This is a genomic window from Streptomyces sp. JW3, assembly GCF_052216785.1.
Lineage (GTDB): Bacteria > Actinomycetota > Actinomycetes > Streptomycetales > Streptomycetaceae > Streptomyces.
The window spans coordinates 1-44,760 of record NZ_JBQOUX010000063.1; the positions used below are offsets into that span (position 1 = coordinate 1).

A 44,760-nucleotide genomic window follows, 5' to 3' on the forward strand; every position below is an offset into this window, starting at 1 on the left:
GCGGCGAGCGCGATCCGGATCGCGCCGAGGAAGGTGCGCCGCTGCGAGCGCCTGGCCGGCAGCGGGAGCGGCAGCAGCCACGACCCCCAGTAGCGGCGCTCCCCGCTGTTGGACCGGCCGCCCGGAATGCTGCTGCGCAGCCACCGGCGCAGCAGCGGGGCCAGCCGCAGCCGCCGGCAGATGTCCGCCAGGTGCTCCCGGGCCAGGACGGCCATCGCCGCCCGCAGCCGCTCCGCCTCCTCGGGCGTGAGATGCGGATCGGGCGGCTGCGGGCGGGCGGCCCGTGAGTAGGCGATGGCCATGCGGTACGCCGTCTCGATGTGCTCCGACCACAGCCGCGTACAGCGCTGGTAGATCTTGATGGCCCGCTGGTACTGCTCCGGGTCGTCCGCGTGCATCAACTCGATGAGCGCCGCCTGGCCGTGCCGCACCAGCAGATTGCCCGGCGCGAACTCGACCGCCTGCTCGAAGGCGCGCAGAGCCTGCGTGTACTCACCGCCGAAGTCCCCCTCGCCGGTCCGGGCCCGGGTCTGGGTCCGCTGCTCGTACCTGCCCTCGCGGTAGTGGGCGAGGGCCTCCTCACCGGCCCCCCACCGCTCCCAGCGCGGGATGCGCCGCAGCATCTCCGGCTGGGAGCGCACCTTCGCCACGCAGTGCACGGCGATCCGCTCCAGCAGCCGCTCCTCGTCCTCCTCGGCGATGACGGTGGCCGCGATGATGCGGTTGCGGGGCACCCGTACGATGCGCACCGACACCCGGCGGGTCGTCCCGCTGGGCTCCAGCTCGTCGAGGTGCACCGCGTAACCGGGCGGACTGGACAGGGCGATGCGGATCACCGACTCGACCCAGCCCTGGGCCGGGTCGGAGGTCTGCGGGCGGCTGTCGGCGGTGGCCGTGGACGGACTGCCGGGGGCCAGGATGCTCTCGCCGCCGTGTTCCGTCAGATGCGCCGCGAGATGGGAGACGAGCGCGGCCGACGGCCGTCGCGCCCCGTCGGCCTGCTGCTCCGCGCCGTCCGGCACCAGGATCAGCGGCAGGATCCGCCCCCGGGCCCGCAGCCGGTGCACCAGCGCCGACAGACCGCGCACCACCGCGACGGTCAGGAGCACGGCGAGCGCCAGCAGGAACCACTGGGCCGCCGCGTGCAGTGCCCGTGCGAACGCGTCGTCCACTCCCATGCAGACGGCATATCCGGCCATGTGGCGGAATACACGCTTCAGGCGATTGCGGGGTCCCAGGGGCGAACGGGTACCGGCCGAAGGCTCGCCGCCGCCGCGGCACGCGCGCGCCGGCGCTCACGGCACCCGGCGCGGGACACCCGGCTCCACGGCCGGGTCCGGGCCGCTCTCCTCGCGGTAGAACTGCGGGGCCACCCCCGTCACCCTGCGGAACACCCGGCTGAAGTGCGACCGGTCGCGGAACCCCACCGCGCGGGCCACGCTCTGCACGCTGTCCGCACTGGTCCGCAGCCGTTCGGCCGCCCGGCGCACCCGCAGCCGGGTCAGGTACTCCCACATCGTCAGGCCGTAGCGCCGGTGGAAGAGTTTGCCGAGGTGGTCCTCGCTGACGCCGGCGGCCTGCGCCACCTGCCACCGGGAGACCGGCCGCCGGTAGTGCTCGTAGAGATAGACCAGCGCCTCGTCCAGCACGGCCCGCACCCGCGGCGGCAGCCGGCCGTCCCGGCCGGTCAGGCCCCGCACCAGCGTCGCCGCCTCGTGCGGCGCGAACACGTCCAGGTCCAGCAGGAGCAGCGCCGGATGCGGCCGGGCCCGCCGCGCGTCGGCCGCCGTGATCCCCTCGTGGCCCGCGACGACCGCCGGGCACAGCGCCCGGCCGCTCCCGTCGTGCAGCCGTTCCACCACGTCCAGGCCGTGCAGGTCGGCGAGGGAGGACTCCAGGACGACCAGCCGGGGCGTCTCCTCCGCGATCAGCGCGAGCACGGTCGCCGCGTCGGCCACCACCCGCGTGGGCCGGTCCGGCAGCGCCGCCTCCGCGATCCGGCGCAGCTCCTCCCGGGACTCCTGGGTGCGGCCCGCCACCACCACCGGTTCGGCCAGCCCGCTGGGCCGCAGCGCCCGCAGCGCGTCCCCCAGGTCGGTGCCGCGGGCGCCGAAGAGCACGAACGGCGTGTGCCGCAGGGCCGGATGGTCGTGCAGCCGCTGCACGGCCCGCCACTCCTCGGGCCGGTCCGGCCGCGCCTCCCACACCACCGCCCCCGGCCCGCGGTCCGCCGGGAACGGCACCGGGTCGTGGCCGCCGCCGGCCCGGTGCGCCCGCACTCCGAGCCGCCCGGCCGCGAGCCGTACGTCCTCGGTGACGTCCCCCGGCGTGACGACGAGCAGCGGGCCGGTGTCGGCCGGCGGCCGGTGCGCGTGCCCGTCGGGGGAGGGCAGGGGCAGTTCCAGGACGTACTCGACGCGGTCCGGGCCGCCGGCCGGGCGCAGCGAACCGCCGTGCATCATGGCCAGCCGGCGGGCCGTGGTCAGCCCGACGTCGAACCGGTGCGGCTCAGCGGCCGGGGCCGGCCCCGAGGGCACGGCGACGACCACCCGCACCCCGGCCGGCGACCAGCGCGCCGCCACCTCCACGATGCCGCCCCGGGCCCGGTCCGCGGCGGCGGTCAGCACGTTGCCGAGGATCTGCCGCAGCCGCGCGGCGTCGGCCGGCACCGACGGCAGCCGGGCCGGCAACTGGACCGACCAGCGCGGCCGCGCCGGCAGCCGGCGCCCGGCGGCGGCCTCGGCGCAGGCCCGCCGCAGCAGCGGCAGCGGATCGAGCAGCCGGCGGGTCAGCACCAGGTCCCCGGCCTCCGAGTGGGCGAGGTCGAGGAGGTTGGCGCTGAGGTGCAGCAGCCGGGCGGCGTCCCGGTGCACCTCGGTGAGGACCTCCGCCGGGTCGTCGCCGCCGCGCGCGAGCATCGCCTCCAGCGGGTCCCGCAGTTCGGCGACGACATGGGTGAGCAGCCGGGTCTGGAACCGGTTCGCCTGCTCGGCCGCGTCCCGGGCCCGGCGCACCTCGTCGAACAGCCCGATGCCCTTCAGCGCCGCGCTGATCTGGTCGCCCAGCTCCCGGTACAGCGCCCCGTCCTGGTCGGCGGCGGTCTCCCCGGCGGTGGCGTCGAACACGGCGAGACCGAGCTGCTGTTCCCCGATGTGCAGGGGCTCCAGGACCAGCCGGGAACGCCGGCCGCCGCCCGGCATCAGGCGGTCGGGCAGCAGCAGCGCGGCCGAGAACGGCGGACTGTCCAGCACCCCCGCGTGCCCGAGCCGCCGCCCCTCCGCCCGGGTCAGCAGCGGCCGGGCGATGCCGCGCACCGGCGCCGCCGCCCCGGGCGCGGTCTGCTCGTACAGCACGATCCGGCAGGCCGGTACGCCGGGCTGGGCGAGGTGGCGCTCCAGTACGTCGGAGAGCCCGCCGAGGTCGACCACCGTGGTCAGCGCGGTACCGAACTCCCGCAGCCGCCGGGCCCGTCCGGCCTGGGTCCAGCGGCCGTACTCCAGCAGCGCCCGGGACCGTTCCGCGACGATCAGCCGGGCCCGCCCGAACAGCGCCTCCGCCGGGCCGCGCAGCTCCACCGGGAGCGGATCGACCACGCCGAGCCGGGCCCGCTCCAGCGCCTGGTGCCAGCGCTCGGCCTCGGCCTGGGTCCGGGCCCGGCCCCGCAGCAGCCGCTCCACCAACGGCAGGAAACCGCCCGCGCCGTCGTCCGGCGGGCCTGGCTCCGGGGGCCGCGCGGTATCGGGTGGGGGGCTGGTACGGCGGGTTTGCGAGGTCCGGGTGCCGGTGCCCGCGTCGTGTTCTCGGGGGTCTGTCTCCGCGGCCCGTGCGGTGCCCGGTGGCGGGTCGGCGTGGTGGCTCCGGGTGCCGGTGCCCGCGCCGTCGTCCGGCGGGCCCGCCGCCGCGGCCCGTGCCGTCTCCGGCGCGAGGTCCGCGTGGAAGGCGGCCGCCAGCCGGCTGCCGGCGGACGGCGCCACCGCGTCCAGCGCCGCCCAGCCCCGCGGCTCGTCGGCCGCCCCGGCCGCCGCCCGCGGCCGCACCGCGTACCGCGCCGTCGGGTAGGGGCAGCCGCAGGAGCGGCGCGTGACCAGGGTGGCCGGGATGGTCGTACGGTCCGGGGGCCTGGTCCCCCGCAGCCGGGCCACCAGCGTGTCCACGGCCAGCGCGCCGAGTTCCGCGAACGGCAGCGCCACCGAGGTCAGCGGCGGGTCGCCCAGCCTGGCCTCCGGCGAGTCGTTGAAGCCGACCACGGCCACGTCCTCCGGCACCCGCACGCCCCGCCCGGTGAGCAGCCGCAGCGCGTCGGCGGCCAGCACGTCGCTGCACGCCAGCACCGCGTCGAAGTCCACCCCCGGCCGCAGCCCCCGCGCGTCCAGCAGCACCCGCATCGCCGAGGCGCCGCCCGCCGCGTCGAAGTCCACCGCCGCGCACACGTGTGTGGGCTCGAGGCCGACGCCGTGGTGGCGCAGCGCGTCGAGACAGGCGCGGTAGCGCTCCTCGGAGACCGGGTTGGCGACCGGACCGCGGATGCAGGCCGGCCGCCGGCAGCCGTGCCGGGCGACCAGGTGCCCGACCAGTTTGCGCATGCCCGCGTGGCTGTCCACGGACAGCACGTCCGCCTGGTCGCCCAGCGGCTGGTTGAGGCTGATCACCGGCAGGTGCGCCAGCCGCCGCAGCAACTGCCGGGCCCTGGCCCCCGAGGAGGGCAGGCCGATGGTGGAACTCCAGCAGACGACGCCGTCCAGCCGGGCCGGGCCGACCAGTTCGTACAGGGCGCTGCGCGGCACGCCGCCGCCGCGCAGGTCGCCGCCGGGGAAGCAGACCAGGCCGACGTCGTTGCGTTCGGCGGCGGCGCGGACCCCGGACCACAGGGTGGCGCCGACACCGAGGTGGATGTTGGCGGTGAGCAGCCCGATGGTGAGCGGCCGGCGCGGGCCGCCGTCCGCCGTGCCGTGCGGGTCCGCGGCCATCGGCGCTCCCTCGGTCGGCCCCGGCGGGACAGGGTGGAGAACCTAGACGAGCCGGTCGCACCCGGCAAGACAGGGGACGCGAGGAGACCGGAGGGTCTGCGGAGAGTTCCTGGAATGTCCTGGCACGGGGGCGGGACCGGTGGCGTGGGGTCCACCGGTCCTGCCCGGGTGCGGTGTGCGGCTCGTGGTGCGCGGGGGTCAGATCTTGCCGACGCCCGCCCCGGCGGTCACCGTCGCCTTGACGGAGGACGCCGACTGCGCGGTGTAGCTGTACGGGATCGAGGCCACGCTGCCACCGGTCTGCCCGGTACCGGAGCCGGTGAGGTAGTTGTTCTTCGCCACCAGCGAACCCTCGTCGGAGTCGCCCTCACCGAGGTGGTACGGGTCGTCGGTGTTCTCGAAGTAGTTGGCCTCCACCAGGACGCCCGCGTTCTCCGTGGACGCGACGCCGTAGGAGCCGATGTCGCTGAAGTAGTTGTTCAGCACGTGCACCGGGTTGCCGAAGCGGACCCGCGGGTTGCGCTGGTTGGTGCCGTCGAACCAGTTGTTGACGTAGGTCACCTTCAGCTTGCCGGTGTCCTCCGAGGAGTTGTCGTCGGAGTGGCCAAGGAGCATGTTCTTGTCCTGGTCGTGGGTGCGGTTCCAGGACACGGTGATGTTGGTCGAGGCCCGCTTGATGTCCACCGCGCCGTCGTAGGCGTCGGAGATGTCGTTGTGGTCGATCCAGACGTTGGTGGAGTACTGGACGTTGATCGCGTCGTCGTTGGACCCGGTGAACGTCAGGTTCTGGATGATGACGTTGTTCACGCTGGCCACGTTCAGACCGCTGCCGGTGATCTTCCCGGCGGTGCCGACGCCGACGATGGTCTTGTTGGAGGCGACCTTCGTCATCGACGACAGCGAGATCGTGCCGTTGACCCGCACGGTCTGGGTGGTACTGCTCTGTACGGCCGAGATGAAGGCGGAGGCGGTGGAGACGGTGACGGTGCCGCCGCCGGCGCCGCCGGTGGTGGCCGCGCCGAAGCCGACGGGAGTGGTGGCGGCCGCCGCCAGCGGCTTGGCCGGAGCGGAACCGCTCGCCGTACCGACGCCTGTCACGGCCATGACAACCGCGATCGCGGTGGCTCCGGCCAGGGTGAACCGTGCGCTCGTCCTGCGCATGTGGATCTCCGTCCGTGGGGGTTTTCCGGGAGGGGACGTACGGGGGGATGTGCTGTGGGGACGTGCTGTGGGGACGTGCTGTGGGGGTGCACCACCAAAGCCTCGCGGCCGGCTCTTGCCGAGGCTCACTGTGAGCGTAGGGAGAGTGCTGTGGACTATGACGTGCCCTGTGTGGACTATTGCGTTCCGTTCCGCCGCCGCGCACCCGACCGGATCGGGCACCGGATGTCGGGTCCGGACCGGGACCCGCTGCCTAGCGTGGAGCGCGCAACAGGAAGGAGGCCGGACGTGCTGGAGCGTCTCAACCAGGCCCTGGAGAGCGTCGAGCGCGGCCTCGACGGGGAGGTGGACGTGGCCGAGCTGGCCCGTACCGCCGCCACCTCGGAGTACCACCTGCGCCGGATGTTCTCGGCGCTGGCGGGCCTGCCGCTGTCGGAGTACGTACGCCGCCGCCGGCTGACCGTCGCGGGCGCCGAGGTGCTGGCCGGGCAGGCGTCCCTGCTGGAGATCGCGGTGCGCTACGGCTACGGCTCGGGCGAGGCGTTCGCCCGGGCGTTCCGCGCCATGCACGGCGTCGGTCCCGGCGAGGCCCGGCGGACCGGTGCCGCGCTCGTCTCCCAGCCCCGGCTGTCCTTCCGTCTCACCGTCGAAGGGAACAGCAGCATGCGCTACCGCGTGGTGGACCGGCCGGACTTCACCGTCGTCGGCCTCAAGGCCCGGGTGCCCCTGGTGCACCTGGGACCCAACCAGGCGATCATCGACTTCGTCCGCGGCATCGACCCCGGGCTGAGGGAGAGCCTGGCGAAACTGTCGGACCAGGAACCGCACGGCCCCGTCGCGGTCTGCGATGACCTCGACCCGAGCCGGGCCGAGGGCACCGAACTCGACTACTACCACGGGGTGATCACCTCGGCCGCCGCCCCCGAGGGCACCACGGCACTGCCCGTCCCGGCCGGCACCTGGGCGGTCTTCACCACCTCGGGACCGGCGCCGCACGCGGTCCAGGAACTGTGGCGGGACGTGTTCACCCAGTGGTTCCCGGCCAACCCGTACCGCGGCCGCCCCGGCCCCGAGATCCTGCGCACCCGGCTGTCCCCGGACGGCGCCGAGGCCGACGCCGAACTGTGGCTCCCGGTGGAACGGGAGGAGCGCTGAACCGGACACACCGCACCGGCCCCGGCCCGCACGGCGCCGGGGCCGGTGCGCGGTCCGGCGGGTCAGGAGGCGATGAAGTCCGCGATCTGGCCCAGGACGACCGTGTCGGCCAGGTAGCCGATGTGGGTCTGGCAGAGCACGTTGTGGTTGGTCGCGCCGCTCAGCTTGGTGCTGGTGTACGGGATGATGACGCCGTCGCACGCCGAGTACCAGGTGGCGTACTCGGTGTCGCCCGGCGTCTCGTCGCCCGAGGTGAGCTGGCCTATGAACGAGGACCCCGGATACGTCTGCTGGCAGGTCGTGTAGATCAGACAGGCCCCGGCGTACGTGGTGCCGTGGTTGGCGTCGGCGATCGAGGCGAGGTGGCTGACGCTGCGGTGGCCGCCCAGCACCTTCAGGTAGTACTGGCTGACCAGGCCGCCCATCGAGTGGTTGACGATCGCCACCTTGCTCGCGCCGGTACGGGACTTGACGGTGTTGACGTAGGAGGCGAGGCCCTGCGCGTTGGTGACGTTGTTGCCGTACGAGTCGTACTCGTAGGCGAACAGATGGGAGCTGGACCAGCCGTTGAGGCGGAAGACGCTCATGGCGGTGACCCAGTTGGAGGCGTTGCCGGTGTAACCGTGCACGAAGACGACCGGGCTGCTCGTCGACAGCGGCTGTGCGGCGGCGGCCGGCGCGGCCGGGGCCGCGGTGTCGGCCTCGGCGGCCGCCGAGGCCGGGGAGAACAGGGTGAGCGCGGCGGTGGCGGCCACGAGCACGCCGAGGAGCCGACGTGGGGAGCGACGACGCATGGACCCTCCTGACGAGGATGCGGGGGAGCGGGTGCCTGACCCGGTCCAGCGTCGTGGCGTGCGGTGCGGGTGCCGTCGGTGAAATCACCGGTGATCCAGGGGGGCCGGGGGCCGGCCCCGCACCGTGCGGTGGTCGCTACTCCTCTGCGGGCGGGGTGTCCCCGGTCCGCTCGGGCGCGGCGAGCCGGTCGAGCGCGTCGCTGAGGGTGAGGCCGGCGTCGTCCTTGCTGTCGTACCACCGCTCCAGCGTGGTGGCCGCCGCCCGCAGCAACTGGGGCGGCAGCCCGGCCGCTTCAAGGGTGTCGGCGATCTCGTCCATCTCCGGACCCCAGCGCCAGGCCCGGGCCGCCGCCGAGGCCACCTGCTCCGGCTCGGCCAGATACGTGTCCGAGCGGCGGCGGGCGATCTCCCGCAGTTCCCCCTCCACGCCGTGCTCGTGGGCCAGCGCGTAGGACAGGCCGACCAGCACCCGGCTGACCTTCTGGAAACCGGCGTAGGCGAGCTTCAGCGACGACGCCTGTCCGACCCGGGGCCCCAGCACCTCGGCGCGCACGGCGGTGCCGTCGAACAGCCGGGCCACCGCCGTGGTCTGCGGTTCCGGTCCGGACAGGTACAGCGTCGGCCGGCTGCCGCCCACCGGCGGGGCGCCGATCACCCCGCCGTCCACCACGGTGGCGGGCGGCGGGAACAGGGCGGCGATCCGCGCGGTGCGCTCCGGGTTGACGGCGTTCGCCTCCACGTACACGCCGGTGAAACCGAGTCCGGCGATCTCGCGGGCCTGGTCCTCGGCGGCGGCCGGCGGGCACAGGCTGATCACGACGTCGGCGCGGTCGGCCAGTTCGCGCAGGGTGGGCACCGGCTGGAGGCCGAACCGTGCGGCGCGCTGCGCGCTGGCCGGGCTGCGGCCGTCCGTGCACCACAGGACGGTGGCGGCGCCCGCCGCCGCGCAGGCGGCGACGGCGGCGCCCATGCTGCCGGGGTGGAGGATGCCTACGACGGGCTGCTGGTGGGGCACGGTGCTACTCCTGGGAGTGGGCGAGCAGGTGGCCGACGGCCTCGGTGACGTCGTCGACGCTGTGGTGGGGCGCGGTCAGGCCGTCCGGCCAGGGGCGGCCGCGTACCCAGATGGCACGCAGACCGGCCGCCGCGCCGCCGGCGATGTCGGTCTCCGGGTTGTCCCCGGTCATCCAGTCGCCGGCGGACAGCTGGGTGCCGCAGCGGGCCGCGGCCAGTTCGAACAGCCGCGGGTCCGGCTTGCGGACGTCGATGTCGCCGGAGGCGGCGATGCCGTCGACCAGTTCGGCGAGGCCGGTGGCGCGCAGCTTGGCGCGCTGGATGTCACTGGCCCCGTTGGTGGCCACGCCGACGCTCCAGCCGGCCTCCTTCAGCGCGGCCAGGCTGTCCAGGACGGCGGGGCGGCAGGTGACCGCGGACGCCATCCGGTCGACGTAGACGCGCCACAGATGGCCGGGATCCTCGCCGACGCCGAAGACCTCCCGCAGCCGGACGAAGTCCTCGCGGTCGGCGGTGTCGGCGAGTTCGGTCCGCAGCCACCGCTCGATCTCCGGTCCGTAGGCGTGGTCGTGGACCAGATCGGCTATCGCGTCCGCGACGGCGGCACGGCGGTCGACCAGGGTGCCGTCCAGGTCGAAGAGGGCGAGGCGCATGGCACCGACCTTAACCTCAGCGCCCCGCCGCCCTCTTCGGGCGCCCGCGCGGGCGGGCCGGGTCAGCCGGTGGTGGCCAGCCCGACGGCGAGGACCGCCAGCACCCCCACGGGCTGGAACGACGCCCGGTTGAACACCGCCAGGGCGAGCGGCGGTTCCGGGCGGCGCAGCAGGGCCAGGCCCGGCCGGACCAGGGTGGCGGCCGTGACCAGCACCGTGCCGACCAGCCCCGGCGGGCCGAAGGAGCCCAGCGCCACCCAGGCCAGGGCGCAGCTCGCCGCGCCGGCCACGAGGAGGAACCCGCAGGCCGTCGCGGCGCCGGCCCGGGGCCCGTGGACCACGGGCAGGGTCCGGACGCCGAGGTGGCGGTCCTCGTCGAGGTCGGCGAGGTCGTTGGGGATGTTGCGGCCGCCGATCTCCCACGCTGCCATCCACACCAGGAACAGACCCAGCCGCAGCGGGTCGACGACGGTGGACACCGTGAACCAGCCGACCGAGCCGCCGACCGCCACCATCACCCCGCTGACCAGGAACTTGTACGGGGTCACGGTGGCCAGCCGGCAGTAGAGCACCTGGAGCAGGGCGGCCACGGCGAACAGTGCCACGCACACCCAGCTGAGCAGCGCGGTGATGACGACGGCGACCAGACCGAGGCCGCCGATCCAGGCGAGGGCGGCCCGCCGGGACAGCCGCCCCCGGGCCAGCGGATGCCGGCCGCCGACGCCGTCGAGGTCGGTCCCCTCGTAGGGGCGCGGATGCGCGAAGCGCCGCCGGTCCATGTCGATGTCGAGCAGGTCGTTGAGGGCGAAGACGGCGAAGAAGCCGGCGAACGCGGCGAGCGCGGCGGCCGCGAGCCGCTGCGGTGCGGGACGGTCGTCGGCGATCAGCGCCGCGATCAGCGGCTGGGCGACACTCAGGGTGGCCTGGGTGCCGCGGGAGAACGCGAAGAGGGCCTTGGCCGGTGCGGCCACGAAGGTCATGGGAGACGTCCTGGGGTGAGGGGCGGGGGAGCGGCCGCGCGGTCGGCACGGCACACGGGACGGAGACCTGCCACCCCGCTCAGGCCGAGGGGACACCGGATGATGCGGGCCGGTCCCGGGTGGCCACCACCACCAGGTATCCCGGCGGGACGAACCGCGTGCGCACCGCCACGGCCGGCGTGCACGCGGCGGCCAGCGCGTGCAGCGCCTTCGCGCTGTAGAGCTTGCGCAGACTGATCAGCCCGTCGTGCAGATGCGGCCGGCCGCCGGTCAGCCAGAGCAGCGGCGCGACGGCGAGATAGGCGGGGTGGCGCCAGCCGTCGATGATCAGCAGCCGCCGTGCGGCGCGGGTGCCCTCCGCCAGCAGGGCCACCACCCCCGGCGCCGGCAGGTGGTGCAGCGACATGGTCAGCACCGCCACGTCGAAGGCGCCGTCCGGAGCCTCGATCGACGTGGCGTCCAGCACCGCGGGCGTCACCCGGGGGTGCGCGCCCAGCGGTCCGCGGCGGATCAGGCCGACCACGTCGGGGTCGATGTCGCTCACGGTGACCCGGGCCGCGGGGTGCCGGTCGACGAGATGACGGGTGAGCCGGCCCAGTCCCGCGCCCAGTTCGAGGACGGCCGGAGCGGGGACGTCACGGGCCTGGGCGAGGGTCAGCCGGCAGAAGGACCGGTAGCCGCCGGTCAGCCGGTGGAACCGGTCCAGCCCGCGCAGCGCCCGCCGGCCCTGGTCAGGGGTGTCGGGCCGGTCGATGTACTCCGCGCGGCCGGTTTCGAACCTGCGGTCCCAGCGGGCCGCGTCAGGGCCGCCCCGGGGCATGTCGGCGATCATCGGACTCCGAGTCGGTCGCGGTACGGCCGGGGCCGCCGGGCACGGCGTTCGGCCCTCTGCGTCACCAACGACCGGCCGCCGCATCCGGCACCGGGCGAAACCGGATACGGCGCTCTCGCCGTCCCGGCCCCGGGGCGCTCAGGGCGTCACGAAGACGAGGTCCAGGTGATGGCGCAGCACGGCGGCCGCCGACTCCGCGCTGCGCTGGCCGACCAGCACCCCCGTGCCGAGCCCGGCGGACATGGCGAGCAGACCGGCCGCCTCCTGCCGGGGGTCCGCGTCCGGACGGAGCAGGCCGTCCTCCCGCGCCCGGCGCAGCAGCCCGGCGAGCGCGTCCTCCGCGGCGTCGGGGTCCTTGACGAAGGGCTGGGCGGCCAGCGCCCGGTCCTTCACGGCCAGCACGGCGTACGAGGTGTAGACGTAGTGGAAGGTACGGCTCTCCTCGTCCGTGGGCAGGGCCGCCAGCAGCAGCGCCTCTACGCCGGCCCGCGGCCCGGGGTTCCGCCCGGCCTGCGCGAACCGGGCGGCGACCCGCTCCCGGAACCGCGCGGTCAGCTGCTCGAGGCCGAAGAGCAGCAGCTTCTCCTTGGTCTCGAAGTAGTACTGCACCAGCCGCAGCGACACGCCCGCCTCGGCCGCCACGTCGCGCATCCCCACCGCGTGCAGCCCCTCGCGCCCGGCGACCCGCACCAGCGCCCGGCCGATCTGGGCACGCCGCTCCGCGTGGTCCACGTGCTTGGGCATCGCCGTCTCTTCCGCTCGTCGCTCGTCGTCCGCGCCGCTACGTCACCGCGGGCCGAGATGATGATACAGCCGTACCATTTTGCTGGTACGGTCGTATCACAACGCACTCGAACCCCGGAGGTGCCCGTGTCCCGGACCGCAGCCCGTCCGCAACCGACCGTCGGCCGCTACCTGGACGATGCCCGGCGGGAGCGTTACTTCGCGGCCTGCGACGCGGTCTACGCCCTGGGCGCGCCCGCGCTGGCCGAGCACCGGGTGGAGACCGCCGCCGGCACCACGCACGTCTACCGGTACGGCCCCGACGACCCCGCAGCCGCGTCCCGCACCCCCGTCGTCCTGGTGCACGGCGCGGGTTCCTGCTCCGCCATGTGGTACCCCAACACGCCCGCGCTCAGCGCCCAACGCCCCGTCTACGCGGTGGACACCCCGGGCGATCCCGGGCGCAGTGTCCAGCGGGCACCGATCCACCGGCCCGAGGACGCCGCGCGCTGGCTGGCGGAGACCCTCGCGGGGCTGGGACTGGACCGGGTGCACCTCGTCGGCAGCTCCTACGGCGGCTGGCTCGCCCTCAACCAGGCGCACCGCGCTCCGGGCCGGCTCGCGTCGGTCACCCTGCTCGACCCCGGCGGACTGGAGAAGGTGGGAGCGCGCTTCTTCCTCTGGATCTTCGCGGGCCTGTTCGCGACCTTCGCGCCCCGGGCGCTGCGGCCGCGGCTCGCGGCCTGGCTGGACCAGCCGGTCCTGGTGGTGCCGGAGCTGCGGGCGATGATCCGGGCGGCCGGCCGCGCCTACCGCGTCCGCCGCCCCGCGCCCCTGCCGCTGACCGAGCACGAACTGTCCGCCGTCCGGGTCCCGCTCTACCTGGTGCTCGGCGAGCGCAGCCTGCTCGTGCGTCCGCGGCGGCAGGCCGAGCGGGTGCCCCGGCTGGTGCCGGACGCCCGCGCCGAGATCGTGCCCGGCACCGGCCACGGCCCCCAGATCGACCACGCGGACACGGTCAACCGCCGCATGCTGGACTTCATGGACGCCGTCGGCTGAGGCACGGACCGGGCCCGCGCCTCAGCCGGTGCGGTGACCGGTCAGTCGGTGCCGGACTCCATCGCCGCGCGGTCCAGCAGTTCGTCCGCGCCGGAGACCTCACCGCGGGAGGCGATCGCCTCGGCGCCGCCCTCCGGCATGGTGCCGATCAGACCGGTCGCGGCCGCCTGGGCCGCGCCGATGGCCGGATTGGCGGTGCCGATCAGACCGATCCCGGCGTACTGCTCCAGCTTGGCCCGGGAGTCGGCGATGTCCAGGTTGCGCATGGTGAGCTGGCCGATCCGGTCCACCGGGCCGAACGCCGAGTCCTCGGTGCGCTCCATGGACAGCTTGTCCGGGTGGTAGCTGAACGCCGGGCCCGTGGTGTCGAGGATCGAGTAGTCCTCGCCGCGCCGCAGCCGCAGGGTCACCTCGCCGGTGACGGCCGCGCCGACCCAGCGCTGGAGCGACTCGCGCACCATCAGCGCCTGCGGGTCCAGCCAGCGGCCCTCGTACATCAGCCGGCCCAGCCGCCGGCCCTCGGTGTGGTAGTGGGCGAGGGTGTCCTCGTTGTGGATCGCGTTGACCAGCCGCTCGTACGCCGCGTGCAGCAGCGCCATGCCCGGTGCCTCGTAGATGCCGCGGCTCTTGGCCTCGATGATCCGGTTCTCGATCTGGTCCGACATGCCGAGGCCGTGCCGGCCGCCGATGGCGTTGGCCTCCATCACCAGGTCGACGGCGGAGGCGAACTCCTTGCCGTTGACGGTGACCGGGCGGCCCTGCTCGAAGCCGATCGTCACGTCCTCGGTGGCGATCTCGACCGACGGGTCCCAGAACCGCACGCCCATGATCGGCTCGACGGTCTCCACGCCGGTGTCCAGGTGCTCCAGGGTCTTCGCCTCGTGGGTGGCGCCCCAGATGTTGGCGTCGGTGGAGTACGCCTTCTCCGTGCTGTCGCGGTAGGGCAGGTCGTGCGCGACCAGCCACTCCGACATCTCCTTGCGGCCGCCCAGCTCGGTCACGAAGTCCGCGTCCAGCCACGGCTTGTAGATCCGCAGGTTCGGGTTGGCCAGCAGGCCGTACCGGTAGAACCGCTCGATGTCGTTGCCCTTGAACGTCGAGCCGTCGCCCCAGATCTGCACGTCGTCCTCGAGCATCGCCCGCACCAGGAGGGTGCCGGTGACGGCGCGGCCGAGCGGCGTGGTGTTGAAGTACGCCCGCCCGCCCGAGCGGATGTGGAACGCGCCGCAGGCGAGCGCGGCCAGGCCCTCCTCGACGAGCGCCGCGCGGCAGTCGACCAGCCGCGCGACCTCGGCGCCGTAGCTCTTGGCGCGGCCCGGCACCGACGCGATGTCGGGTTCGTCGTACTGGCCGATGTCGGCGGTGTAGGTGCACGGGACGGCACCCTTGTCGCGCATCCAGGCGACCGCGACCGAGGTGTCGAGGCCGCCGGAGAAGGCGATGCCGACGCGCTCGCCGGCCGGGAGGGAAGTGAGGACCTTGGACATGGATTGATTATGCAGGGCAACGTATGAACATGCAAAGTCGCCCTTGTCAGGGCGCCGGCCCGGCCCGCCGGCCCGCCGGGTCCGTCCGCCGCCCGTTACTCTGCATGCTCATGATGCGTGCCTGGTTTCTGCCGCTCCTGCTGGCACTGTGCGGTTCGGTGGTCGCGGCGGGGATGATCCTCGCGGGGGATGCCGGGGCAGCCGCCGGGCTCCTGGTGATGTTCCTGATCCTGGCGGGTTCCCACTCGCCGCTGTTCTTCCCCCGGTCGACCGGCGCGGCGCAGGCTCGGCTGCGCAGCGCGGCTGACGGCCGACCGGTGGTCTACTGGCGGTCCGGCTGTAAATACTGCATGCGGCTGCGGATCCGGCTGGGCCGGGACGCCCGCCGGCTGCACTGGGTCGACATCTGGCGCGACCCGGCGGCGGCAGCGGCGGTACGCGCGGTCAACGACGGGAACGAGACCGTGCCGACGGTCGTCGTGGCGGGCCGCTCCTACGTCAACCCCGATCCGGAGTGGGTGCGCCGGCAGCTACCGGAGCTTCCCAGCCGAACCCGTCCGGGTCGGTGAAGGACCGGCCGGTGCCGCCGAGCACGATCCGGTGCGAGCCGCCGCCCTCCTCGGGCACGCCGGCGATCTTGGCCAGGCCCCGGCGTTTGTAGAGGGCCAGTTGGACGGGGCTGGACGGGTCGGCGGCGAACTCGACGTACTTGCCGCCGAAGCTCTTCGCCACGGTCAGGCCCTGCTCGGCGTAGAACCGTTTGCTCGCCTTCACGTCCTCGACACCCAGCAGGAGGACGAGCGCGCCGATCTCCCGGGAGACCGGTCCGGTGTCCTTCTTCGCCGAGGTCGCCAGTTTCCAGATGGTGCCGTCCGGGGCCTGGACCACGGAGCCATAGCCCCACAGGGACTTCTCGGCCGGCTGGAGCGGGGTGGCGCCGGCGTCGAGCGCGGAGCGGGTGAAGCCGGCCACGTCGGCCGGCTGGGCCACGGTGATCGACATGGCGAAGCCGCGGAAGCCCGTCGTCGGCGCCTGGGAGGGCCGCAGACCGATCCGGGGGCCCAGTCCGAACGCGGCGGCGTAGAACTGCTCGGCGGCCGTGCGGTCGGCCACCTCGAGGGTGACGGATGCGAGTGAAGTCATGCCGTTCACGCTAGGCGCGGCGGGGTCAGCACGGCTTCTCGAAAACTGACCGATGCCGGGCCGCCGTCCAGGGCTTCCGTTTCCAGCAGCCACAGCTCGTTGCGGCCGGCCCGCAGCACCGGGCCGGGCACGTACAGGGAGGTCTGCGGGCCGGTCGACCAGTAGCGGCCGAGGCAGAAGCCGTTGAGCCAGGCGACACCCCGGCCCGCGCCCGGCAGCTCCAGTACGGCGTCCCCGGGGGCCGGAAGGTCGAGGACGCCCCGGTAGAGGCCGGGGCCGCCGCCGGACGGCGGGCGGAACGGCAGGGCCGCGACGGCCGCCGTGCCGTCGAAGGCGTCCAGCCGCAGGGCGCGTGCGCTCACCCCGTGCAGATACTGCCGCTCGTGCAGGATGCCGCCGGTCAGGCCCTTGGGCTCGCCCAGCCGGGGCCCGTAGTTGACGCGGCCGAGGGACTCCACCCGGATCTCGACCGCGGCGGGGCCCGGCACGGGGGTGCCCGGCGCGACGCGGACGCCGTCCACGGTCAGCCGGACCGCGTCCCGCGCGCCGGGGAGGGTCAGCGGCAGCGCCGGGCGGGGTCCGGGCAGCCGGGCCCGGTAGCGGACCAGGCCCCGGTCGACGTCCAGTTCCTCGAAGGTGGGGGCGGTGCCGAAGACGCGCTCCGGACCGCCCAGGGTGTCGATCACCTCGTCCAGCGGCACCCAGGCGTCCAGGACGGCGGTGGCGGGCGCGGCGAGCACCGGCGGCGGGGCGGGCAGGTCCGGCGGCGGGGTCTCGGCGTACTCGGCGAGCACCTCGCGGAAGAGCCAGAACTTCTCGGTGGGCCGGCCGCTCTCGTCGATCGGGGCGTCGTAGTCGTAGGAGGTCACCGTGGGCCGGAAGTCCCCGTCGTGCAGGTCGCCGGTGCGGTTGGCGCCCGCCCAGCCGCCGAAGCTGGTGCCGCCGTGCGCCATGTAGACGTTCACCGAGCCGCCGTGCTCCAGCACCGCCCGCAGCTCGGCCGCCGCGTCACCGGCGTCCCGCGGCGCGGACGTCTCGCCCCAGTGCGCGAACCAGCCGCACCAGAACTCCATGCACATCAGCGGACCGGCCGGCTGGTGCCGGCGCAGGGCCGCGAAGGCCCCGGCGGCGTCCGAGCCGAAGTTCACGGTCGCCAGGACACCCGGCAGCGAACCCCCGGTGAGCATGTGGTCCTCCGGCCCGTCGGAGGTGAACAGCGGCACCGTCACCCCCGACTCCCGCAGCAGCGCGGCCAGTTCGCGCAGGTACTCCCGGTCCGAGCCGTAACTGCCGTACTCGTTCTCCACCTGCACCATCAGCACCGGCCCGCCCCGGTCCGCCTGCCGCTCCACCACCTGCGGCAGCAGCCGGGCGAACCAGCGCCGCACCGGTTCCAGGTACGCCGGGTCCCGGGTGCGCAGCCGGCCGCCCACCGCGCCGGTCAGCCAGTGCGGCAGGCCGCCGTTCTCCCACTCGGCGCAGATGTAGGGCCCCGGCCGCACCAGCGCCCACAGCCCCGCCGCCCGCGCCGCGTCCAGGAACCGGCCCAGCGCCTCCGGGTCCCGGTAGCGGCCCGGCGACGGCTCGTGCAGGTTCCACGGCACGTATGTCTCCACGCAGTTGAGGCCCATCGCGCGGAGCATGCCGAGCCGGTGCGGCCACTGGTCCTCGTGCACCCGGAAGTAGTGCAGGGCGCCGGACAGCAGCCGCACCGGCCGCCCGGCCAGCTCGAAACCGTCGTCGGTCACCGCGAAGGCGGGCGTGGGTGATGCGTTCATCGGGACGGGTCCTCGGGGGTGTGCGTACGGGGGGCTCAGTCGACGTCCGGGTAGGCGGTGTCCACCCGCAGTCCGTCGATCCGGTGGACGGCGTCGCTCTCGGGGGTGTCCCGGTCGTAGACGCCCCACTTGGGTTCGTTCGCGCTGTCCCAGGTGCGGGCCGCGTACCGGGTGGAGCCGTCGGCGAAGGTCTGCGGTACGCCGTCGGCGTACAGCTCGACCCAGCCGGCCGCCGCCGACGCCGAGGTGTGGATGCCGAGGGCGTAGCGCCGCCACTGCCCGGCCGCGACCGGCGCCGACCAGATCAGGTGCCAGGTGGCGGCGGTGTCCACGTGGAAGAGCCGCGTGGAGCCGTTCTTCACCGTCATGATCAGGGGGTAGTTCTGCTGCGCGTTCGGGTACGACTTCCACTGCCAGACCACGAAGTCGCCGGTCACCGTGGACAGCTGGGACTCCCAGCCGAGCCAGTAGGTGGCGTCCGGCGCGAACGCGTACCGGGTGCCGCCCACCGCGATGCCCCGGCTCTCGCAGCGGATGAGACCGCTCGGCTTGGTGTAGCGGAAGATCGTGCCGTGCCCGTCCTGGTTGGCGGCGGTGACCAGGCTGCCGGGCGCCTCGCACTCCACGCTGCCGAACACCCCCGTGCCGCCGGCCGCGTCGCCGTCCCAGAGCGTGGCGGCGTGCGCCGGGGTGGCGGGCACCGCGAGACAGAGCAGCCCGGTCAGCAGAGCGGCGGCGCGCCGCGTCCGGGCGCTCACGCCGTCCTCACCAGCGTCTGCTGGGTGGCGCCCGCCTCGGCGGTGAGATCGCCGAAGGTCAGGGTCAGCTCCCGGCCGGGTACCGCCGCCTGGACCGTGCCGGGCCGGGAGACGACCGAGGTGACCCGGTGCTCCCAGGTGACGGTGAGCGCGGTGAGCGCACGGGCCGGATCGGCGACGCACACCGTGGCGGTGCCGCCCTGCCCGTGCCGGACCAGCACCGAGCAGGGCGCGCTCACGGTCAGGCCGCAGGCCGTGCCCGCGGCCCAGAAATTGACGGCGGTGACACCGAGGGCGGGCACCTGGACGCCCTGCGCCTCGGGCGTGTTGACCAGGGTGCGCAGCAGGCTCCGGGCACCGGCCGCGCGGGAGGCGGTACGGGTGGCACTGGCACCGGGCAGCAGGACGTACGCGTAGGAGGCGTCGGCCGGGTCGGTGCCGTGGTCGACGTACAGGGTGAGGTAGTGGTCGGTGAGCGGCTCGGTGGACGCACCGGTCCGGATGTCGCTCCAGCGGCCGGTGCGCTCCTCGCGCAGCGCGGTGACCTGGCCGCCCGCCGGGAAGACGTACCCGCCGTGACCGGCGAGGTGCGCCCAGCCGGGGTCCGTCAGCGTCCGGGGCCGGCCGGGCTCGCCGGGCATGCGGCGGCCGTCCACGGTCAGGGTCTCGGCGCCGTCCGGGCCCAGCCGGCGGTTGTCGACGACCGTGTCGACGGGCGTGCCGTCGGAGGCGGTGATCCCCGCGCCCAGGCAGACGATCCCCTCGTCCAGGAAGAACCAGGACTTGCGGGCCTGAAGCGTCGAGGACAGCCCCTTGAGGTGCTGGCCGACCGCCGCGTACGTACCGTCCGTGGTGCCGCCCACCCACCGCACGGCCGGCCGCTCGGCCCCCCACTGGCCGCCCTCGCCGTCGGCGAGCGGCTTGCGCGAGACGGTGGTGCCGGGCAGCCGGTACGGGTCGACGGTCGCCCAGAACCCCTCCGAGTACTGCTCGTTGCCGAAGTCGTCGCCCCACCACGACAGCCAGCCGGCCCCGGTGTGCCAGCCGCGCAGGTTCTCCCCGTTGCCCCACTCGTAGTGCGCGATCCGCTCCGAGGCCATCGCCAGACAGGCCGCCCAGCCCTTGCGGCGGTGCACCGCGCGGTCCTGGGACGGGAAGAGCCGGTGCGCCACGGGTTCGGGCAGCGGCTTGACGGCGGTGTCGGCCACCACTTCCTGGAGCTGGGCCAGCTTGTAGACGCCCAGCATGGGATCGGTGTGCGGCGCGCTGAAGTACGCCCGCTGGATCCAGCCCTTGGCCAGCGCCCGCCAGCGGGCGTTCTGCTCGGCGCTCGCCGCCCGGCCGAGCGCCACGATCGAGGCGATGACCGAGTGGCCGCGCAGATGGTCGTCGTTGGCCCCGGCGGAGGCGCCCGGCGGCACGCCCCGGGAGATCGCCCGGCCCGAGACGGCGTCCATGCACAGCCCGTTGTAGAGGAACGGCGCCCAGGCCCGCTCCACCGCGTCGAAGTAGTTCTCCCGGGCCGGGTCGGTGATCTCCCAGGACGACCCCGCCAGCAGCGCGAACAGCAGGCTGAGCCCGGTGAACAGGTCGGCGCCGTAGGACCCGGCGTAGGGCACCCAGGTGTGCTGCACGAAGGAGCCGTCCCGGTAGAGCCCGTCGCCGGAGGTGACGTACGGGAAGACGGGGGAGAGGGCCTGGGCGGCCACCGTGAGCCGGCCCGCGTCGTCGCCGACCAGACCGCTCAGCGCGATGGTGCGGCACAGGTCGACCCGGTTGGCGCCGGTGGAGGTGCCCGTGTACGACGCCACCGCGCTGTCCGGTACGAACGCGCCGACCGCCGCCGTGATCGCGGCCCGCAGCTCGTCGTCGACGTGGTCGTGCAGGATGATCGCCGCGTCCAGCAGCGCCTGCGGGCCGCCGATCTGCCAGTTGTACCAGTTGCCGTACCGGGCCCGGCCCGCGTGGTAGACGTCGGTGACCACGTGGCGCAGACCGGCCACGACGTCCTGGGCGAAGGCGGCGTCGCCGGTGAGACCGGTGCCGGGCTGCGCGTACGCCTCGGCCATCGACCGCAGCCGCTGGAAGGTGAGCTGGATCTGCGCCGAGTAGGTGTAGGAGGCGGTGTCGGTGTCGGGTTCCGGGTCCAGCCAGACCAGCTCCGGCCACAGGGAGCCGGCCGTCGGGCTCATGGCGGCGCGCCAGGCCGTGGCGCTGCTGCCCAGCTGGGCCAGTTTCGAGGCGAACGGCTCGGCGGTGGGGCTGAAACCGGAGCCGAGGATCAGCCCGCGCCAGGTGTCCCGCAGCCGGCCGAACTCATCGGTGGCAGCCGCGGCGTGGGCGGTGCCGCTCGCCGTCGTGACCGAGACGGCTCCGGCCAGACCGAACGCGGCGGCAACACCGCCCGTCGCCTTGACGAAGCCACGGCGGGACCAGGATGTCGGCATGGTGTCTCCAGAGGCGGAGGGGAGGGAGGGGAAGCGGGTGGGTGGGTTTCTAGCACGAGATGAACAAGATGCTCAATACGTAAGCTACGAAAAAGTCGACAGAATCGATCACTAGAGTACGGTGGAACGCGCAAGAACCGGGGGATCACCAGGAGGACGACGGATGCGGTCGCATGTCAATCAGCGCCACGAACGGGTGCTGGAGATCGTGCGCAGGCGAGGCAGTCTGCGAGTCACGGAACTGGCGGAGGAACTCGCGGTCTCCGCGGTCACGGTGCGGCGCGACGTCGAGACGCTGGCCGGACAGGGACGGCTGACCAGGCTGCACGGCTCGGTCTCCTGGCCGCGGCCCGCGCCGGGCCCCGGATCCGCCGGACCCGGGCCCGGGCCCGCGCCCGCCGGATCCGGACCTGCCGGATCCGGACCTGCCGGGGCCGGCCCCACGGGATTCGGTCCCACGGGATTCGGCCCCACGGGATTCGGGCCCGCGGGTATCGGGCCCGCGGGATCCGCCCGGATCGGTGACCCCGCGGCCGCGGCGGCGCCGGCCGCCGCACCCGCCGGGACGGTGCTCGGCATGGTGGTGCCCAGCATGGAGCACTACTTCGCCGAACTGGTCCGGGGCGCCCAGGACGCCATCACCGCCCGCGGCGGCCGGCTGGTGCTCGGGATCGCGCACTGGCGGTCCGAGGAGGACACCGCGCAGATCGGCCGGATGCTCGACGCGGGGGTCGACGGCCTGCTGCTGCAGCCCAGTTGGGAGCGCGGAGTGCCGAGCCCCGAGCAGGAGGAACAGGTGCTGGCGCTCGGCGTCCCGGCGGTCCTGGTGGACCGGCGGGTCCCGCTCGGCGGACGGCTGGCCGGACTGGACAGCGCGCGTTCCGACCATGTCCTCGGCGGTGCCGCGGCCGTCCACCACCTGGCCGGTCTCGGCCACCGCAGGATGTCGCTGCTCGCCCAGGACAACCCGACGTCGCCGCAGGTCCGCGAGGGCTACCAGGCCGCCGTGACGGCCCGCGGCCTGCCCGCGCTCACCCCTGTGAGCGTCGACCCGGAGGACCCGCGCAGCCTGGACGCCGCCGCGCGCCTGCTGTACCGGGCGGTGCTCGACGACGGGGTGACCGCAGCGATCGTGCACAACGACCAGACCGCGATCGGCGTGGCGCAACGCCTGCGCGAGCGCGGGCTGTCCATCCCGGACGACGTGTCCCTGGTGGCGTACGAGGACGAGATGGCGGCGCTGGCCGACGTACCGCTCACCGCGGTGGCGCCGCCGCGGCAGGCGGTGGGGGAGACCGCCGTGGAACTGATGCTGGCGCGGCTCGGCGAAGGCGGGAGCGGCCGTTCGACCGCCCCCAGCCGGCATGTCTCGCTCGTACCCCGGCTGACGGTACGGGCCTCCAGCGCGCCGCCCGCGCACTGAGCGCATCGACCGAACCCGCACGCACCCGTACCGAACGCGCACCGAAGCTGATTGTTGTGATCGAATTGTTCATTCGCTCTTGACGGGCGATCGTTCTGGCCGAAAGATGACCGCATTCTCATCGCTCATCTCGCTTCGTTCATCGAGGAGCCAGTGCCATGAACCCTCTCGCCCGCAGATCCCGCATGCCCCGCGCGGCCCGTCGCGCCGTCGCCGGCTGCCTCGCCCTTCTCGCCACCGCCACCGCCACCGCCTGCGGCGGCGGGGACGGCGGCACCTCCGGCGCGGCGGACGGGAAGCCGGTCACCCTCACCATGTGGTCGTGGATGGTCGGCACCCAGGACGTCGTCGCCAAGTTCAACGCCACCCACAAGGACGTCCAGGTCGAGTTCACCGAGATCACCGCCGGCACCGACGGCTACTCCAAGATCGACAGCGCCATCGACGCCGGCAACGCCCCCGACGTGGTCGGCATGGAGTACGCGATGCTCCCCGAGTTCGCCAGCCAGGGCAACCTGGAGGACCTGACCGAGGAGGCCGGCGAACTGGTCGGGACCTTCCCCGAGAGCCTGCGCTCCCTGGTCACCCCCGGCGGCCGGACCTGGGGCGTGCCGTTCGACGTCACCCCGCAGCTCCTCTACTACCGGACCGACCTGTTCGAGAAGGCCGGCGTGGCGGTACCGCGCACCTGGGCGGAGTTCGAGAAGGCCGCAGAGAAGATCAAGGACGCCGACAACGACGTCCGTATCCTCAATGCCCCCAAGGGCGGTGACATCCCCTTCATCAACGGGCTGGCCTGGCAAGCCGGTTCACAGGGCTTCGGCGTGCACGGCGACGCCTGGACCGTGCACCTCGACGACGCGCCGGCCCGCGAGGTCGCCGGTTACTGGGACGGTCTGGTCAGCGACGACCTCGTGCTCAACCACCCCGCCTGGAGCGAGGAGGAGAGCACCGCCCGGAAGAAGTCACAGGTCGCCTCGTTCATCGGGGCCCCCTGGAGCGGGGCCGGCCTCATCTCCCAACTGCCGGAGCAGAAGGGCGAGTGGGCCGTGGCGCCGCTGCCCACCTGGGACGGGACGCCCGCCACCGGCACCTGGGGCGGCACCTCGTTCGCGGTACCGAAGGGCAGCGAACACCTCGACGCGGCGACCGAGTTCATCGAGTGGCTCACCACCGACCCGGCCGCCATGCAGGCCCGCCTGGCCGACGCCGAGGCGCCGAGCAGCGTCCTGCCCGCAGACCCGGAGCTCCAGAAGGTCGCGGCGGCCGAGTTCGCCGACGTCTGCGACGGCTACTTCGCCAACGACCTGTACGAGGTCGCGGCGGCGCAGGTCGACAGCGTCGTCAAGGGCTGGACCTGGGGCCCGGTGCAGGGCTCGGTGAACGAGGCGTTCGAGGGCGCGGTCGCCGAGGGCGGCTGGACGGCCGGCTTCGAGGCGGCCCAGCGCGCCGCGCTGAAGGCGCTGGCCGACCGGGGGCTGAAGACCAGCGAGGGCTGAGCGGACACCGCCCAGCGCCCCGCGCCAGCACCGTCCCGCGCCCCGCGTCAGCACCGTCCCGCCCACACCACCGCCCCACCGCACCACATTTCCGCCCGCCCCGCCCCGTCCGCCCCGGTGCGGTGCGCCCCGGTCAGGAGATTCCATGACAGTCCCGGCCCCGCCGCCCGCCCGCCGTACGGCCGTACCCGCCAGGCGGCGCGCCGCCGCGGCCTACCTCGTCCCGTTCTTCGTCCTCTTCGCCCTGGTCATGATCGCCCCGATCGGGTACGCGGTCTGGACGAGCCTCTTTCGGGAACAGTCCTCCGGACTCGGATTCGGCGGCACCGAGACCGTCTTCGCGGGACTCGGCAACTACGCCGACGCGCTCGGCGATCCGGCCCTGCGCGCCGCCTTCCTGCACATCGTCGTCTACGTCGCCCTGTACATCCCGCTCATGACCTGCGCGGCGCTGCTCCTCGCCCTGCTGCTGGACTCGGCCGCCGCGCGGGCGAAGCGGCTGTTCCAACTGGCCCTGTTCCTGCCCTACACGGTGCCGACCGTGATCGCGGCGATCATCTGGGTCTACCTGTACTCGCCGAGTCTCAGCCCGGTCATGGACTGGTTCGGCGCCCTGGGCGTCAGCGTCGACTTCTTCTCCGCCCCGATGGCCGTGCCGTCCGTGGTCAACATCGTGACCTGGCACTACGTCGGCTACAACATGGTGATCCTCTACGCGGCGCTCCAGGCGATCCCCCGGGAGACCCTGGAGGCGGCCACCGTGGACGGCGCCGGGGCGATCCGCACCGCGCTGCGCATCAAGGTGCCGCACATCCGCTCCGCCCTCGTCCTCAGTCTTCTGTTCACCTGCGTCGGCGCGATCCAGCTCTTCAACGAGCCGTACATGCTGACCGTGCAGTCGGAGGGCGTCAACCGGGACTGGTCGCCGGTGATGTACGTGCACAAGGCCGCCTTCGTCGACCACCGCCCCGGCCTCGCCTCGGCGGCGGCGCTGCTGATCGCTCTGCTGGCCGGCGCCCTCTCCTTCGCAGTCACCAAGCTCGGCAACCGCTGGAAGGCAGCATGAGCACGCACACCACCCCCGGGTCCGTCCCCCGTCCCTCGCCCGCACCGGCCGGCACCCTCCGAGCCGGAGCCGGAGCCGGAGCCGGAGCCGGAGCCGGAGCCGGAACCGGAACCGGAACCGGAACCGGACGATCCCGCCCCCGCCCTCGCCCCCGCCCCCGGCCCAGCCTCCGCCCCCACCGCGCCGCCTGGACCTCCAAGGCCGTGGTCAACGGCCTCCTCGCCCTCTTCGCCCTGTACACCCTGCTGCCCCTGACCTGGCTGCTGGTCGCCAGTACCAAGGACCACGGCGACCTGGTCGGCACCGGCGGATTCACCTTCGCCGACTTCAACCTCTTCGCCAACCTGGGCGAGCTGTTCGGCCACGGCGACGGCGTCTTCGGGCGCTGGCTGCTCAACAGCGTTCTGTACTTCGGGGTGGGCTGCCTGGCGTCCACCCTGGTCAGCACCGCCGTCGGCTTCGCCTTCGACAAGTACGACTTCCGGCACAAGGAGAAGCTGTTCGGCCTGGTGCTGCTCGGCGTCCTGGTCCCGGGCGCGGTGCTGGTGCTCCCGCAGTACCTGCTGGCCAGCAAGGCGGGCCTGGACAACACCTACTGGTCGGTGCTCGTCCCGCTGCTGGTCAACCCGTTCGGCGTCTATCTGGCCCGGGTGTTCTCCGAGGGATACATACCGAACGAGGTGGTCGAGGCCGCCCGGATGGACGGCGCCGGCGAGTGGCGGGTCTTCCGCTCGGTCGGACTGCCGATGCTCGCCCCGGGCTTCGTCACCCTGTTCCTGTTCACCTTCACCTCCAGCTGGAACAACTTCGTGCTGCCGCTGTACATGCTCAGTGACGACCGGCTCTACCCGGTCACCCTGGGCCTGGCGATCTGGAGCAAGTCGTCCCAGCAGAACCCGGAGTTCGCGATGCTCACCATCGTCGGGGCGCTGGTCTCGGTCGTTCCGCTGGTCGTCGCCTTCGTCTGCCTCCAGCGCTTCTGGCGCTCCGGCCTCACCGCGGGCGCGGTGAAGTGACGATGACCGCGACCGACGACACGGCGCCGGACACCTCCCGCCCGCCCCGCGGCACCGACCGCGCCCGCCCGCGCCGCCCCCGTACCGTGCTCGCCATGTCCCGTGAGACCCGGGACGCCCTGCGGCACGAGGGCGCCGTCGACCGGCTCCGGGAGGTCGCCGACCTCGCGGCGGACCTGCTGGTCACCGACTTCGCCGACCCGGCCGCCGCTCCCGCGCTCGCCGAGGCCGAAGTACTGCTCACCCACTGGGGGTGCCCGCCGCTCACCGGCCGGGCGCTCACCGCGATGCCCCGGCTGCGGGCCGTCGTGCACGCCGCCGGGTCGGTCAAGCACCATGTCACCGACGCGGTGTGGGAACGGGGGATCGCCGTCTCCAGCGCCGCCGCGGCCAACGCGCTGCCGGTCGCCGAGTACACCCTCGCCGTCATCCTGCTGGCCGGCAAACGGGTCCTGGACAGTGCCCGTGCCTACCGCGAGCGGCGCGGCCGCTATCCGCTGCTGCCCTACTTCGCCGGGCACGGCAACTACCGCCGGGTCGTCGGCGTCGTCGGCGCCTCCCGCACCGGCCGCCGGGTGATCGAACTGCTCCGCCCGTTCGACTTCACCGTCCTGGTGCACGACCCCTATCTGGACGCGGCGGACGCCGCCCGCCTCGGGGTGCGCCGGGTCCCGCTCGACGAACTGGCCCGGCGCAGCGACGTCGTCACCATCCACGCGCCCGAACTGCCCGAGACCCGGCACCTGTTCGACGCCCGGCGGCTGGCGCTGCTGTCCGACGGCGCCACCCTCGTCAACACCGCCCGCGGCTCCCTGGTCGACACCGAGGCGCTGGTCGCGCAATTGGCGTCCGGGCGCATCCACGCGGTGCTCGACGTCACCGAGCCGGACACCCCGCCCGCCGACTCACCGCTGTACCGGCTGCCGAACGTGCTGCTCACCCCGCACATCGCGGGCTCGCTCGGCGGGGAACTCGGCCGCATGGCCGATCACGCCGCCGCCGAGATCAGCCGCTACGCGCGGGGCCGGCCCTTCGCCCACCCGGTGACCGCCCAGGAACTGGCCCGCACCGCCTGACGAAGGCCGCTATCCCTGCCGCGCCTGGACCACCAGCACCAGCGGAACGCCCGCGCACGGCACCAGCCGCGCGCCCCGGTCCCGGCGCGGCCGTCCCTGAGCCAGGGCCCGCCCGGCGTCCGCGGTCCGGTCCAGCGAGCCCACCAGGTGCCGGGGGTCGGTGGAGGCCGCGACCCTGCCCCGGGCGTTGACCAGCCGGGCCGGGGCGGGCAGCCGGTGCAGCAGCGGCAGGACGGCGGCCTCGAAGTGCCGCAGGTACACGTCGGCCGCGGCGACCCCGGCGAAGACACCGGCCACCCGCACCGGCGCGGCCAGGGTCAGGCTGTACTCGTCCGAGCAGAGGTAGTCGACGTACGGGCCGGCGACCGCCCGCCGCCCGGTGTCGCGGGGCAGCGCGAACCAGTCCCAGTGGGTGTAGTCGGCGTACGCCGAGTGCTCCGGGGCGAGGTCGGGCAGCAGCGGCCGTACCGTGCCGTCCGGGCCGGTCTGCCACCACTCCAGCCAGGCCGGTACGTCGTCTAGCAGACCGGGCGCGGCGACGAAGCCGGCCCCGGAGACCAGCGGCTGCCCGGCCAGCCGGGCGTGCAGGGCGGGGCGCAGGGCGGCCAGATCGGCGGTGACCGGGCGGCGGCCCCGGGCCCGGACCCGGGACAGCAGCGCGGCCGTGTCGGCACCGGTGGCCGCCACCGCGTCGAAGACCGCCTCCAGGACCGAGCGGACCCGGGCGGTGACCGACTCCTCGGCCGCCCGGCCGGGCGGTGCGGCGGCGCGGCCCATGCTGCCCTCCCGGCGGACGGGGACCAAACGGTGCTACAGCGTCAGGCGCAGCGAGATGAGCCGCGCCGTCGACTCCCGCACACACGTTTCGGCCAGCGTTCCGGCCGGATCGTGGGCCACATCCTGCACCGCCGAGATGACACGGCGATGACGGTCCGCGACTTCTTCACGATATGCGTCGTTGCCGAGCACGAGGCACAGCAGCGCCCCGACCTCCGTCTGGAGGGCCACCTGGGCCCGGGTGAGCCGGGCGGACTGCGCGGCCGCCGCCAGCTCCACGTGGAAGCGCCCGTACAGCCGGCCGCGCGCCGCCGCGTCCCCGGCACCGGTGAAGTCCTCGACCGTGCGGCGCAGTTGGCGCAGGTCGTCCGGTTCGGTGCGCTCGGCCGCCAGCCGGGCCGCCGTGCCGGACAGGGCCGCCCAGTGGTCGCCGAGGTCGCGCAGTTCCTCGGTGCTCCAGCCGCGCAGCCGGGCCCGCAGCCGCTCCTCGCCCGGGGACGCGGGCCGGGCGACGAAGCTGCCGCCGCCCCGGCCCCGGCGGGTGGTGACCAGCCCCTGCTGGCGCAGCGCCATCAGCGCCTCCCGCAGGGTCACCGTCGACACCCCGAGCTGACCGGCCAACTCGCTCTCCCCGGGGAGCTGTTCACCGTCGGCGAGCAGTCCCAGCTCGATGGCGTCACCGATCCGGCGGACCACCGTGTCCACCCGCGCCCGGTTGTCCACCGGCGCGAACACGGCCCCGCGGGCGTCACCGTTCCTCTGCTGCTGTTTCACGGCCACCACCTTGCACGTTGACTCAAGCTTTGCCCCGAGGGGGTCTTGAGCTTTGAACTATGACTTCATATGTTTCTGCTCCGACACTGCAAGACACTGCAACGTGAGAGCGCGGCAGAAAGGTTCCCGCCCATGGAGGCACCTGCGGTCCGGCTCCGCGGCCTGCGCAAGTCGTTCGGTGCGGCCGAGGCCGTCGCCGGAATCGATCTGGACGTCCGGGACGGGGAGTTCTTCTCGCTGCTGGGCCCCTCCGGGTCCGGCAAGACCACAGTGCTGCGGCTGATCGCCGGCTTCGAGACCCCGACCGCGGGCGGCGTCGAACTCGCCGGCCGGGACGTCACCGGCCTCGCCCCGTTCGAACGCGACGTCCACACGGTCTTCCAGGACTACGCCCTCTTCCCGCACCTGACGGTCGAGCGGAACGTCGCCTACTCCCTCAAGGTCCGCAAGGTTCCCAAGGCCGAGCGGCTGGACCGGGCCCGCCGGGCGCTCGCCGAGGTCGGCCTCGACGGCTTCGCCACCCGGCGCCCGGGACAGCTCTCCGGCGGCCAGCGCCAGCGCGTGGCACTCGCCCGCGCCCTCGTCGGCCGCCCCCGCCTGCTGTTGCTGGACGAGCCGCTCGGCGCCCTCGATCTCAAGCTCCGCGAACGGATGCAGGGCGAACTGAAGGCCCTCCAGCGCGAGGTCGGCATCACCTTCGTCCTCGTCACCCACGACCAGCAGGAGGCGCTGACGATGAGCGACCGCATCGCCGTCCTGAACCGGGGCCGCCTCGAACAGGCCGGCACCCCCGCCGAGATCTACGAACGCCCCGCGACCGCCTTCGTGGCGTCCTTCGTCGGCGCCGCCAACCTGCTGGACGACGCCCTCGCCCGGCGCCTGCTGGGCACCCCGGGCACCCACAGCCTGCGCCCCGAGAAGATCCGCGTGCTCAAGGAGTCCGCCGCCGGTGCACCCGGACACGCCACGGCCACCGGCACCGTCGCCGACGTCGTCTACCTCGGCGACGCCACCCGCTTCCTCGTCGACCTCGACGGCGGCGGCCGGCTCACCGCGCTCCAGCAGAACCTGGACACCTCCGCCGCGGACGTCGCCGGCTGCCGCGGCGCCCGCGTCCGCCTGGCCTGGAACCACCGGCACACCGTCCACGTCCCGCCGCCCACCTAGGGAGTACGTCGTGCGTCTGACCCGAACCCTCCAGGGCGCGGCCGCCGCCGCGCTGCTGCTCGCCGCCACCGCCTGCGGTTCCTCCGGAGGCGGCGACGGCTCCTCGGCCACCGGCCTCAACCCGCCCGACCTGAAGGCACCGACGAAGCTCGGCGCCACCGAGGGCGAGGTCGACCTCATCGCCTGGGCCGGCTACGTCGAGGACGGCTCCAACGACCCCGCCGCCGACTGGGTCAGCGGCTTCGAGCGGAAAACCGGCTGCCAGGTCCGCTCCAAAGTCGCGGCCAGCTCGGACGAGATGGTCAAACTGATGAAGACCGGCCAGTACGACGCCGTCTCCGCCTCCGGCGACGCCTCCCTGCGGCTGATCGCGGCCGGCGACGCCGCCCCCGTCAACACCGACCTCGTCCCCAACTACCAGGACGTCTTCAGCGGCCTCAAGGACGGCGACTGGAACTCCGTCGACGGACAGATGTACGGCATCCCGCACGGCCGCGGCGCCAACCTGCTGATGTACAACACCGAGAAGGTGACCCCCGCGCCCACCTCCTGGTCCGCCGTCTTCGACGACGCGGGCGCGTACGCCGGGCACGTCACCGCGTACGACTCGCCCATCTACCTCGCCGACGCCGCGCTCTACCTCAAGGCGCACCGGCCGGAGCTGAAGATCGAGAACCCCTACGCGCTGGACCAGAAGCAGTTCGACGCCGCCGTGGAGCTGCTGAAGAAGCAGAACGCGAACATCGGCGAGTACTGGAGCGACTACCTCAAGGAGGTCTCCGCCTTCAAGAGCGGCGACTCCGTCATCGGCACCACCTGGCAGGTCATCGCCAACCTCACCGCCGACGAGGGCGCCCCCGTCGCGGCCGTCGTACCCGAGGAGGGCTCGACCGGCTGGTCCGACACCTGGATGGTCGCCGCCGAGGCGAAGCACCCGAACTGCGCCTACCAGTGGCTCGACTGGATCGTCTCCCCGAAGGTCAACGCCCAGGTCGCCGAGTACTTCGGCGAGGCACCCGCCAACCGGAAGGCGTGCGCCGAGACCAGCGACAAGGACTTCTGCGCCACCTATCACGCCGCCGACGAGGAGTACTGGAAGCGGATCGCCTTCTGGAACACCCCGATCGAGCAGTGCCTGGACGGCCGCACCGACGTCACATGCGTGCCCTACGCCCGCTGGGTGCGGGCCTGGACCGAGATCAAGGGCTGAGCCATGATCACCGTACGCGGCCTCGCCGGGGCGCTGCACCGGCGGCCCCGGCTGCGGCTGGCGCTGCTGCTGGCCGCGCCGCTGCTGTGGCTGGCCGTGCTCTACCTCGGCTCGCTCACCGTGCTGTTCGTCTCCGCGTTCTGGACCACCGACTCCTTCACCTCCGAGGTCGTCCGCGTCTGGTCCACGGACAACTTCCACGCGCTGCTGACCACACCCGTCTACCGCGAGGTGGCCCTGCGCAGCGTGGGCGTCGCCCTCACCGTCACCGCCCTGTGCGCGGTGATCGCCTTTCCCGTCGCCTTCTACACCGCGCGGGTCGCCGCGCCGCGGTGGCGTCCGCTGCTGGTCGTCGCCATCCTCACCCCGCTGTGGGCCAGTTACCTGGTCAAGGTGTACGCCTGGCGGCTGATCCTGTCCGAGGGCGGCCTCGCCGACTGGCTGCTGCGGCCGGTCGGCCTCGACGGCCCCGGCTACGGCCTCACCGCCACCGTCCTCACCCTGACCTACCTCTGGCTGCCGTACATGATCCTGCCCGTGCACACCGCCCTGGAACAGCTGCCCGCCGGCCTCCTGGACGCCTCCGCCGACCTCGGCGCGCGGGCCGGGCGCACCTTCCGCTCCGTGGTGCTGCCGATGGTGCTGCCGGCGGTGGCCGCCGGGTCCGTCTTCACCTTCTCCCTGAGCCTCGGCGACTACATCACCGTGCAGATCGTCGGCGGCAAGACCCAGCTGATCGGCAACCTCGTCTACTCCAACATCGAACTCAACCTGCCGATGGCCGCCGCCCTCGGCACGGTCCCCGTCACCGTCATCGTGCTGTACCTGCTGGGGATGCGCCGCACCGGCGCCCTCAGCAGCCTGTGAGCAGGGGAGGACCCCGCCGTGCACCTCACCCGCCGCGCCCGGATCGCGCTGCGCGCCGCCGCCTTCCTGGGCTTCGCGGTGATCTACGTGCCGCTGCTGCTGGTCCTGGTCAACTCCCTGAACCCCGACCGCAGCGCGAGCTGGCCGCCGCGCGGCCTCACCGGCCACTGGTGGTCGGTGGCCGCGCACAACGAGGGGGCCCGCGACGCCCTGTGGGTGTCGGTCAAGGCGGGCCTGGGCGCCACCGTCGTCGCCCTGGTGCTCGGCACCCTGGCCGCGTTCGCGGTGGCCCGGCACCGCTTCTTCGGCCGGGACGTGATCTCCTTCGTCGTCGTGCTGCCGATCGCGCTGCCCGGCATCGTCACCGGCATCGCCCTCAACTCCGCGTTCAGCACCGTGCTGGCACCGCTCGGGGTCGGCCTCGGCCTGTTCACCGTGGTGGTGGGCCACGCCACCTTCTGCGTGGTCGTGGTCTTCAACAACGTCGCCGCCCGGCTGCGCCGCACCCCCGGCTCGTACGAGGAGGCCGCCATGGACCTGGGCGCGCACACCTTCCGCGCCTTCGCCGACGTCACCTTCCCGCTGGTGCGTTCCGCGCTGCTGGCCGGCGGTCTGCTCGCCTTCGCGCTGTCCTTCGACGAGATCGTGGTGACCACCTTCACCGCCGGACCGGGCGTCGAGACCCTCCCGGTCTGGATCTTCGGCAACATGACCCGGCCGCAGCAGGCACCGGTGGTGAACGTGGTGGCGGCGGTCCTGGTCCTGCTCTCCGTCGTTCCCATTTACCTCGCCCAGCGGCTGTCCTCCGACACGGCCGGCGCCAGCCGGGTCTGAGGCCGGTCACGGCATCCGGTACTCCTGCTCCGGCCGGCCCGTCGTCCCGTAGCGCAGGCTCATCCGCAGCAGACCCGAGGAGACCAGCGAGGCGAGGTAGCGCTGCGCGGTGGCGCGGGAGACGCCGATCAGTTCACCGACCTGTCCCGCGGACAGCGGCGCCGCGGAGTCGCGTACGGCGGTCAGTACCGCGTCACCCGTCACCGTACGGGCGGTGGGCCGGCGCGCGGAGCGGCGGGCGGCGGTGTCCAGCAGCGCGCCGTACGCGCTCTCGACGGCGCCCTGGTCGACGGTGCGGGCCTCCGTCAGCTGACGGAAGCGGGCGTAGCCGCGCAGCTTCTCCGCCAGCAGTTCCGGCGGGAACGGTTTGATCAGATAGGCCAGCGCGCCCGCCGACAGCGCCCGGCGCACCACCGGGCCCTCGGCCGCCGCGCTGAGCACGAAGGCGTCGCAGTCCAGGTGGCGCAGCAGATCGACGCCGCAGCCGTCGGGCAGGTACACGTCGACGAGGGCCAGGTCGACGGAGGTCCCGGCGGCCGCTTCCCGGGCCGCCGCGGCGGTGTGCGCGGTACCGGCCACGGTGAAGCCCGGCACGTCCGCCACCAGCGCCGCGTGGACACCGGCGACGCGGAAGTCGTCGTCGACGACGAGCACGGAGAGCGGCGGCCGCTCGGGGCCCGGGGCGTGGTCCGTCACGTTCCCGCCTCCATGACGTCGTGCAGCCGGACCACGAACACCGCGCCGCCACCGACCGGTCCGCCCGTCCGCCCGGCGGTCCCGTCGCTGAGTCCGGCGAGTTCGGCGGCGGACGGCGGCCCGCCGGGTTCCGCGAGGTACACGTCGCCGCCCCGGGCGCGGGCGATCTGCCGGGCCAGGGCGAGGCCGATGCCCCGTCCGCCGACCACCGACGCGTGGTGCTTGGTCGACACGCCTTCGCGGAACACGTCCCGCGCCGGACTGAGGGTCACCCCGTCGCCGCTGTCGGCGACGGTGATGAGCAGGGTGCTGCCCTCCGTCATGAGCTCCACTTCGACCAGCGCCGGGGTGCGCCGCCCGTGCCGGGCGGCCTCGATCGCGTTGTCGACGAGATTGCCGGACACGGTGGTCACGTCGACGGGCGCGGCCAGCGTGCCCGCCACCCAGGTGCCGCCGCCGACCACCAGGGTCACCCCGCTCTCCCGCGCCTGCGCGGCCTTCGCCGACAGGAAGGCGCGCAGATAGGAGTCACTGACCGCCTCCACGCCCGGCAGGGCCTCGCCGAGCGGTCCGGTCCCGAGGATCGTGTCGATGTACTCGGTGGTCTCGGTGAGATGCCCGCCGTGCGCCAGCGCGGAGACGACGTGCAGCCGGTTGGCGAACTCGTGGCGCTGTGCGCGCAGCGCCGAACTCATCGCCTGTACCGCGTCGAGCTGCCGGGTCAGGGACTCCACGTCGGTGCGGTCCTGGACGGTCAGCAGGGTGCCCAGCTCACGGCCGTCCCGGCGCACCGTACGGGACGACACCACCAGCACCCGTTCCCCGACGGCCGCCATGACCGGCCCCCGCCCGGGGCCGCGCAGCACCTCGGCCACCCGGGGCGTCAGCCCCAGTTCGCCGACGTGCCGCCCGGGAGCGGCAGCCGGCGCCAGCAGCCGGCGCGCCTCGTCGTTGACGACCGTGACCCGGCCCCCGGTGTCCAGGGCGAGGACGCCCTCGCCGATGCCGTGCAGGACCGCCTCCTGTTCCTGCACCAGACCGGCCAGCTCCTCCGGTTCCAGCCCGAGGGTCAGGCGCTTCCACCGCCGGGCCAGCAGCGCGGACGCGGCGACCCCGAGCAGCAGCGCGACCGCCAGCCAGCCCAGACCGCCGAGCAGGACGCGCAGGAACTGGGCCCGCACGGCGGACACGGCCAGCCCCGCGTTCGCCTCGCCGACCACCTCGGTGGCCGACCCCGGCGCGTACACCGGCACCTTGGCGACGACCTCGTCACCGAGATGGGCGCGGTGCCGCGCCAGCACCTCGTGTCCGGAGAGCGCGCCGGACGGATCGGTGCTCACCCTCCGGCCCAGCTGCGCGCGTTCCGGGTGGGCCAGCCGGATGCCCCGGTCGTCGGTGACGACGACGAACAGGAACCCGGTCCGGGCCCGCGCCGCCTCGGCCGCGGTCTGCGCCGGGCCCGCGGCGAGCGCGGCGCGCGAGGTGTGGGCCGCGCCGCCGCCCGCACGGTCGTTGGCCGCGGAGTACGCGGCGGCGGCGCGCCGGACCGACGGCTCGGCGGCCACCGTCCGGGCCACCGCGAGCGCCCGCAACTGGTACTCCCGGTCGAGCCGGTGCTCGTTGGAGTACGCGAACGCGGCGAACGCGGCGGCGAGGGTGACCGCGACCACCGCGCACTGCGACACCAGCACCTGCGTCCGCAGCCGTGTCCGCGCGAACCGCCGCCTTCGCGAAGACTGCGGCCGACCTGGCCGTTCGACGATTCTCACCCGCCGACGGTAACCCCGGAACACACCGTGCACAGAACGCGCACAACGCGCGGATCAGGGGTTTCACGGGTTACGCGCACAACCTGGAGCCGCCCGGCACCCGGCCGATAGCTTCCCGCCGGGACATCACGAGCCGCAGACCAGGAGTTTCTTCAATGACGACGGTACTCACCCCAGCATGCCCGGCCACGGGCACCGGCGACCGGCCGGGAGGCCGGCTGTGACGGGCCACACGTGGACGCTGCTGATCATCCTGGCCGCGGCCATCGCCGCGCTGATCACGCTGATCAACTCCCGGCTCCGGTTCCACCCCTTCATCGCCCTGATGACCGTCTCGGTCGGCGCCGCGCTGGCCGCGGGACTGCCGGCCGAGAAGATAGCCGAGTCCCTGGAGTCGGGCGCCGGCGGCATCCTCGGCGACGTCGGCGTCACCCTCGCGTTCGGCGCCATGCTGGGTCGGCTGCTGTCGGGGTCCGGCGCCACCGACCGCATCGCCCGCATGATCGTCGACCGTGCGGGCCCCCGCTCCCTGCCGTGGTACGTGACCGGCGCGGCCTTCGTCATCGGCATCCCGATGTTCTTCGAGATCGGCCTCATCGTGCTGCTCCCGCTGATCTTCAGCGTGGCCCAGCGCCTGGAACGCACCCACAAGATCAACGGGTCCCCGTACGTGTACCTGGCCGCGCCCGCCATCGGCGCCCTGGCCACCCTGCACGGCATGGTCGCCCCGCACCCCGGCCCGCTGGTCGCGGTGGAGGGCCTGCACGCCAACCTCGGGCTGAGCATCGCCGTGGGCCTGGTCTGCGCGATCCCCACGATCATCATCGCCGGACCGGTGTACGGCCGGTGGATCGCCCCGCGCCTGGACGTGCGGCCCGACCCGGAGCTGATCGCCAAGTTCGCCGAGCCCGAGGACGGCGCGGACCGCGCCCCGCACCAGGTCCGCACCGGCTGGGCGCTGGCCGCCGTGCTGGTGCCGGTCGCCCTGATGCTGCTGCGCACGGTCGCGGAACTGGCCTGCGACGAGACCAGCCAGGTGCGGCACGTGCTGGCCTTCACCGGTGAGCCGGTGATCGCCATGCTCGCCGGGTTCCTCTTCGCGCTGTTCGCCCTCGGCTACCGCAGCGGCCTGCCCGCCGAGTCGATCCGCGGCTCGCTCACGGACAGCCTCAAGGCCGTCGCCGGCATCCTGCTGATCATCGCGGGCGGCGGCGCGTTCAACCAGGTCCTGGAGGACTCCGGGATCGGCCAGGCCGTCGAGAACGCGGCGTCCGGCATGCACCTCAACGTGATCGTGCTGGGCTGGCTGCTGGCCCTGCTGCTGTCCTTCTCCACCGGCTCCGCGACGGTGGGCATCGTCGCCGCGACCGGCATCCTCGCCCCGCTCGCGCGGGACGGCGGCAGCCTGCACACCTCGCTGCTCGTGGTGGCCATCGGGGCCGGCTCGATCGGCCTCAACTACGTGAACCACGCCGGGTTCTGGCTGGTCAAGGAGTCCTTCGGGATGACCCTCGGCCAGGCCACGAAGTCGCACACCGCCATCCAGACCATCGTGAGCGTCTGCGGACTGCTGATGGCGCTGCTGCTGTCGGTGTTCGCCTGAGTACGACGAGCGCCCGGACGAACGGGTGCGGGGCCGGCTCCCTCCGGGGAACCGGCCCCGCACCCGTTGTCCGGGCCCTCGCTCAGTGGTGACGGCCGGCGAGCGCTCCGCGGTAGCCGCGCACCACCTCGGCGTAGGCCGTCGCGCTGGGCTTGGGCCGCCGCTGGAAGGTGGCCCGGTCGACTTCGTGCAGCCCGAGCTGCGCGCCGTACCCGAAGATCCACTCGAAGTTGTCCATGAGCGTCCAGTGGCAGTAGCCGAGCACGGGGGTGCCCGCCTCCGCCTCGGCGGCCAGCCCGTGGATCGCGGCGGGCAGGAACGCGGCGCGCTGCCGGTCGTCCGGGGTCTGGATGCCGTGCTCGGTGACGAGCACCGGCACCCCCGCCACCTCGTGGGCGTACCGCACCGCGCCGGCCAGCGAGCCGGGCGCGATGACGGTGCCCATGCCGTTGCGCTCTCCCTCGACCGCCACTTCGCCGTCCGGACCGTGCACGATCCGCTCGTAGTTCTGTACGCCGACGAAGTCGTCGTCCCGGGCCTCGCGCAGCCAGTGGTCGTACACGGCGGCGCGCTTGGCGTCCCGGCGGGCCTCGCCGCCGGCCACGGCGACCTCGTCGGCGACGGCGATGGAGACCCCGACCGGGAGGTCGCCGCGGCGCGCCTTGATCGCCTCACGGGCGGCGCGGTGGGCGCGGGTGAACGCGTCCTGGAACTCCTCCTGCCGGTCGGCGGGGATGACGTTCGCACTGGCGTAGCTGTCGCTCCCGGCGGCCCGCGCGGCGGCCGCGAGCATCCGCGTCTTGAGCGCCTCCGCCTCGGCCGGCAGTTTCGCGCCCGCCTGCAACAACTGCTCCAGGTTGGGTTCGTTGAGGGTGACGCCGTACGCGATCCGGTCGCCGAAGCGGGCCATCACACGGTCGCACTGCTCGGCGAAGCGGGCCGGGGCGTCGGCGGCGGTCCAGGAGCCGGCCGCGGCGAACCAGTGCGGCGCGGTGAAGTGGGAGAACGTCACCAGGGGGGCGAGGCCGCGGGCGAGGCAGCCGTCGACCACCTGCTCGTAGTGGTCGAGGGCGGCGGCGGAGACGACGCCGCGCTCGGGTTCGGTCCGGGCCCATTCGACGGAGAACCGGAAGGCGTTGAGACCGAGCCCCGCGACCAGGTCGAGGTCGGACTCCCAGCGCTGGTAGCCCCGGCACGCCGGTCCGCTGGGCTCGCGGAACAGAGACGGGGTGGTGTGCTCCAGGAACCAGGTGTCGGCGGCGGTGTTGTCGCCCTCGTTCTGGTGTCCCGCGGTGGCGACGCCCCACAGGAAGCCGTCGGGCAGGTGGCTGGTGTGTGCCATGGATGTTCCTCGTACTGGTGTGGACGGATCAGGAGGGAGGCGGTGCGTCACCGCGTGGCCGCGGGGAACGGGCAGCGGAAGGAGTGCCGGCCGGGGCCGGCCGGCACCGGCTCCCCGCCCGGGAGCTCGACCAGCGCGGTGACCCGCGGCGGCACGAGGACGTCGACGCGCAGTTCGCCGTCCTCGACGCGCCAGTCGGTCTCGGCCCGGCCGTACGGCGTCTCGTGCGCGGCCCGCGCCCAGGTGAGGCCGGCGCCGGGCCGGGGCCGGACCAGGAGCCGGCGGTAGCCCGGCTCGGCGGGTGCCAGGCCGGCGACGGTGCGGTGCATCCAGTCGGCCACGGCGCCGAACGCGTAGTGGTTGAAGGACGTCATCTCGCCGGGGTTGACGCTGCCGTCGGGGAGCATGCTGTCCCAGCGTTCCCAGACGGTGGTGGCCCCCATGTCGACCTGGTACAGCCAGGACGGGCAGGCCCGCTGGGTCAGCAGCCGGTAGGCGGTGTCCACGTGCCCGGTGTCGGTGAGTGCCTCGCACACCAGCGGGGTGCCGAGGAAGCCGGTGCCGATGCGGTGGCCGCGCTCGGCCACCAGGTGGGCCAGCCGGCGTCCGGCCTCGGCGCGTTCGGCGTCGTCCGTCAGCAGCCGGAAGCACAGCGCGAGGGCGTAGGCGGTCTGGGTCGCCTCCGTCAGCCGGCCGCCGCCGGCGTGGAAGCGGTCGCGGAAGGCGTCGCGGACCGAGTCGGCCAGCGCGTGGTAGCGCCCGGCGTCGTCCGCCTTCCCCAGCAGGTGCGCGGTGCGGGCCAGCAGCCGGGCGGAGTGCGCGAAATGGGCCGTGGCGACCAGGCTGGAGGAGGTCATCGCCCGGCCGGGATCGTCCGCGGGCGCGGTGGGGTCCAGCCAGTCGCCGAACTGGAACCCCTCGCCCCAGATCCGGCCGGGCCCGGCCAGTCGGTCGACCGCGTCGACCCAGGCGCGCATCGAGGGGTACTGGGCGCGCAGCACCTCGGTGTCCCCGTAGCGCTCGTACAGCACCCAGGGCACGACGACGGCCGCGTCGCACCAGCCGGCCATCGGCGGGTTCCCCGGCGGCAGCGGCACCGGAGCGAGCACCGGAATGGCGGGGCTGAACACCGGCGGCACGCCCGCCGGGTCGTCGCCCTGGTCGGCGGCCAGGTCCCGCAGCCAGGAGCGCAGCAGGTCACGGACGTCGTAGAGGAAGGCCGCGGTGGGCGCGAAGACCTGGACGTCGCCGGTCCAGCCGAGCCGTTCGTCGCGCTGCGGGCAGTCGGTGGGCACGTCGACGAAGTTGCCGCGCATCCCCCACCGCACGTTCTCGTGCAGCCGGTTCAGGGAGGGATCGGAGCACTCGAACCACCCGGTGCGGCGCAGGTCGCTGTGCAGGACCACGGCGGTCACGTCGGCCGGGGACACCTCGCCCGGCCAGCCGTCCAACTCGGCGTAGCGGAAGCCGTGGAAGGTGAAGCGGGGTTCCCACACCTCGCCCTCGGGGGCGCCGCGCAGGGTGTAGCGGTCGGTGGCGGTGGCGTGCCGCAGCGGACGCGTGCACAGCTCGCCGTCCTCCAGGACCTCGGCGTGGCGCAGGGTGACGGTGCGTCCGGCGTCGCCGCGCACCCGGATGCGCAGCCGTCCGACGAGGTTCTGGCCGAAGTCGACGAGGGTGCGGCCGGCCGGCGAGGTGGTGACGGCGACCGGGGCGACGGTCCCGGTCCGCCGCACCGGCGGGCTGTCGGCCAAGAAGAGCACGGACGTGTCGAACTCCAGGACCCGCACCGGCTCCCAGGCCGCGTCGTCGAAGCCCGCCGCGCTGAAGCCGGCCTGCTCGCGCCGGGCGTCGTACTCCTCGCCCTCGTACAGGCCGGCGGCGACGACGGGGGACGGTCCGCAGCGCCAGTGCTCGCCGGTGCCGACCGTCTCGGTGCTGCCGTCGGCGTACTCGATCCGCAGTTCGGCCAGCAGACCGGTGTCCGCGCCGTAGATGTCCCGGGTGCCGCCGTTGAAGCCGAGCAGTCCTCGGTACCAGCCGTCCGCCAGCTGGGCGCCCCAGCCGTTGCGGCCCTCGCGGACCAGGTCCGTCACATCGAACACCTGGTAGCGGTGGCGGTGGCGGTAGCTGGTCCAGCCGGGGGCCAGCACGTGGTCGCCGACCACCGTGCCGTTCAGCTCCAGCTCGTACACGCCGAGCGCGGTGACGAGGAGGCGGGCGGCCGTGACCGCCGTCCGCGCGGTGAACTCGGTGCGCAGCAGCGCGGCGGGCCGGGCGGCCCCGGCGGGCGGCTCCGGCTGAGAGCCGGGGGTGATGACACGGGCGGTCCAGAGGTGCGGCATGGACCCGATCATGCGCGCCAATACCTAGTGAACGCTAGGTCTTGGTGGGTGTGATGTAGGTCATGAGTCGCGCCCACGGCGGACGGACCTGGCGCTTCCGGGGCGGGCAGGATGGTGGGGTGGATGTGAGCATGTCAATCAAAATCGCTGGGGTGACGAGGTGATCCGGCGAGTGACGGGCTACAAGCCCCGCCCGTCCGCGGAGATGGACCGCAGGAGGCGGTCGAGGTGGGCGCGCATCACCGCGACGAGGTCGAAGGACCGGCCGCCGGCGAGCCACTGCTGGCGCAGCCCCGCGTCCAGGGCCGCGCACTCGCGGGCGATGCAGTCGTGATCCAGGTCCGGCACCAGCTCGCCGCCCCGGCTGCCGGCCCGCAGCCGGTCCGCCAGCTCCTTGACGCCCTTCTCCTGCCAGTGGGCGAAGAAGTCGTGGGCCGGGTGGTCGGGGGCGGTCGCCTCGGCGGCGACCACGACGGCCAGTTCCACCATGCCCGGCATGGTGAGGGTCTCGGCGGTGTCCTCCAGGTGGCAACGGAAGGCGTCCCGTACCGACTCGGAGACCCGCTCCCACTGGACGTCCATCCGCTCGTGCCAGTACTCGACGACGGCCAGCAGGAGCTGCTGCTTGTCGCGGAAGTGGTGCAGCAGTCCGGCGTCGGTTATCTCCGCGTCCCGGGCGATCCGGGCCAGGGAGGTCTTGCGGTAGCCGTCCTGTCCGAAGCGCAGCAGCGCCGCCTCCAGAATCTGGACGCGCCGGGCCCGGCCTGCCGTGTAGCCGCCGCGCGGCCCCCTGGGTGTCGCCATGGCAGAACGGTACCGGGGCGGTTCGCGGCGCCGGTGACAGGCCGTCCACAGTCGGCGGCGAGTGATGTGGGTCACAGTTCCAATACCTAGCGTGCACTAGGTGTTCAGGTCATCATCGACGTCACCGACGACGGATCACCGCCCTGTCACCACCGTGTGAACGCCCTGTGACGGCGACCGGTCCCCTCGCACCCCCACCGCGCGTCCCACTTCCCTCGGTACCTCCGTGAAAGGAGGGCTGGCATGACATCGACGTCGCCAAGCCCCTCACTCGACACCGCGTCGCCCGCCGAAATGGGCGGGCGCTGGACCCTCCGCCTGGTCGCGGTGCTGATCGCGCTGGCCTGGCCGACCCAGTTGCTGGCCGCGGGCGGCATCCTCGGCGCCAACGCCACCGCGAGCGTCGCCCAGAGCTTCCACACCACCCAGGTCGCGTGGTTCGGCCTGACTCTCAGCCTGGCGACGGTCCTCCTCACGCCGTTCGCCATGAAACTGGGCGACCTGTACGGCCGCAAGCGCGTCATGCTCGTCATGATGGCGCTGGGCGCGGGCGGCGAGGCCCTGGCGGCGCTGGCCGGGGAGTTCTGGCTGGTGCTGGTCGGCCGGGCTGTCGCCGGGTTCTACGGTCCCTTCGGTGCCCTGTCCTTCGCCGCCGTGCGGGACATCTTCCCGCGCCGGCTGGTCAAGTCGGCCAGCGGCATCATGGGCAGCAGCGTCGGGCTGGTGGCCCTCGGCACGCCGTTCCTGGCGGGCTGGCTCGTCGACAACTGGGGCTACCGGGGCGCCCTGTGGTTCCTCGCCACCGCCACCGCCGTCGCCTTCCTGCTGGTCGCGCTGCTGGTGCCGCAGACCCCGCGGTACGCCTTCGAGTCCGGCTTCGACTGGCTCGGCGGGCTGGTCCTGGGCGGCGGCCTGACCGCCGTGGTCTACGCCGTCGGCCAGGGACAGAGCTGGGGCTGGGCGGACGCCCGGACCCTCGGCTGGCTCGGCGCCGGCCTCGTGGCCCTGGTCGTCTTCCTCTTCGTCGAGCGGTCCCACGCCCACCCGATCCTGGACCTGGGGGTGCTGCGCCGCCGCCCGGTGGCGCTGGCGCTCACCGCGGGCGGCCTGGCCCAGACGGTCGCGTTCACCCTGCCGGGCCTCGCCATCCTGCTCGCGCTCTTCCCGCACATCCCCGGTGTCTCCGCCGGACTGGGCTGGACGGCCCAGCACAACGCCGTGGTCAGCGTCAGCTGGAACCTGGTGATGTTCGGCACCGGCCTCCTGGTCAGCCGGTTCCTGCGGCACCTGGACCCGCGCAAGGTGTGGATGGCCGGCCTGGTGGTCATGGCGGCCGGCTACACACTGGTGGGCTTCTTCCACGGCAACGAGATGGAACTCGCCCTGACGTCCTGCGTCGCCAACATCGGCTCCGGCGTGGTGGTGGCGGGCGCTCCGGTGCTCGTGGTCGGTGTCGTCTCGCCCGATGAGCAGGGGCTGGGCAGCGGCATGCTCAACATGCTCATCAGCCTGTTCGGCGCCACCGTCACGGCGGGCGCGTACGCCCTGCTCAACGCGCACAGCACGGTGGTCGACGGCACCGCGTTCTACCAGGACGCCGGGTACGCGTGGGTGTTCTGGCTCGGCGCCCTCGTCACGCTGCTGGCCCTGGCGCTGTCCTTGTTCATCCCTCCGCTGCGCGACCCGGAGGCCGACGACGCGGTACCCGCCTGAGCGGAGGCGGACGGGGCCGGCCAGGTGGCGGCCGGCCCCGGTTCGCCGGTGCCCGGGTGGCAGGGCCGTAGCGGCCGACGCCGGTGACGGTGAGGTACGGCACGGCCCGCGCCGGCGCGGACCGGCTCCCGCGCGGAAGTCCCGGTCGCCCTACGGCGGTCAGCGCGCCGTGAGCAGCGCGGGCCCCGTGCCCAGGGCGGCCAGGAACCCCTCGGCGAGTTCCGCGACACGGTCCGCGTCGGCGGCGCCGTAGAGGTGGAAGTCCGGCCGGATCAGCACCGCGTCCGCGTCCAGCGCGGCCAGCCACCCGGTGTAGGTGCCGTCCGTGTCGTCGACGACGCGCACGCCGTGCGTCGCGGTGCCGCTCAGGGCGACCCGGCTGACCCCGAGTTCCGCGAGGGCCCGGACGGTGGCCGGGCGCAGGGCGGACAGCGGCGCGGCGGACCGGGCGACGAGGGCGGCGGGTCCGCCGAAGACGTCGTCGAAGCGCGCGGGGGCGCCGCCGCCGACCCGCACCCGGCCCTGCCGGGCGAGCGTCCCGCCCGCCGGGCCGGTGTGCACGCCGGGCCCGAGCCGGGGCCGCGGCGGGGCGGGCGGCTTCATGCCCGCCGCCCAGTCGGCCAGCATCCGGGCGTCGCGCCGCGCGGCCTCGGCCGGGTCGGTGACGCAGATGATCCGGCCCAGTTCGGTGGAGAACTCGACGAAGGCCACCGCGTGCCGCAGCCGCTCCTGGCCGTAGGTGTCGAGCAGGCCGTCGCCGGCCAGGCCGCGCAGTACGGCGTCGAGCTTCCAGCCCAGGTTCATGGCGTCCCGCGCACCGGCGCCCAGCCCCTGCCCGGCGAACGGCGGCATGAGATGGGCGGCGTCCCCGGCGAGCAGCACCCGGCCGGCCCGCCACTCGGTCGCCCAGCAGGCCTGGAAGGTGTAGACGGAGTGCCGCTCCAGCCGGGCGTTGGACTCGTCGAGCCCGTACGGCGCCAGCAGCCGCCAGGCCGTCCCGGCGCTGTTGAGGGACTCCTTGCTCTCCCCGGGCAGCCGCATGAACTCCCAGCGGCGCCGCCCGGGACCGCCCGGCACCATGGTCGACGGACGGCGCACGTCGCAGCTCTGCGCCGCCACATGGGGGAAGTCCAGGCCGGGCAGCGGGTCCACGTCGACGACCAGCCAGTCGTAGAAGTAGCCCTCGTCGTGCCACTGAAGGCCGGCCCACCGGCGCACCGCGCTGTTGGCGCCGTCCGCGCCGATCACCCACGAGGAGGTGACGGCGGCCCGCCGGCCGGTGCCGGTGTGCCGCACGGTGACGGACGCCGCGTCCTCGTCCTGGGTCAGGCCGACCGCTTCCCAGCCGCGTCTGACACACACCGACGGCAGGGCGGCGAGCACCTCGTCCAGGGCGTTCTCCAGGGCGGGCTGACTGAAGAAGTAGGTGTTGTACCAGCCGGATTCGCCCAGGCCGCTCCAGTCGACCTCGACCAGGGTCCGCCCGGCGCCGTCGCGCCAGACGTACATGTCGTCGTAGGGCTGGGTGACGGCGGGGATCCGGTCCGGTGCGAGGCCCACGGACTGGAGGATGCGGGCGAAGTCGGAGCAGTGGGTCACCGCGCGGGGCAGCGGATAGCCCGCCTCGTTGCGGTCGAGGACGAGCACCGAGTGCCCGCGCCGGCCGAGCATGCAGGCGAGCAGCTTCCCGACGGGGCCGAATCCCACGATGGTGACATCGGCGGTACCGGGGAACGTGTCATCGTTGACGACGTGCACTGCGGACTCCGTTCTGCGGGGCGTCTGCCGAAACTATGGACCACGGCGGGCGGGCGTCCTTCTTCTGTCC

General features: G+C 73.8%; 36 protein-coding genes and 1 pseudogene. 15 read left to right on the forward strand and 22 right to left on the reverse strand.

What is annotated here, in order from left to right:
* The 3 genes from ACTT8P_RS23910 to ACTT8P_RS23920 form a co-directional block, all read right to left on the reverse strand.
* A partial coding sequence (locus ACTT8P_RS23910) for a tetratricopeptide repeat protein (RefSeq protein WP_442833770.1) occupies positions 1-1,178 on the reverse strand: 1,178 nt, incomplete at its 3' end.
* A gap of 117 nt (positions 1,179-1,295) precedes the next feature.
* The gene (locus tag ACTT8P_RS23915; protein ID WP_442833771.1) at positions 1,296-4,967 is read right to left on the reverse strand and encodes a substrate-binding domain-containing protein; all 3,672 of its coding nucleotides are present in this window, start codon (positions 4,965-4,967) and stop codon (positions 1,296-1,298) included.
* Between the two features lie 198 nt (positions 4,968-5,165).
* Entirely contained in the window at positions 5,166-6,128 is a 963-nt protein-coding gene (locus ACTT8P_RS23920; RefSeq protein ID WP_442833772.1) for a pectate lyase family protein, read from the reverse strand.
* Between the two features lie 288 nt (positions 6,129-6,416).
* Here ACTT8P_RS23920 and ACTT8P_RS23925 point away from each other — a divergent pair, with 288 nt between their 5' ends.
* A complete protein-coding gene (locus tag ACTT8P_RS23925; RefSeq protein ID WP_442833773.1) occupies positions 6,417-7,283 on the forward strand; it encodes an AraC family transcriptional regulator in 867 nt (288 codons plus the stop codon).
* Between the two features lie 62 nt (positions 7,284-7,345).
* Here the strand turns inward: ACTT8P_RS23925 and ACTT8P_RS23930 are convergent, their stop codons facing one another.
* The 6 genes from ACTT8P_RS23930 to ACTT8P_RS23955 all read right to left on the reverse strand — a co-directional run bounded on the left by ACTT8P_RS23930 (position 7,346) and on the right by ACTT8P_RS23955 (position 12,300).
* Positions 7,346-8,077: an esterase/lipase family protein gene (locus tag ACTT8P_RS23930; protein ID WP_442833774.1), complete on the reverse strand. Its 732-nt coding sequence runs from the start codon at positions 8,075-8,077 to the stop codon at positions 7,346-7,348.
* A gap of 136 nt (positions 8,078-8,213) precedes the next feature.
* On the reverse strand, positions 8,214-9,092 hold the full coding sequence (locus ACTT8P_RS23935; RefSeq protein WP_442833775.1) for a DUF1932 domain-containing protein: 879 nt from the start codon (positions 9,090-9,092) through the stop codon (positions 8,214-8,216).
* A gap of 4 nt (positions 9,093-9,096) precedes the next feature.
* Positions 9,097-9,744 carry an HAD family hydrolase gene (locus ACTT8P_RS23940; RefSeq protein ID WP_442833776.1) on the reverse strand — a complete coding sequence of 216 codons (648 nt, stop codon included), beginning with the start codon at positions 9,742-9,744 and terminating at the stop codon, positions 9,097-9,099.
* A gap of 62 nt (positions 9,745-9,806) precedes the next feature.
* A complete protein-coding gene (locus tag ACTT8P_RS23945; protein ID WP_442833777.1) occupies positions 9,807-10,724 on the reverse strand; it encodes a UbiA prenyltransferase family protein in 918 nt (305 codons plus the stop codon).
* 79 nt (positions 10,725-10,803) lie between these two features.
* On the reverse strand, positions 10,804-11,556 hold the full coding sequence (locus tag ACTT8P_RS23950; RefSeq protein WP_442833778.1) for a class I SAM-dependent methyltransferase: 753 nt from the start codon (positions 11,554-11,556) through the stop codon (positions 10,804-10,806).
* A 138-nt stretch (positions 11,557-11,694) separates the two neighbouring features.
* Positions 11,695-12,300, reverse strand: coding sequence for a TetR/AcrR family transcriptional regulator (locus tag ACTT8P_RS23955; protein ID WP_442833779.1), 606 nt, complete (start codon positions 12,298-12,300; stop codon positions 11,695-11,697).
* Positions 12,301-12,426: 126 nt separating this feature from the next.
* Between ACTT8P_RS23955 and ACTT8P_RS23960 the strand changes: the two genes are divergently transcribed.
* Positions 12,427-13,338 (forward strand): alpha/beta fold hydrolase, encoded by a 912-nt coding sequence (locus ACTT8P_RS23960; RefSeq protein ID WP_442833780.1) that lies wholly within the window; start codon positions 12,427-12,429, stop codon positions 13,336-13,338.
* Between the two features lie 41 nt (positions 13,339-13,379).
* Here ACTT8P_RS23960 and argG read toward each other — a convergent pair whose 3' ends face one another.
* A complete protein-coding gene (argG, locus tag ACTT8P_RS23965) occupies positions 13,380-14,825 on the reverse strand; it encodes an argininosuccinate synthase (RefSeq protein WP_442833781.1) in 1,446 nt (481 codons plus the stop codon).
* Positions 14,826-14,935: 110 nt separating this feature from the next.
* Here argG and ACTT8P_RS23970 point away from each other — a divergent pair, with 110 nt between their 5' ends.
* A complete protein-coding gene (locus tag ACTT8P_RS23970) occupies positions 14,936-15,394 on the forward strand; it encodes a glutaredoxin domain-containing protein (RefSeq protein ID WP_442833782.1) in 459 nt (152 codons plus the stop codon).
* Here the strand turns inward: ACTT8P_RS23970 and ACTT8P_RS23975 are convergent.
* From ACTT8P_RS23975 to ACTT8P_RS23990, 4 genes are read right to left on the reverse strand one after another with little or no spacing between them, the layout of a single operon-like run.
* Entirely contained in the window at positions 15,324-15,968 is a 645-nt protein-coding gene (locus tag ACTT8P_RS23975) for a glyoxalase (RefSeq protein ID WP_442833783.1), read from the reverse strand. The two genes, ACTT8P_RS23970 and ACTT8P_RS23975, sit on opposite strands and share 71 nt — an antisense overlap.
* 5 nt (positions 15,969-15,973) lie before the next feature.
* Entirely contained in the window at positions 15,974-17,746 is a 1,773-nt protein-coding gene (locus ACTT8P_RS23980) for a beta-galactosidase (RefSeq protein ID WP_442833784.1), read from the reverse strand.
* A 35-nt stretch (positions 17,747-17,781) separates the two neighbouring features.
* Positions 17,782-18,504, reverse strand: coding sequence for a heparin lyase I family protein (locus tag ACTT8P_RS23985; protein ID WP_442833785.1), 723 nt, complete (start codon positions 18,502-18,504; stop codon positions 17,782-17,784).
* Positions 18,501-20,951: a polysaccharide lyase 8 family protein gene (locus ACTT8P_RS23990; protein WP_442833786.1), complete on the reverse strand. Its 2,451-nt coding sequence runs from the start codon at positions 20,949-20,951 to the stop codon at positions 18,501-18,503. The genes ACTT8P_RS23985 and ACTT8P_RS23990 overlap by 4 nt, the downstream gene beginning before the upstream one ends.
* A 163-nt stretch (positions 20,952-21,114) precedes the next feature.
* On the opposite strand from ACTT8P_RS23990, the pseudogene ACTT8P_RS23995 reads away from it, so the two are divergent.
* The 6 genes and pseudogenes from ACTT8P_RS23995 to ACTT8P_RS24020 form a co-directional block, all read left to right on the forward strand.
* Positions 21,115-21,360 (forward strand): annotated as a pseudogene (locus ACTT8P_RS23995) (DeoR family transcriptional regulator); the annotation flags it as partial.
* A gap of 168 nt (positions 21,361-21,528) precedes the next feature.
* Positions 21,529-22,374, forward strand: a complete 846-nt coding sequence (locus ACTT8P_RS24000; protein ID WP_442833804.1) for a LacI family DNA-binding transcriptional regulator — start codon at positions 21,529-21,531, stop codon at positions 22,372-22,374.
* Between the two features lie 158 nt (positions 22,375-22,532).
* A complete protein-coding gene (locus ACTT8P_RS24005) occupies positions 22,533-23,873 on the forward strand; it encodes an ABC transporter substrate-binding protein (protein WP_442833787.1) in 1,341 nt (446 codons plus the stop codon).
* Between the two features lie 145 nt (positions 23,874-24,018).
* Positions 24,019-24,939 (forward strand): carbohydrate ABC transporter permease, encoded by a 921-nt coding sequence (locus ACTT8P_RS24010; protein ID WP_442833788.1) that lies wholly within the window; start codon positions 24,019-24,021, stop codon positions 24,937-24,939.
* 203 nt (positions 24,940-25,142) lie between these two features.
* Positions 25,143-25,955 (forward strand): carbohydrate ABC transporter permease, encoded by an 813-nt coding sequence (locus tag ACTT8P_RS24015; RefSeq protein ID WP_442833789.1) that lies wholly within the window; start codon positions 25,143-25,145, stop codon positions 25,953-25,955.
* Positions 25,956-26,050: 95 nt separating this feature from the next.
* On the forward strand, positions 26,051-27,031 hold the full coding sequence (locus ACTT8P_RS24020; RefSeq protein WP_442833805.1) for a hydroxyacid dehydrogenase: 981 nt from the start codon (positions 26,051-26,053) through the stop codon (positions 27,029-27,031).
* A gap of 9 nt (positions 27,032-27,040) precedes the next feature.
* Here the strand turns inward: ACTT8P_RS24020 and ACTT8P_RS24025 are convergent, their stop codons facing one another.
* Positions 27,041-27,808 carry a PDC sensor domain-containing protein gene (locus ACTT8P_RS24025; RefSeq protein ID WP_442833790.1) on the reverse strand — a complete coding sequence of 256 codons (768 nt, stop codon included), beginning with the start codon at positions 27,806-27,808 and terminating at the stop codon, positions 27,041-27,043.
* 33 nt (positions 27,809-27,841) lie between these two features.
* On the reverse strand, positions 27,842-28,582 hold the full coding sequence (locus tag ACTT8P_RS24030; protein WP_442833791.1) for a FadR/GntR family transcriptional regulator: 741 nt from the start codon (positions 28,580-28,582) through the stop codon (positions 27,842-27,844).
* Positions 28,583-28,714: 132 nt separating this feature from the next.
* Between ACTT8P_RS24030 and ACTT8P_RS24035 the strand changes: the two genes are divergently transcribed.
* Genes ACTT8P_RS24035 through ACTT8P_RS24050 form a run of 4 tightly spaced genes read left to right on the forward strand, consistent with a single transcriptional unit; the run spans position 28,715 to position 32,660 of the window.
* A complete protein-coding gene (locus tag ACTT8P_RS24035; RefSeq protein ID WP_442833792.1) occupies positions 28,715-29,749 on the forward strand; it encodes an ABC transporter ATP-binding protein in 1,035 nt (344 codons plus the stop codon).
* Positions 29,750-29,759: 10 nt separating this feature from the next.
* Entirely contained in the window at positions 29,760-30,959 is a 1,200-nt protein-coding gene (locus tag ACTT8P_RS24040) for an ABC transporter substrate-binding protein (protein WP_442833793.1), read from the forward strand.
* A 3-nt stretch (positions 30,960-30,962) separates the two neighbouring features.
* Entirely contained in the window at positions 30,963-31,826 is an 864-nt protein-coding gene (locus ACTT8P_RS24045) for an ABC transporter permease (RefSeq protein WP_442833794.1), read from the forward strand.
* Positions 31,827-31,844: 18 nt separating this feature from the next.
* Positions 31,845-32,660, forward strand: coding sequence for an ABC transporter permease (locus ACTT8P_RS24050; protein WP_442833795.1), 816 nt, complete (start codon positions 31,845-31,847; stop codon positions 32,658-32,660).
* A gap of 6 nt (positions 32,661-32,666) precedes the next feature.
* Here the strand turns inward: ACTT8P_RS24050 and ACTT8P_RS24055 are convergent, their stop codons facing one another.
* Together ACTT8P_RS24055 and ACTT8P_RS24060 are read right to left on the reverse strand one after the other, a co-directional pair.
* On the reverse strand, positions 32,667-33,356 hold the full coding sequence (locus ACTT8P_RS24055) for a response regulator (RefSeq protein ID WP_442833796.1): 690 nt from the start codon (positions 33,354-33,356) through the stop codon (positions 32,667-32,669).
* Positions 33,353-35,047: an ATP-binding protein gene (locus ACTT8P_RS24060; RefSeq protein WP_442833797.1), complete on the reverse strand. Its 1,695-nt coding sequence runs from the start codon at positions 35,045-35,047 to the stop codon at positions 33,353-33,355. Before ACTT8P_RS24060 ends, ACTT8P_RS24055 begins: the two co-directional genes overlap by 4 nt.
* Positions 35,048-35,345: 298 nt before the next feature.
* Here ACTT8P_RS24060 and ACTT8P_RS24065 point away from each other — a divergent pair, with 298 nt between their 5' ends.
* Positions 35,346-36,728 (forward strand): GntP family permease, encoded by a 1,383-nt coding sequence (locus ACTT8P_RS24065; protein WP_442833798.1) that lies wholly within the window; start codon positions 35,346-35,348, stop codon positions 36,726-36,728.
* Between the two features lie 82 nt (positions 36,729-36,810).
* Here ACTT8P_RS24065 and ACTT8P_RS24070 read toward each other — a convergent pair whose 3' ends face one another.
* The 3 genes from ACTT8P_RS24070 to ACTT8P_RS24080 form a co-directional block, all read right to left on the reverse strand.
* Positions 36,811-38,070: a family 1 glycosylhydrolase gene (locus ACTT8P_RS24070; RefSeq protein WP_442833799.1), complete on the reverse strand. Its 1,260-nt coding sequence runs from the start codon at positions 38,068-38,070 to the stop codon at positions 36,811-36,813.
* Positions 38,071-38,117: 47 nt separating this feature from the next.
* Positions 38,118-40,415, reverse strand: a complete 2,298-nt coding sequence (locus tag ACTT8P_RS24075; protein ID WP_442833800.1) for a family 78 glycoside hydrolase catalytic domain — start codon at positions 40,413-40,415, stop codon at positions 38,118-38,120.
* A gap of 180 nt (positions 40,416-40,595) precedes the next feature.
* Positions 40,596-41,219: a TetR/AcrR family transcriptional regulator gene (locus tag ACTT8P_RS24080; RefSeq protein WP_442833801.1), complete on the reverse strand. Its 624-nt coding sequence runs from the start codon at positions 41,217-41,219 to the stop codon at positions 40,596-40,598.
* Between the two features lie 243 nt (positions 41,220-41,462).
* Between ACTT8P_RS24080 and ACTT8P_RS24085 the strand changes: the two genes are divergently transcribed.
* The gene (locus ACTT8P_RS24085; protein ID WP_442833802.1) at positions 41,463-42,932 is read left to right on the forward strand and encodes an MFS transporter; all 1,470 of its coding nucleotides are present in this window, start codon (positions 41,463-41,465) and stop codon (positions 42,930-42,932) included.
* A 159-nt stretch (positions 42,933-43,091) separates the two neighbouring features.
* Here ACTT8P_RS24085 and mhpA read toward each other — a convergent pair whose 3' ends face one another.
* A complete protein-coding gene (mhpA, locus tag ACTT8P_RS24090; RefSeq protein ID WP_442833803.1) occupies positions 43,092-44,690 on the reverse strand; it encodes a bifunctional 3-(3-hydroxy-phenyl)propionate/3-hydroxycinnamic acid hydroxylase MhpA in 1,599 nt (532 codons plus the stop codon).
* Positions 44,691-44,760: the final 70 nt, after the last annotated feature.

Coding starts and splice junctions, on each gene's coding strand:
- ACTT8P_RS23915 (WP_442833771.1), bottom strand. CDS start 4,967: ATGGCCGCGGACCCGCACGGCACGGCGGACGGCGGCCCGCGCCGGCCG.
- ACTT8P_RS23920 (WP_442833772.1), bottom strand. CDS start 6,128: ATGCGCAGGACGAGCGCACGGTTCACCCTGGCCGGAGCCACCGCGATC.
- ACTT8P_RS23930 (WP_442833774.1), bottom strand. CDS start 8,077: ATGCGTCGTCGCTCCCCACGTCGGCTCCTCGGCGTGCTCGTGGCCGCC.
- ACTT8P_RS23940 (WP_442833776.1), bottom strand. CDS start 9,744: ATGCGCCTCGCCCTCTTCGACCTGGACGGCACCCTGGTCGACCGCCGT.
- ACTT8P_RS23945 (WP_442833777.1), bottom strand. CDS start 10,724: ATGACCTTCGTGGCCGCACCGGCCAAGGCCCTCTTCGCGTTCTCCCGC.
- ACTT8P_RS23950 (WP_442833778.1), bottom strand. CDS start 11,556: ATGATCGCCGACATGCCCCGGGGCGGCCCTGACGCGGCCCGCTGGGAC.
- ACTT8P_RS23955 (WP_442833779.1), bottom strand. CDS start 12,300: ATGCCCAAGCACGTGGACCACGCGGAGCGGCGTGCCCAGATCGGCCGG.
- argG (WP_442833781.1), bottom strand. CDS start 14,825: ATGTCCAAGGTCCTCACTTCCCTCCCGGCCGGCGAGCGCGTCGGCATC.
- ACTT8P_RS23970 (WP_442833782.1), top strand. CDS start 14,936: ATGATGCGTGCCTGGTTTCTGCCGCTCCTGCTGGCACTGTGCGGTTCG.
- ACTT8P_RS23975 (WP_442833783.1), bottom strand. CDS start 15,968: ATGACTTCACTCGCATCCGTCACCCTCGAGGTGGCCGACCGCACGGCC.
- ACTT8P_RS23980 (WP_442833784.1), bottom strand. CDS start 17,746: ATGAACGCATCACCCACGCCCGCCTTCGCGGTGACCGACGACGGTTTC.
- ACTT8P_RS23990 (WP_442833786.1), bottom strand. CDS start 20,951: ATGCCGACATCCTGGTCCCGCCGTGGCTTCGTCAAGGCGACGGGCGGT.
- ACTT8P_RS24000 (WP_442833804.1), top strand. CDS start 21,529: ATGGTGGTGCCCAGCATGGAGCACTACTTCGCCGAACTGGTCCGGGGC.
- ACTT8P_RS24005 (WP_442833787.1), top strand. CDS start 22,533: ATGAACCCTCTCGCCCGCAGATCCCGCATGCCCCGCGCGGCCCGTCGC.
- ACTT8P_RS24010 (WP_442833788.1), top strand. CDS start 24,019: ATGACAGTCCCGGCCCCGCCGCCCGCCCGCCGTACGGCCGTACCCGCC.
- ACTT8P_RS24020 (WP_442833805.1), top strand. CDS start 26,051: ATGTCCCGTGAGACCCGGGACGCCCTGCGGCACGAGGGCGCCGTCGAC.
- ACTT8P_RS24025 (WP_442833790.1), bottom strand. CDS start 27,808: ATGGGCCGCGCCGCCGCACCGCCCGGCCGGGCGGCCGAGGAGTCGGTC.
- ACTT8P_RS24035 (WP_442833792.1), top strand. CDS start 28,715: ATGGAGGCACCTGCGGTCCGGCTCCGCGGCCTGCGCAAGTCGTTCGGT.
- ACTT8P_RS24045 (WP_442833794.1), top strand. CDS start 30,963: ATGATCACCGTACGCGGCCTCGCCGGGGCGCTGCACCGGCGGCCCCGG.
- ACTT8P_RS24070 (WP_442833799.1), bottom strand. CDS start 38,070: ATGGCACACACCAGCCACCTGCCCGACGGCTTCCTGTGGGGCGTCGCC.
- ACTT8P_RS24075 (WP_442833800.1), bottom strand. CDS start 40,415: ATGCCGCACCTCTGGACCGCCCGTGTCATCACCCCCGGCTCTCAGCCG.
- ACTT8P_RS24080 (WP_442833801.1), bottom strand. CDS start 41,219: ATGGCGACACCCAGGGGGCCGCGCGGCGGCTACACGGCAGGCCGGGCC.
- ACTT8P_RS24085 (WP_442833802.1), top strand. CDS start 41,463: ATGACATCGACGTCGCCAAGCCCCTCACTCGACACCGCGTCGCCCGCC.